46 protein-coding genes and 1 pseudogene (2 of these 47 cut by a window edge) are annotated in these 57,671 nt (G+C 72.4%); 25 read left to right on the top strand and 22 right to left on the bottom strand.

Annotated features, from left to right (window positions below; all coding sequences use genetic code 11):
- The 3 genes in view from AB0O28_RS11855 to AB0O28_RS11845 are tightly spaced (at most 21 nt apart) and all read left to right on the top strand, a layout consistent with a single transcriptional unit that may run on beyond the window.
- Positions 1-647: the 3' end of a ferredoxin reductase family protein gene (locus AB0O28_RS11855; protein ID WP_363639050.1), read on the top strand. Its footprint begins 727 nt before the window's first position; the window shows 647 of its 1,374 coding nt (coding positions 728-1,374); its start codon lies beyond the left edge, outside the window; it ends in the stop codon at positions 645-647.
- A gap of 21 nt (positions 648-668) precedes the next feature.
- Positions 669-1,241 carry an FMN-binding protein gene (locus AB0O28_RS11850; RefSeq protein WP_363639048.1) on the top strand — a complete coding sequence of 191 codons (573 nt, stop codon included), beginning with the start codon at positions 669-671 and terminating at the stop codon, positions 1,239-1,241.
- Positions 1,238-2,008 carry an FAD:protein FMN transferase gene (locus AB0O28_RS11845; RefSeq protein WP_363639046.1) on the top strand — a complete coding sequence of 257 codons (771 nt, stop codon included), beginning with the start codon at positions 1,238-1,240 and terminating at the stop codon, positions 2,006-2,008. Before AB0O28_RS11850 ends, AB0O28_RS11845 begins: the two co-directional genes overlap by 4 nt.
- A gap of 77 nt (positions 2,009-2,085) precedes the next feature.
- On the opposite strand, the gene AB0O28_RS11840 is transcribed toward AB0O28_RS11845, so the two are convergent.
- Positions 2,086-2,460: a hypothetical protein gene (locus AB0O28_RS11840; RefSeq protein ID WP_363639044.1), complete on the bottom strand. Its 375-nt coding sequence runs from the start codon at positions 2,458-2,460 to the stop codon at positions 2,086-2,088.
- Positions 2,461-2,770: 310 nt separating this feature from the next.
- The gene (locus tag AB0O28_RS11835; protein ID WP_363639042.1) at positions 2,771-3,922 is read right to left on the bottom strand and encodes an FAD-dependent monooxygenase; all 1,152 of its coding nucleotides are present in this window, start codon (positions 3,920-3,922) and stop codon (positions 2,771-2,773) included.
- Between the two features lie 87 nt (positions 3,923-4,009).
- Here AB0O28_RS11835 and AB0O28_RS11830 point away from each other — a divergent pair, with 87 nt between their 5' ends.
- From AB0O28_RS11830 to AB0O28_RS11810, 5 genes are all read left to right on the top strand, one after another.
- Positions 4,010-4,660, top strand: coding sequence for a TetR/AcrR family transcriptional regulator (locus AB0O28_RS11830; protein ID WP_363639040.1), 651 nt, complete (start codon positions 4,010-4,012; stop codon positions 4,658-4,660).
- 68 nt (positions 4,661-4,728) lie between these two features.
- Positions 4,729-5,169, top strand: a complete 441-nt coding sequence (locus AB0O28_RS11825) for a MarR family transcriptional regulator (protein ID WP_363639038.1) — start codon at positions 4,729-4,731, stop codon at positions 5,167-5,169.
- Entirely contained in the window at positions 5,166-5,579 is a 414-nt protein-coding gene (locus AB0O28_RS11820) for a VOC family protein (protein ID WP_363639036.1), read from the top strand. The genes AB0O28_RS11825 and AB0O28_RS11820 overlap by 4 nt, the downstream gene beginning before the upstream one ends.
- 416 nt (positions 5,580-5,995) lie before the next feature.
- Positions 5,996-9,139, top strand: coding sequence for a DEAD/DEAH box helicase (locus AB0O28_RS11815; protein WP_363639034.1), 3,144 nt, complete (start codon positions 5,996-5,998; stop codon positions 9,137-9,139).
- Positions 9,140-10,045 carry an SWIM zinc finger family protein gene (locus tag AB0O28_RS11810; protein WP_363639032.1) on the top strand — a complete coding sequence of 302 codons (906 nt, stop codon included), beginning with the start codon at positions 9,140-9,142 and terminating at the stop codon, positions 10,043-10,045.
- Between the two features lie 39 nt (positions 10,046-10,084).
- Here the strand turns inward: AB0O28_RS11810 and AB0O28_RS11805 are convergent, their stop codons facing one another.
- Positions 10,085-11,014 carry a diacylglycerol kinase family protein gene (locus AB0O28_RS11805; protein WP_363639030.1) on the bottom strand — a complete coding sequence of 310 codons (930 nt, stop codon included), beginning with the start codon at positions 11,012-11,014 and terminating at the stop codon, positions 10,085-10,087.
- Between the two features lie 197 nt (positions 11,015-11,211).
- Entirely contained in the window at positions 11,212-13,968 is a 2,757-nt protein-coding gene (locus tag AB0O28_RS11800; RefSeq protein ID WP_363639028.1) for an immune inhibitor A domain-containing protein, read from the bottom strand.
- A gap of 197 nt (positions 13,969-14,165) precedes the next feature.
- Between AB0O28_RS11800 and AB0O28_RS11795 the strand changes: the two genes are divergently transcribed.
- From AB0O28_RS11795 to AB0O28_RS11760, 8 genes are all read left to right on the top strand, one after another.
- Positions 14,166-15,518 (top strand): FAD-linked oxidase C-terminal domain-containing protein, encoded by a 1,353-nt coding sequence (locus tag AB0O28_RS11795; protein ID WP_363639026.1) that lies wholly within the window; start codon positions 14,166-14,168, stop codon positions 15,516-15,518.
- Between the two features lie 51 nt (positions 15,519-15,569).
- Complete coding sequence (locus AB0O28_RS11790) at positions 15,570-17,426, top strand: protein kinase (protein WP_363639024.1); 1,857 nt, start codon at positions 15,570-15,572, stop codon at positions 17,424-17,426.
- A 237-nt stretch (positions 17,427-17,663) separates the two neighbouring features.
- Complete coding sequence (locus tag AB0O28_RS11785; RefSeq protein WP_363639022.1) at positions 17,664-19,262, top strand: carboxyl transferase domain-containing protein; 1,599 nt, start codon at positions 17,664-17,666, stop codon at positions 19,260-19,262.
- A 52-nt stretch (positions 19,263-19,314) separates the two neighbouring features.
- The gene (locus AB0O28_RS11780; RefSeq protein WP_363639020.1) at positions 19,315-21,450 is read left to right on the top strand and encodes a biotin carboxylase N-terminal domain-containing protein; all 2,136 of its coding nucleotides are present in this window, start codon (positions 19,315-19,317) and stop codon (positions 21,448-21,450) included.
- Positions 21,447-22,370, top strand: coding sequence for an enoyl-CoA hydratase-related protein (locus tag AB0O28_RS11775; RefSeq protein ID WP_363639018.1), 924 nt, complete (start codon positions 21,447-21,449; stop codon positions 22,368-22,370). The genes AB0O28_RS11780 and AB0O28_RS11775 overlap by 4 nt, the downstream gene beginning before the upstream one ends.
- Complete coding sequence (locus AB0O28_RS11770; protein WP_363639016.1) at positions 22,367-24,115, top strand: acyclic terpene utilization AtuA family protein; 1,749 nt, start codon at positions 22,367-22,369, stop codon at positions 24,113-24,115. Before AB0O28_RS11775 ends, AB0O28_RS11770 begins: the two co-directional genes overlap by 4 nt.
- Before the next feature lie 41 nt (positions 24,116-24,156).
- A complete protein-coding gene (locus AB0O28_RS11765; RefSeq protein WP_363639014.1) occupies positions 24,157-24,372 on the top strand; it encodes a hypothetical protein in 216 nt (71 codons plus the stop codon).
- A 67-nt stretch (positions 24,373-24,439) separates the two neighbouring features.
- Entirely contained in the window at positions 24,440-25,288 is an 849-nt protein-coding gene (locus AB0O28_RS11760; RefSeq protein ID WP_363639012.1) for a helix-turn-helix transcriptional regulator, read from the top strand.
- Positions 25,289-25,325: 37 nt separating this feature from the next.
- Here AB0O28_RS11760 and AB0O28_RS11755 read toward each other — a convergent pair whose 3' ends face one another.
- From AB0O28_RS11755 to AB0O28_RS11730, 6 genes are all read right to left on the bottom strand, one after another.
- The gene (locus AB0O28_RS11755) at positions 25,326-28,067 is read right to left on the bottom strand and encodes a CHAT domain-containing protein (RefSeq protein ID WP_363639010.1); all 2,742 of its coding nucleotides are present in this window, start codon (positions 28,065-28,067) and stop codon (positions 25,326-25,328) included.
- A 19-nt stretch (positions 28,068-28,086) separates the two neighbouring features.
- Positions 28,087-29,445 (bottom strand): hypothetical protein, encoded by a 1,359-nt coding sequence (locus AB0O28_RS11750; protein WP_363639008.1) that lies wholly within the window; start codon positions 29,443-29,445, stop codon positions 28,087-28,089.
- Between the two features lie 395 nt (positions 29,446-29,840).
- A complete protein-coding gene (locus AB0O28_RS11745; RefSeq protein WP_363639006.1) occupies positions 29,841-30,257 on the bottom strand; it encodes a ferritin-like domain-containing protein in 417 nt (138 codons plus the stop codon).
- Between the two features lie 67 nt (positions 30,258-30,324).
- Entirely contained in the window at positions 30,325-32,466 is a 2,142-nt protein-coding gene (locus AB0O28_RS11740; protein WP_363639004.1) for a glycosyltransferase family 39 protein, read from the bottom strand.
- Positions 32,463-33,635, bottom strand: coding sequence for a bifunctional glycosyltransferase family 2/GtrA family protein (locus AB0O28_RS11735; RefSeq protein ID WP_363639002.1), 1,173 nt, complete (start codon positions 33,633-33,635; stop codon positions 32,463-32,465). The genes AB0O28_RS11740 and AB0O28_RS11735 overlap by 4 nt, the downstream gene beginning before the upstream one ends.
- An 81-nt stretch (positions 33,636-33,716) precedes the next feature.
- Entirely contained in the window at positions 33,717-34,601 is an 885-nt protein-coding gene (locus AB0O28_RS11730; protein WP_363639000.1) for a glycosyltransferase, read from the bottom strand.
- 266 nt (positions 34,602-34,867) lie between these two features.
- Between AB0O28_RS11730 and AB0O28_RS11725 the strand changes: the two genes are divergently transcribed.
- Positions 34,868-35,383: a sigma factor gene (locus tag AB0O28_RS11725; RefSeq protein ID WP_363638998.1), complete on the top strand. Its 516-nt coding sequence runs from the start codon at positions 34,868-34,870 to the stop codon at positions 35,381-35,383.
- Positions 35,286-36,068: pseudogene (locus tag AB0O28_RS11720) on the top strand (hypothetical protein); the annotation flags it as partial. The gene AB0O28_RS11725 and the pseudogene AB0O28_RS11720, both read left to right, overlap by 98 nt.
- Before the next feature lie 11 nt (positions 36,069-36,079).
- On the opposite strand, the gene AB0O28_RS11715 reads toward AB0O28_RS11720, so the two are convergent.
- The 3 genes from AB0O28_RS11715 to AB0O28_RS11705 are packed head-to-tail and all read right to left on the bottom strand — an operon-like array spanning position 36,080 to position 39,863.
- Positions 36,080-37,510: a HAMP domain-containing sensor histidine kinase gene (locus tag AB0O28_RS11715; RefSeq protein WP_363638996.1), complete on the bottom strand. Its 1,431-nt coding sequence runs from the start codon at positions 37,508-37,510 to the stop codon at positions 36,080-36,082.
- Positions 37,507-38,226 (bottom strand): response regulator transcription factor, encoded by a 720-nt coding sequence (locus AB0O28_RS11710; protein WP_363638994.1) that lies wholly within the window; start codon positions 38,224-38,226, stop codon positions 37,507-37,509. The genes AB0O28_RS11715 and AB0O28_RS11710 overlap by 4 nt, the downstream gene beginning before the upstream one ends.
- 20 nt (positions 38,227-38,246) lie before the next feature.
- A complete protein-coding gene (locus tag AB0O28_RS11705) occupies positions 38,247-39,863 on the bottom strand; it encodes an NAD(P)/FAD-dependent oxidoreductase (RefSeq protein WP_363638992.1) in 1,617 nt (538 codons plus the stop codon).
- A gap of 408 nt (positions 39,864-40,271) precedes the next feature.
- Here AB0O28_RS11705 and AB0O28_RS11700 point away from each other — a divergent pair, with 408 nt between their 5' ends.
- The 3 genes from AB0O28_RS11700 to AB0O28_RS11690 are packed head-to-tail and all read left to right on the top strand — an operon-like array spanning position 40,272 to position 44,276.
- Positions 40,272-41,174 (top strand): pseudouridine-5'-phosphate glycosidase, encoded by a 903-nt coding sequence (locus tag AB0O28_RS11700; protein WP_363638990.1) that lies wholly within the window; start codon positions 40,272-40,274, stop codon positions 41,172-41,174.
- Complete coding sequence (locus tag AB0O28_RS11695; protein ID WP_363638988.1) at positions 41,171-42,109, top strand: sugar kinase; 939 nt, start codon at positions 41,171-41,173, stop codon at positions 42,107-42,109. Before AB0O28_RS11700 ends, AB0O28_RS11695 begins: the two co-directional genes overlap by 4 nt.
- Before the next feature lie 37 nt (positions 42,110-42,146).
- Positions 42,147-44,276 (top strand): hypothetical protein, encoded by a 2,130-nt coding sequence (locus AB0O28_RS11690; protein WP_363638986.1) that lies wholly within the window; start codon positions 42,147-42,149, stop codon positions 44,274-44,276.
- 167 nt (positions 44,277-44,443) lie between these two features.
- Here the strand turns inward: AB0O28_RS11690 and AB0O28_RS11685 are convergent, their stop codons facing one another.
- Positions 44,444-44,887, bottom strand: coding sequence for a GNAT family N-acetyltransferase (locus AB0O28_RS11685; RefSeq protein WP_363638984.1), 444 nt, complete (start codon positions 44,885-44,887; stop codon positions 44,444-44,446).
- A gap of 10 nt (positions 44,888-44,897) precedes the next feature.
- On the bottom strand, positions 44,898-45,617 hold the full coding sequence (locus AB0O28_RS11680; protein ID WP_363639169.1) for a cation:dicarboxylase symporter family transporter: 720 nt from the start codon (positions 45,615-45,617) through the stop codon (positions 44,898-44,900).
- Positions 45,618-45,927: 310 nt separating this feature from the next.
- Between AB0O28_RS11680 and AB0O28_RS11675 the strand changes: the two genes are divergently transcribed.
- Positions 45,928-46,374 carry a hypothetical protein gene (locus AB0O28_RS11675; RefSeq protein ID WP_363638982.1) on the top strand — a complete coding sequence of 149 codons (447 nt, stop codon included), beginning with the start codon at positions 45,928-45,930 and terminating at the stop codon, positions 46,372-46,374.
- 188 nt (positions 46,375-46,562) lie between these two features.
- On the opposite strand, the gene AB0O28_RS11670 is transcribed toward AB0O28_RS11675, so the two are convergent.
- From AB0O28_RS11670 to AB0O28_RS11650, 5 genes are all read right to left on the bottom strand, one after another.
- On the bottom strand, positions 46,563-47,174 hold the full coding sequence (locus tag AB0O28_RS11670; RefSeq protein WP_363638980.1) for a histidine phosphatase family protein: 612 nt from the start codon (positions 47,172-47,174) through the stop codon (positions 46,563-46,565).
- An 81-nt stretch (positions 47,175-47,255) separates the two neighbouring features.
- Positions 47,256-48,404 (bottom strand): acyl-CoA dehydrogenase family protein, encoded by a 1,149-nt coding sequence (locus AB0O28_RS11665; RefSeq protein ID WP_363638978.1) that lies wholly within the window; start codon positions 48,402-48,404, stop codon positions 47,256-47,258.
- Entirely contained in the window at positions 48,405-49,298 is an 894-nt protein-coding gene (locus tag AB0O28_RS11660) for a hydroxymethylglutaryl-CoA lyase (protein WP_363638976.1), read from the bottom strand.
- The gene (locus tag AB0O28_RS11655; RefSeq protein ID WP_363638974.1) at positions 49,289-51,238 is read right to left on the bottom strand and encodes a biotin carboxylase N-terminal domain-containing protein; all 1,950 of its coding nucleotides are present in this window, start codon (positions 51,236-51,238) and stop codon (positions 49,289-49,291) included. The genes AB0O28_RS11660 and AB0O28_RS11655 overlap by 10 nt, the downstream gene beginning before the upstream one ends.
- A 13-nt stretch (positions 51,239-51,251) precedes the next feature.
- Complete coding sequence (locus AB0O28_RS11650; protein ID WP_363638972.1) at positions 51,252-52,826, bottom strand: carboxyl transferase domain-containing protein; 1,575 nt, start codon at positions 52,824-52,826, stop codon at positions 51,252-51,254.
- Positions 52,827-52,872: 46 nt separating this feature from the next.
- Here AB0O28_RS11650 and AB0O28_RS11645 point away from each other — a divergent pair, with 46 nt between their 5' ends.
- Both AB0O28_RS11645 and AB0O28_RS11640 read left to right on the top strand, forming a co-directional pair.
- On the top strand, positions 52,873-53,463 hold the full coding sequence (locus tag AB0O28_RS11645; RefSeq protein ID WP_363638970.1) for a TetR/AcrR family transcriptional regulator: 591 nt from the start codon (positions 52,873-52,875) through the stop codon (positions 53,461-53,463).
- Between the two features lie 18 nt (positions 53,464-53,481).
- Entirely contained in the window at positions 53,482-53,757 is a 276-nt protein-coding gene (locus AB0O28_RS11640) for a PIN domain-containing protein (RefSeq protein ID WP_363638968.1), read from the top strand.
- A gap of 43 nt (positions 53,758-53,800) precedes the next feature.
- Here AB0O28_RS11640 and AB0O28_RS11635 read toward each other — a convergent pair whose 3' ends face one another.
- On the bottom strand, positions 53,801-56,014 hold the full coding sequence (locus tag AB0O28_RS11635) for a thiamine pyrophosphate-dependent enzyme (protein WP_363638966.1): 2,214 nt from the start codon (positions 56,012-56,014) through the stop codon (positions 53,801-53,803).
- A 205-nt stretch (positions 56,015-56,219) separates the two neighbouring features.
- On the opposite strand from AB0O28_RS11635, the gene AB0O28_RS11630 reads away from it, so the two are divergent.
- Entirely contained in the window at positions 56,220-57,554 is a 1,335-nt protein-coding gene (locus tag AB0O28_RS11630) for a hypothetical protein (RefSeq protein ID WP_363638964.1), read from the top strand.
- A gap of 71 nt (positions 57,555-57,625) precedes the next feature.
- On the opposite strand, the gene AB0O28_RS11625 is transcribed toward AB0O28_RS11630, so the two are convergent.
- Positions 57,626-57,671 carry the 3' end of an aspartyl/asparaginyl beta-hydroxylase domain-containing protein gene (locus AB0O28_RS11625; RefSeq protein ID WP_363638962.1) on the bottom strand. Its footprint extends 656 nt past the window's final position, so 46 of the gene's 702 nt are visible here — the last part of the coding sequence; its start codon lies beyond the right edge, outside the window; it ends in the stop codon at positions 57,626-57,628.

Here is a 57,671-nt window from a genome sequence, read left to right as displayed (position 1 = left end):
CGGAGGGACCGGGGGTCGTCTCCGTGTATGTGAGCGGACGGCGCCTGGACCGGCTGCGGGCCGAGCCCGGCCAGTTCTTCCGCTGGCGGTTTCTGACCAGGGACCTGTGGTGGTCCCCCAACCCCTACTCGCTGTCCGCGCCGCCCGGCGCGGCCGAACTGCGGATCACGGTGAAGGATCTGGGCGACCAGAGCCGCTCGCTCGCCGGCCTGCGGCCCGGCACCCGGGTGCTCGCCGAGGGGCCGTACGGCGCGTTCACCGCGAGCGGGCGCCGGGCGCGCAAGGTGCTGCTCGTCGCGGGCGGCGTCGGCATCACCCCGCTGCGCGCGCTGTTCGAGTCGGTGCCGGCCGCCCCCGGCGACCTGACCCTCCTCTATCGCGTGCGCGACGAACGCGACCTGGTGTTCCGCGCCGAGCTCGAGGAGATCTCCACGGCACGCGGCGCGACCCTGCACTACTGCGTCGGCCCCCGGGCCGTGATCGGCGACCCGTTCACGCCCGCGACGCTCGCGGAGCTGGTGCCGGACCTGCCCGGTCACGAGGCGTACGTCTGCGGGCCGGCCGCGATGACGAGCGCCGTCACCGCCGCCCTGCGGGCCGCCGGGATGCCGGGACGCCGCATTCACCACGAGTCGTTCGAGTTCTGACCATTCCGGATTGGAAGTTCCATGCGCAGAGCCATATCGGCCGTGCTCGCGACCGCCGTCGGTCTCGTGCTGCTGCTGTCGTTCAAGCCCCATGAGATGACCGCGCCGGCCCAGCGCGCCGCCGCCGTCGCCCAGGGCGGCGCCGGGGGGCCGGACGGGAGCGGGGAGGGCCGCGGCGGCGGCTTCTTCGGCCGCGGACACGACCACGGCGGGTTCTCGGACGGGGACGAGGACGGTTTCGGCGAGGGCGTCCCGGGTTCCTCCGGCTCCGGGTCGGCGTGGACCGGGCCGGGCGCCACCGCGGGCGCCACCGACGGCGAGAAGACCGTCACCGGCGACTCCGCCAACACCCGATGGGGACCCGTCCAGGTGCAGATCGTGATCTCCGGCGGGCAGCTGGCCGGGGTCAAGGTGCCGGTGGCGCCCGCGAACAACCGCCGCGACATCGAGATCAACAACGAGGCGCTGCCGATCCTCAACGAGGAGGCGCTGTCGGCGCGGTCCGCCGAGATCGACACGGTCTCCGGCGCCACCTACACCAGCGACGGCTACATCCGCTCGCTGCAGAGCGCCATCGACAAGGCCGGGCTGTGACCCGCCACGTCGAGCACGTGATGGGCACCGTCTTCTCCTTCGACGTACGCCACTTCAACGGCCGCCACGACGACGAGGCCGGGCCGCGTGTCGCGGCGGCCCTGGCGGAGGCGGTGGCCTGGCTGCACCACGTCGACGAGGTCTTCTCGACCTACAAGCCGGACAGCCCGGTCAGCCGGCTGGGCCGGGGCGAGATCACTCTGGCCGGCTGCCCGCCGGAGGTGTCCGGCATCCTCCGCATGTGCGAATCGGTGAGCGACCTGTCCCGCGGTTACTTCACCGCGTACCCGGGCGGCCGCCTCGACCCTTCGGCCATCGTCAAGGGCTGGGCGGTCGAGCGCGCCTCCGCCGTCCTGCGTGCGGCGGGCCTGCCCGACCACTCCGTGAACGGCGGCGGAGACGTGCGGCTGTCCGGCGCGGCGGCCCCCGGGCGTTCCTGGCGGATCGGCGTCGCCCACCCGCTCCGCCCGGGGGACCTCGCCGCCGTGGTGTCGGGCGACGACCTCGCCGTGGCGACCTCGGGCACGGCCGAACGGGGGGCCCACGTCATCGACCCCCACACCGGCCGGCCCGCGACCGAGCTGGCCTCCGTCACGGTCGTCGGGCCCGACCTCGCCCTGGCGGACGCGTACGCCACCGCCGCCCTCGCCATGGGCGGAGCGGCCAGAGACTGGGTGGAGGAACTGGACGGCTACGAGGCCTTCGCCGTCACCGCCGCCGGCGCCACCTGGCGGACATCCGGCTTCCACGCCGGGGCCGCAACCTGAGCTCGCAGGCCCGTCGCCGCACGCCCGTCGACGGCGAGGCCGGTGCCGCAGGCCGACGAGCGATCGCGATCACTTAATCAGCAGGCGGCGACTAAAGTACCGGCGTTCTGCACGCGGTCCGCTTTGATGTGGATGGCCTGACTGGCAGCCACCTTGGGGGCCTCCACAGGCTGTGCCGCTGCCGTCGGGGCTACATTGAGCTGCGCCGCCTGGACCTCCGCGCTGATCTCAATGCCGTGATCGATCGCCAGTGCCGCGGTGAAGGTGCGCGAGCTCAGGATGTGGTTGAAGAGCCTCTGCAGATCCTCGCCCTTGGACTTCCGGATCGCCTTGCGCTCGGCGCGGTCTATCTTCGCGTACGCCCAGATGTTCGCGTCCTTGGCGTGGCCTTCCAGGCACTCGAAGATGAAGTAGCTGCCACGCTGATGAAGGATCCCTGCGACGTTTGCCACCTGCGGTTTTACCGGTTCATCCTTAAATGACCGACCTTTGACCGGTCGGTCTTTATTGCCATACTAAGTGAGGATCTCATCGTCTCCGATCCTCTCCCCACGGTCTGAACAGTCGCATGAGGAGAGATGTTAAAGCCCAGGCCGGAGCACCTGCAATCAGGACAACACTTTCTGCGATTAAGTGCAGGTCACGGCCATCCAAAATGGTGGATAATTGCCGAGTTTGAACGATCGGTCGCATATCTCCTTATGCAAGAAGCTGCTCCTTCCTGCATTCATGCCGTATAAGCATGGACCCACAGACGGCGTGTCATCGGGTGAGGGCGTGCTTGAGGCGTGTGGCGGCGGCCATGGCCGGCCACAGGCGGGTGGCCAGGTTCCGGGCGAGGATGCCGCCCCGCGTCGCGGGGACGAGCAGCGCCGACGCCTGCGCGACGTTCCGCTGCTTGGGGTCCACCAGGCGCCGGTGCGCGGCCTCGTACCGGCGGAAGGCCGCACCGGGGTCGCCGGGGTGGACGGCCAGCGCCTCGGCGAGGGTGAACGCCCCCGCCATGGCCAGGGTGGACCCGTCCCCGAACAGCGACACGCAGGACGCGGCGTCGCCGAGTAGCGCGACGCGGCCCTTCCACCAGCGGGGCAGGCGCACCTGGCTGACGGAGTCGAAGTAGAGGTCGCCGGCGGCGCGCACCCGTTCGAGCAGTTCCGGCGCCCGCCAGGACACGTCCGCGAAGGCGTCGGTCAGCATCCGCTTGTGCTGCTCGGTGTCGCGGTGGTCGAAGCCGGGCTCCTCCGGGCTCCGATAGAGGAAGAACGCGCCCGGGGACGTGGGATGGACGGCGACCGCCCTGCCGGGTGCGTTGTGCATGAGGACGTCCCGGCCGCCCTCCGTCGCGCCGCCGCCGAGTGGCGTCGTCGCGACGTAGAGGCCCATGTGGCGCACGAGCCCGCTCTGCGGTGTCCCTGTCTCCCGGCCGAACGTCAGGCGCCGCGTCACCGAGTGCAGGCCGTCGGCTCCGATCACCAGGTCGAAACGGCGGGGTGCGGAGCGCTCGAAGGTGACGTCCACCCCGTGCCCGTCCTGACCGAGCGCCGTGATGGAGTCGTCGAAGAGGAACTCGGCGTGGTCGCGGCTCGCCTCGTAGAGGATCGACGCGAGGTCGCCGCGCGACACCTCGACCTCGTCCCTTTTCTGAAAGGCGCGCATGTCCATCCGGCCGACGCGCCGGCCCGCCTCATCGACGAAACTGACCCCGGTCGTGCCGGTGGCGGCCTGGCGTAACCGGGGCATGACACCCATGCGCTTGGCGACCGGGACGGCCGGCCCTCTGACGTCCACCGGGTTGCCGCTGGACCGCGGCTCTCCGCCGCGCTCCACGACCGTGACCCGGAACCCGTGCTTGGCCAGCCAGTAGGCCAACGTCGGTCCCGCGATCCCGGCCCCGGAGATCAGCACCGTGCTCATGACACACCCCTAACCGGAGGGTTTTCCTCCGCATGTAGACGGTATCCTAACCGGAGGAAAATCGTCCATATCCCGCTAGGTGGTGAGGTGCCAGTGGAGAAGGGGCTGCGCGCCGACGCGCGCCGCAACCGGGATCTGATCGTCGCCGCCGCCCAGGACCTGTTCCTGGAACAGGGCGTGGACGTGCCACTGGAGGAGGTCGCCCGCCGGGCCGGCGTGGGCGTCGGCACCCTCTACCGTCGCTTCCCGGACCGTGATGCACTGCTCCGCGCCGTCGGCGAGGAGAGCCTGCGCCGCCTGGACGACCTCGCGGAGGCCGCCTGGCGTGAGGAGCCCGACGCCTGGCACGCGCTGTGCCGCTTCCTGCGCGGTTCGGTCGAACTACGGCTGGGCGTGCTGCCCGCGAAGCTCGAACCCCACCTCCACCAGCGGATGCGCACCGGCGCCGACCTGCACGAAATCCGGCAGCGGGTGATCGCCGGGGTCCAGCGGATGACCGAGCAGGCACAGGCGGACGGCGCGCTGCGCGCCGACATCGGCCCCGGCGACATCGCCCTGCTGATGACCCTGCAGGTCTACACGCCGCCGAACCTGCCCGGCGAGGCGGCCATGGCCCGCGTGGTGGAGATCATGCTGAACGGCCTGCGCGCCGATGCGGAATCGCCCCTCCCTGGAACTCCGCTCGACGAGGACGACCTGCGCCACTACACCGCCGTACGGCTCCCGCCCGCCCAGTGACGCTCGGGCTGTGACGGGTCTCCGGTGGGGGATACCGCACTGATTATTATGTTGGGCATAATAAATGCGTGGCGAGTGAAGAGGCCGTCGCGGCGATCCGGTCCTGGACACGGCTCGACCAGGCGATCACCGCGTACAACCGGCAGGTGGAGGCGCGGTTCGGCGTGACCGGGGCGCAGCTGGCGATCCTCCGGCTGGTGGCCGAGTGGGGGCCGCGGGTGCGCCTGGCCGACCTGCGCGACCGGCTGATGATGCACCCCGCCACCATCGGCCAGCTCCTGGACCGCCTGGCCGCCCGGCGCCTGGTGGAGCTGACCCCCGATCCCGACGACCGGCGCCGCCGCATCGTGGGCCTGACGCCGGAGGGCCGCCGCGTCGCGGAGGAGGCGCCGCTGGTCGGTCCGGTGCGGCTGCGCCACGCTCCTGCAGACGCCGGACGGCTGCGCCGGTTGGCGGCCGCCCTCGACGACGCGGTCGTCCTGTTCGGATTGGAGGATTACGTCACATGACTCCGACTGAGAGCGGCATCACGGTGCTCGGCGTCGACAACATCCTGTTCACCGTCGGCGACCTGGACGAGGCCGTGGAGTTCTACGCCGCGCTCGGTCTTCCGCTCGCCTTCCGGATGGACGAGCCCGGCATCGCGCTGTTCCGGCTGGGCGGCGAGCCTGCGGGGCTGCTCGTACGCCGCGGTGAGATCTCCGCGGCGGCGGGTTCCGGCGAGGGGCGGCCGCGGCTGTGGCTGGAGGTGGCCGACGCCCGGGTCACCGCGCGGACCCTGCGGGAGACGGGTGTCGCCGCCCTCGCCGACCCTTTCCCGGTCGCGACCGGATGGACCGTCGAGGTCGTCGATCCCTGGGGCAACGTGGTCGGCTTCACGGACTACACCACCATGCCCGAGCGGGGCCGCGGCGCCTGACGCCGTCCCGCTCGTGCGCGGGAGCGGGAGCGGGCGAGCAACGTCGCGCGCTGTCGCGACCAGCCCGTTCCAGCGGTGCCGTCATGCCCGGCGATGTGGCGCGAACCGGCCGGTCGTAGTTCAGCGCCCGTCGCGGTGCGATCTACTGAGCAGTCGGTAACTCATGACGGATTCCGCTTGGCGAAGGCGCGTTGCTCGGCCTTCCACTGCTCGGTCGGCCTGCTGTCAACCTGCTGATCACCAGTGCGGACAGGCTGGAGCTCGACACCGCTCCCGGCAGCGCCGGCAACTCGCGGTCGGTATGGATCACACCCGGGACTGCCGCTGCCGCGGCGAGCCTGGGTCGACCGCTGACGACACGCGGCCTGCGGTGCCGGAACCGCTGCTAGCGTTCCGAGATAGCAGGAGGAGACGGAATGCTCGTGATACACGGAGGCTGGGACGCCGGCCGCCTCGTGCTCTGGGCGGAGGACGCGGCCGGCCCGGAGCCCGGTGTCTCCCGCGCCGAGGTGCGCCCCCACCCCTTCGCCGTCCCGGCGAGCACCCTGGCCGCGGAGCTGTCGCGCTGGGGGGACGCGACGACCGAGGCGGCGGGCAAGGCCGTGTCCGGCGAAGCCGTGCTGCTGCTGCCGAGTTCGGCGACGAGTCCCCTCCCTTCCCCGGAGACCGGCCTGCGGATCACCGCGCGCCGCCCGAGGATAAGTCCATGGCGGGTGCCCGCGCTGCTGGTCGAGCCGGGGCCCGCGCTGCGCCTGCTGACGGAGACGTTCGAGCCGCCACCCGTCGCCGGGCCGTCCCTGCGCTATCTCGCGGTCGTCGCCGCCCACGCCCGTGACCTGGTGCGGCGCGGCCGGGTGCTGCCCCAGCTCGTCGCCGAGGACGACGGCTACGCCGCGCGCTGGCGGCCGGTGGTGAGCGGCCCGCACGCCGACCGCTTCCGGGAGCTCGCCGCCGCGATGCCGCCTGTCTGCCGGGCCGTGGGCGAGGAACGCCCCTCGGCCCACGTGCTGATCGAGGCGCTTGCGGGCCTGGCCGACGCCGCCGTACGGCAGGCCCTGCCCGAGCGTCTGCTGGGCGGGCACCATCCCGGGCGGCGCGGTCCCCTGGCCGACCGCTGGACGGTGGCGCTCACCGGTGACACGGCGGCCCTTCCCGGAGTGCGCGAGCAGGAAGCGGAGACGCTGGCCCGGCCGCTGGAGGACTGGTTCAGGGCCGCCCACCAGCTCGACGGCCCGGTCAAGGTCTGCTTCCGTCTCGTCGAGCCCCTCCTGACCGAGGAGCACCCCGGGCAGGATGCGACCGCGGGCCAGGAGATGGCGGCCGAGCCCGCCGCGGCCCACGCCACCGCACCTCGCGGCCTGGCCGGAGCGGGCGCCGATCCCCCCGCGCAGGCAGAGACGACGGCCCCGCCGGACGCCGGAGGCTGGCGGGTGGAGTTCGCCCTCCAGTCGGCCGAGGATCCGAGCCTCTATCTGCCCGCTCCCCTGCTCTGGGCGGGCGAGACCATGCCCGGGCTGCCCGGCCGTCCCGACGAGGCCCTGCTGACCGGCCTCGGCCGGGCCGCCCGCCTCTACCCGAAGATCGACGACGCGCTCCGGCAGGCCCGGCCGGCGCACGTCGACCTCGACGTGCAGGGGGCCTTCCATTTCCTCCGCCATGCCGCGCCGCTCCTCCAGTCGGCCGGGTTCGGCGTGCAGCTGCCCGCGTGGGCGGGCCGCACCAGGCTCGGCCTGAAGCTCACCACGCGTTCCCGCTCCGGGCCGGGGGCCGCCGCCGCCCAGGGGTTCGGGCTGGCGCAGCTCGTCGACTTCCGGGCCGAGCTGGCCGTCGGCGACGAGACGATCGGCGAGGAGGAGCTGGCCGAGCTGGCCCGGCTCAAGGTGCCGCTGGTCCGGCTGCGCGGCCAGTGGGTCGAGCTGGACGCCCGGCAGCTCGGGGCAGCGCTGAAGGCGGTGGAGCGGCGCGGCTCGGGGCAGACGACGGTCGGCGAGATCATCCAGGAGGTGGTCCACGGCGGGGATGACGACCTTCCACTGGTCGCGGTGGACGCCGACGGCCTGCTCGGCGACCTGCTGTCCGGCGAGGCCGATCGCCGTCTCGAACCCGTCGCGACCCCGGCCGCCTTCCACGGCACGCTGCGGCCCTACCAGGAGCGCGGCCTGGCCTGGCTCACCTTCATGTCCCAAATCGGGCTTGGCGGCATCCTTGCGGACGACATGGGATTGGGCAAAACCGCCCAGACGCTGTCGCTTCTGACGAAAGAGCGTGAGTCGGGCGAGCCAGTAGAGGCGACGTTGCTGGTGTGCCCGATGTCGCTGCTCAGCAACTGGCAGAAGGAGGCCGCCCGTTTCGCGCCGTCGCTGGACGTCTATCTCCACCACGGCACGGCCCGTCTGCGCGGTGAGGAGCTGGCCGAGCGGGTCGCCGCCGCCGACCTCGTCCTCACGACGTACGGCACGGCGTTGCGCGACCGCGACGTCCTCGCCGGGTTCACCTGGGCCCGGGTCGTCTGCGACGAGGCCCAGGCCATCAAGAACGCCGCCGCCCGGCAGGCCCAGGCCGTGCGCTCGCTCCCGGCGCGGACGCGGCTGGCGCTGACCGGTACGCCGGTGGAGAACCACCTGGCGGAGCTGTGGTCGATCATGGAGTTCTGCAACCCCGGCCTGCTCGGATCCGCGAGGGTTTTCCGCGATCGCTATCAGGAGCCGATCGAACGGCGGGGCGACGAGGCGGCGACCGCCGCGCTCAGGCGGGTCACGGCCCCGTTCGTACTGCGGCGCCTCAAGACCGACAAGACGATCATCTCCGATCTGCCGGACAAGATGGAGATGAAGGTCTGGTGCACGCTCACCCCGGAGCAGGCGAGCCTCTACCAGGCGGTGGTCGAGGACATGATCGGCAGGATCGCCGGCAGCGAGGGCATCGAGCGGCGCGGGAACGTCCTGGCCGCGATGGCCAAGCTCAAGCAGGTCTGCAACCACCCGGCCCACCTGCTCAAGGACGGCTCCCGGCTGGCGGGCCGCTCGGGGAAGCTGGCCCGGCTGGAGGAGCTGGCCGAGGAGATCCTCAGCGAGGGCGACAAGGCGCTGGTCTTCACGCAGTACGCCGAGTTCGGCTCGATGCTGCAGCCCTACCTGGCGGCTCGTCTCGACCGTCCGGTGCTGTGGCTGCACGGAGGGCTGCCGAAGAAGACGCGCGACGCGCTGGTGGAGCGGTTCCAGACCGAGGACGAGCCGATGATCTTCCTCCTGTCGCTCAAGGCCGCCGGCACCGGGCTCAACCTCACCGCCGCCAACCACGTCGTGCACGTGGACCGGTGGTGGAACCCGGCCGTGGAGGACCAGGCCACCGACCGGGCGTTCCGCATCGGGCAGACCCGCGACGTGCAGGTCAGGAAGTTCATCTGCGCGGGGACTCTGGAGGAGCGGATCGACGAGATGATCGAGCGCAAGAAGGCCCTGGCCGGCAGCGTCGTCGGGACGGGCGAGGACTGGATCGCCGAGCTGTCCACGGCGGAGCTGCGCGAGCTGTTCCGCCTGTCCCCCGAGGCGGTGAGCTGAATGCCCGTCGGCCCGGACGGCTGGTTCGAGGCCGCGCGGCCCATCAGGGTCGAGGGCGGCATCAGGGCGCGCTCGAAGCGGGGGACGATCGGCGAGCAGTGGTGGTCGCGGCGGTTCGTCGACGTCCTGGAGCGCGTCTGCGACCCGGGCAGGCTGACCCGGGGCCGCGCCTACGCACGGCGCGGCCAGGTGCTCGATCTCGACCTCGGCCCCGGGCTGGCGAAGGCCCGGGTGCAGGGCTCCCGTCCGGAGCCGTACGACGTGCGCGTGCGGATCACGGCGTACGCCGCGGACGAGTGGGCGGGGCTGACCGCGGCGCTGGGCGCGCAGGCCCTGCACCGCGCGAAACTGCTCGCCGGAGAGATGCCGCCGGAGGTCGAGCAGGTCTTCGACGCGTGCGGGCTGCCGCTGTTCCCGGGCGAGCGCGGGCTGGACATGGACTGCTCCTGCCCCGACTGGGGATTCCCCTGCAAGCACCTGTCCGCGGTGCTCTACCTGCTGGCCGAGGCGTTCGACGAGGATCCGTTCCTGGTGCTGGCCTGGCGGGGCATGGCCAGGGACACCCTGCTCGACGCCCTCCGCCACATCGTCGGACAGGGTGGCGACCTCGGCCACGGTGGGCAGGTCGCCGGCGGGCCGGACCCAGGTGAGCCGGGGGACGGCGGCGCGACGCCGGAGCTTCTCGACGTGGCCGACGTCCCGTTCGCCGGGCGTCTCGGCGACTTCTACGAGCCGGGCGTCCCGGCGGCCCGTCTCGGCCCGCCGGCCGATCCCGGGTCGCCCCCCGACCTGCTGTTGCGCGCGCTGGACCCGCCGCCGGTCAAGGCCAGGCACATTCCGCTCCTCGACCTGCTGCGGCCCGCGTACCGGAGGTTCGCGGCCGAGGAAGACGAAGCGGCCGGATGAGGGCAAGCGGCCGGATGAGACGAGGCGGCCGAATGAGGATCAGGTGTCCTCGAAGCTCTGCGGGACCATGACCCGGACGCCGTTCGGGACGGTCCTGAGCACGAGCGGGGTGCACAGCCGCACCTCGCCGTCGATGTCGGCCGCCAGCGGCGGGTCGGTCTCCAGCAGCATCTCCTGGCCGGTCACGAACGGGCCGCCCGCGAGACTGGTCCACTTGCCGGTGGTCGCCCGTACGAGGGTCTCGCCGAGCAGCCGCAGCCGCTTGCCCGAGCCGAGCTGGTAGGCCACCAGCTTGCGGTTGTCGATGCTGACGTCCCTGGCGATCTGCCACCCACCGTGGAAGCGGCCGTTGGCGATGTTGAGCTGGTGGGTCAGCAGCTCGTGGCGTTTGCCGTCCACCGTGATGTAGGCGCGGAACGGCCGGTGCCGGGGCAGGATCGTGAGCGCGGTCAGCGGGTAGGCCGCACGGCCCAGCATCCGCTTGACCCACGGCTTCACGGTGCCCGCCACCTCGACCGAGACGCCGAAGCTCGCGAGGTTGGCGAAGGGCCGGTCGCCGCAGATCCCGAGGTCGATGTCGGCGACCTTGCCCTCGCCGAACACGCCGATCGCGCCCGCCAGGTCGAGCGGCAGCCCGAGGCTGCGGGCGAAGTTGTTGGTGGTGCCCAGCGGCAGCACGCCGAGTGCGACGTCGCGGCCGGCGACGTGCTTGATCGAGCTGCTCAGCGTGCCGTCGCCGCCGCCGACGACGAGCAGGTCGGGCCGCGGTTCGAGCGCCCGGGCGATGACGTCGCGCAGCCGGGCCGGGTCGGTCACCGGGTGGACGCCGGTGAGCCGGAAGTCCCGCTCCCGCAGCAGCCGCACCACCTCGGGGTAGCGGCGGCGGCCTCGCCGGGACTTGGTGTTGACGACGACGGCGGCCCTGCGCTCCCGATGGATGGCCGCGGTGTGATCCGCCTTGCTCCGCACGCTCACATGCTAGGGGCCGCAGGGCCCGGGCGCGCATGAGTGTGCCCGGCGGCCGTCCGGGCGGACGGCGGCCGGGCACGGGACCGCCGGGAGGCGAGGTCACCTCCCGGCGGTCACTGTCGGCGCGTCACTTCGCGCGGGCGCCTTCCCGCCGGCCGGTTCCGGCGGTCAGTTCTCTGCGGTTACTTCTCCGGTGGTCACTTCTTGGCCGGGGTGACCTGGACGATCGCGCCCAGGTTGGCCGGAAGCGGGCTGATCAGCTTGATCTGCACGCCGAGCTGCTTGCCCTCGTCGCCGGGGTTGCCGGTGCCGAGGATCGCGCCGCCGATGTCGGTGCCGTACAGCTCCTTCGCCGGGGTGCCGTCGGCGTTGACGACCCGGGTCGAGTACATCTGGTTGCCCTTGGACGGGACGACGGCCGAGGAGTCACGCTGGCGGTAGTAGAGGCTGCCGTCGCGGACCTCCAGGCCGGGGTACCAGCCCTTGGCGTCCGTGAACGTCGTGACCGCGGCCTGCTTGCCGAACGAGGTGCAGTACTCCGTGAACGGCTCGCCCTCGACGCACTCCTTGAACGGGTAGGTGCCGGCGAAGTTGAACGCCGCATTGGACGACTGCGGGCGGGACTGGAGGTTCTTCAGCGTGCTCGGGTCGTGCGCGGCCGCCGCACCCGTACGGCGCAGCGGGTCGAAGTGCGAGTCCACGATGAGCAGCTCGCCCTTCGGGCCCACCGACGGCAGGTCGAACGTGCGGCCCGAGACGTCGTTGTTGGCCACGGAGGTGTCGCGGTACCACACGAGCAGGCCGGGGGCGTTGTACTTGAGCTTCTCGACCTTCCAGGCGCCGTCGCGCAGCCAGGTCGAGTCGTAGGCGTACTCCAGGCCCTTGTCGAACCCGTCGAAGTTGCGCCACTCGGCCAGGTAGTACTGCGCCGCCTGCTCCTGGCCGGAGTGGATGACCCACCCGGCGCCGCTGCTGTCGGTGAAGGTGCCCTTGGTGGCCGTCCAGCCGTTGGCGCCGCCCTCGACGTCGTCGGTCCAGACCGCGGTGGCGCCGTTGTTCAGCGAGAAGTCGTCGTTGAACCAGCCGCGCTGCACGGACGCCGCGTCCGTGTTGTAGCGCAGGCGGATCTGGACGGACTTGCCCGCGAACGGCGCGAGGTCGACGTAGAGGTGGTGCCAGCCGCCGCTCTCACCGGTGAGGCCGTACTTCTTGTTGCCGTAGTCCTTCAGCCGGCCGTTGGGGTCGGTGTAGTCGTCGCCGGTGCTGGCGAGGCTGCCGTCCTCGTTGTAGATCTTCTGCTCGGTCCAGGTGGCGCCGCCGTCGGCGGAGACCTCGAAGAAGCCGAAGTCCCAGTCGGCCTCGATGCCCCAGTCGCTCCACCACCGGAACTTCACGTCCGTCCCGGCCGGGACGTCGACGGTCCTGCTCAGCTTGTTGTCGGCCCAGTCCTGGTCGCTGTTGGACCACCACAGGTTCGACCCGCTGTGCGGGGTGGACATGATGTTCAGCTTGTCCGGCAGGTTGATCCGGATGCCGTCCTCGGTGCCCTTCGGCGTGCGCGAGGTCTGGCCGACCGCGACGAGCTGCTTCTTGCCGCCCTGCTCGATGACCTTCGGGTTGGCCCAGCCGAGCACCCACTTGTCCCACAGGCCCATGTGGGTGGGCAGGGACTGGAAGATCGGCCCGGAGTGCGAGCCGCTCGACATCAGGTCCCAGAAGTCGACGTCGGAGTCACCCTCGCCGGTGGTGTCGTACAGGTCCGGCAGGCCGAGGTCGTGGCCGTACTCGTGGGCGAACACGCCCACGCCGGAGTCCTCGGGCTGGAGGATGTAGTTGGAGATCTTGGTGGTCGTGCCCGGGATGGTGTAGCCGCCGGCCACGTCGCTGGAGTGGGCCCACAGGGCGAACGTGCCCTCGTTGCCACCGCCGCCCGACTTGTCCTCACCGGCGTGGATCAGCACGAGGTGGTCGATGACGCCGTCGGGCTCGTCGAAGTTGCCGTCGCCGTCGGCGTCGGAGACGTCCTCCACGTCGTAGTCGGCCCACGGGAAGCTCGGGTTCGACTTGACCAGCGCGTCGACCGCGTCGACCGCGAGCTGGGCGGCGCCCCGCGGGTTGTCCGGGTGGCCGGTCATGTCCTGCGGGTAGGTGCCGCACTTGCCCGCGCCGTACCACGCCTCGGAATGCGGGACCTTGAGCCAGCCGACGGCCTCACCGGTGACGGTGTAGGCGCCCTTCGACATCTCCTCGTACATGTTCTTCATGGTCGAGCCGGAGATGTCGATGCCCTTCTTGCCGTCCCGGGGGTCCTTCAGGTCCGGACGGACCCGGGTCGTGATCCCCTTCGAGCTGTAGAGCATGTTGTTGTAGTGGGCGGTGTTGAAGTCGGCCACCCACATGGAGTTGTTGTCCTTGCCCCCGCCGGCGGCGGTCGCGGGGTTGGGGATCGTGTTGTGCAGCGGGCCGTTCAGCTTGGTGCCCGGAGGCTCGGTGACGCAGTCGTCGACGTCGTCGATCGTCTTCGGGTGCGACCAGCCGGAGAAGTCGTCGTTGGCCTGGTCGTTGAACTCGACCAGCAGCGTGAGGAGCTTGGCGGTCCGGGTCGTCTTCGCCTTCTTGTAGATGAAGTCGAAGGGGTTCTTGCCGGTCCTGATCGCCTGCTTCTCGTGCTTGGCCAGCACGCGCGCCGCGACGGGGTTGCCGCTGGCGAACTTGTGGTCGACGGCCCGCGCCAGGGCCGCGGTGCGCTGGGCGCCCTTGGCCGGGACCTTCTCCTCGGTCGTGGTGAAGTCGCCCTGCGCGCGCGGCGGCGCGTAGTTGATGTAGTGGTCCTTGGCGGAGGGCTGGTAGCCCGCCGTAGGAGCCGCAGCCGCCGCACCGGCCGCGGCCAGACCTCCTGCCGCCAGCCCGAGCGCGGGCACGATCGCGGCGAGACGCCGGATTCTTCTGGACAACGAGATCCCTTCCCGTCCGGGTTCCCCGGACACCCATGCACGGCGCGCCGGGATGAGCGCGCATGCGGGACCTTAAACGAGGGGGTAAAGGGCGGGTAAAGAGGCATCCGGCATGGTTGTCAAAATGTGATCTGTACCGAAAACCGTTAATAATTCCGGATGAGACCCGATACCGAACCGTGCCGTAAAGTCCTCACGTGAACGAGCTGACCTCCGCGCTCGCCGCGGCGCTGCCGGACGGGCGAGTCCTCACCGATCCCGACGTGGTCGACTCGTATGCCAGGGACCGCACGTTCGTGCGGCCCGGCCGGCCGCTCGGCGTGGTCCTCGCGCAGTCGCGCGACGACGTCGTGGCCACGATGCGCTGGGCGAGCGAGCACCGCGTGCCGGTGGTCCCGCGCGGCGCGGGCACCGGCCTCGCCGGCGGGGCGACGGCCGTGGACGGCTGCGTCGTCCTGTCCCTCGCACGGATGACCGCGATCCGTGAGCTGTCGCCGCAGGACGAGATCGCCGTCGTGGAGCCCGGCGTCATCACCGCCGACCTCGACCGGGCGGCCCGCGAGCACGGCCTGATGTACGCCCCCGACCCCTCGTCGTACGAGATCTCGACCATCGGCGGCAACCTGGCGACGAACGCGGGCGGCCTGCGGTGCGTGAAGTACGGCGTGACCCGCGACTCGGCGCTGGGCCTTGAGGTCGTGCTGGCGGACGGTCGGGTGCTGAACACCGGCCGCCGCACGATGAAGGGCGTGACCGGCTACGACCTGACCGGCCTGTTCGTCGGCTCGGAGGGCACGCTCGGTGTGATCACGGCCGCGACGCTGCGGCTGCGGCGGGCGCCGCGCGAGACGGCCACGGTCGCCGCCGAGTTCACCTCGCTGCGCGACGCCGCGGCGGCCGTGTCGGCGATCGTCGCCGCGGGCTGTCAGCCCTCGCTGCTCGAACTCATGGACCGCACGACGCTGCAGGCCATCGACGACTGGAAGAACATCGGGCTGGAGCCGTCCACCAGGGCGATGCTCATCGCCCAGGCGGAGGGCGCGGCGGACGAGATGGCCGCCCGGATGGCGGACCTGTGCGCGGCCGCCTCATTCGTCGCGGTCTCCTCCACCCCGGAGGAGGCGGCCGAGCTCATCGGCATCAGGCGCCTGGCCTACCAGGCCAAGGAACGGCTGGGCCAGTGCCTGGTCGAGGACGTGTGCGTGCCCCGGTCGGTGCTCCCCGAGATGATCACCAAGATCGAGGAGGTCGCGGTCCGGCACGGCGTCATGATCGCGACGGTCGCGCACGCGGGGGACGGCAACCTGCACCCGGTGTTCGTGTTCGACCGGGGCCTGGCCGAGCCACCGGAGGAGGTCTGGGCCGCGGCCGACGAGGTCTTCCGTGCCGCGCTCGGTCTCGGCGGCACGCTGACCGGCGAGCACGGCGTCGGCCTGCTGAAGAAGCGCTGGCTGAGCCTGGAGACCGGCCCGGTGGCGGCCGAACTGCACCAGGGCATCAAGCAGGTGTTCGACCCGCTCAACATCCTCAACCCCGGTAAGGCCATCTGACCACTGGTAGCGTTTGCCTCCATTGTCAAGATGTAGGGGTAATCGGGGGCAATGGTGGCATTAGAGGCTGGAGATCCGGACCGCCTGGGCCCGTTCACGCTCGTCGACCGGCTCGGGGAGGGTGGCCAGGGGGTCGTCTTCCTCGGGCGTGGCCCGGCGGGCGAGCAGGTCGCGGTCAAGTTGCTGCACACCCGGCTGACGGCCGATCCGGAGGCGCGGGAGCGGTTCCTGCGCGAGGTCGCGCTGGCGCAGCGGGTCGCGCCCTTCTGCACGGCCCCCGTCCTGTACGCCGATCTCGCGGGCAACCAGCCGTACATCGTCAGCGAGTTCGTGCCCGGGCCCTCGCTGCGGCAGCTCGTGGACCGGGAGGGGCCGCGCCGGGGCGCCGCGCTCGAACGGCTGGCCATCAGCACGGCAACGGCGCTGGCCGCCATCCACCGGGCGGGGATCACCCATCGCGACTTCAAGCCGGCCAACGTCCTGATGGGCCCCGAGGGTCCGGTCGTCATCGACTTCGGAGTGGCCAGGGCACCCGACTCGCCCCAGTCCACCGCGACGGGCGCGTCCATCGGCACCCCCGCCTACCTGGCCCCCGAAGTGCTCTCGGGCGGCACGGCGGGCGCCTCCGCCGACATGTTCGCCTGGGGCGTCACGATGGTGTTCGCCGCCACCGGCAGGCCCGCCTTCGGGGCGGACTCGATCCCCTCGGTGATCACGCGGATTCTGCAGGCGCCGCCCGACCTGGGCGATCTCGCGGCGCCCCTGCGGGACATCGTCGCCGCCTGCCTGTCGAAGGACCCCATGCCGCGTCCCTCGGCCGAGGACGTGGTCGCGCGGCTCACCGGGCAGCCCACCGTGCCCGTCCGGCCCGCCGCCGCACCGCAGCCGCAGGCGTCCGGGCCGGGGCCGCACGGGGCCGGCCCGCATGCCCCCATGCCGGGAGCACAGGGCGCCATGCCGGGAGCACAGGGCGCCGCACCGGTGTCCGGGCCGCATGCTCCGGGCCCGCACGCGCCCGCACCGGGGCCGCAGGGCGCCGGAGCACCTACGCCGCCCGCACAGCCCGTGCGGCGCGGGCCCGGCCCCGACGGGTCGCGGCCGCGGCGGCCGGTGCTGACGTGGACGGCGGCCGGGATCGGGGTGTCGGCCCTCGCGGCGGCGGCCTTCCTCGTGCCGACATGGGTGTCCGCCCAGCAGATCTCCGCGGAGGACACCCTCGGCCCCACCGCCTCGCCCAGGGTGACGGAGTCCCAGGACGCCGAGGTGCCCGTCCCGCAGCCGTCCGAGCCGATCATCCCCGAGCGGCACAAGGCCAGGAAACCATCGCCGAGCCCGGCTGCCCGGCTGCCCAGCCCGATCGCGAAACCGGCCGCCTCCCCCTCGCGCACCCGCCAGGCGCGGCCGTCGACCGGCAGGACGATCCCGGCCGAGGTCAAGCCCACAAGCGCGCACAGGGTCACGCCACCGGCGCAGTCCACACCGGCACCGGCCAAGACCACTCCGGCGCCGGTGAAGACCACCGCGGCGCCCAAGCCCAGCCCGACGGTCAAGCCGACCCCGGCGAAGACCACGGCGGCGCCCAAGCCCAACCCGTACACCGCCAAGGGCGTGTGCGGCGGCGGCTACGCCGTCGTCGACTCGCACTCCTACGGGCAGGCGACGACGTATCTGCTCTACAACGCGTCCAACGGCTACAACTGCGTGATCACGATGTCGAAGTACGTCGTGCCCGGGAAGATCAAGATGAGCGCCGTGCTCAAGGTCCAGAACGGCTCGTCGGGCAACGACTCCGGCTCCTACACGACCTACGCCGGGCCGCTCCGGCTGCCGGCCAAGGGCAAGTGCGTCATCTGGGGCGGCGGCTACGGCACCGCCGCCTGGACCAGCGGGTGGTCCCACTGCGGCTGACCACGTACGACCGCCCGTCCGGGAAGGTGTGGTAACGCGTACGAGAAGTGCGCCTCTTCCTTCGGCAGGCGGCGTCCCTGCCGATCTCCGTCACGCCCGTCATCCATCTGAGTGGGGACCTGAGTGGGACCCGGGGCGAGCGGACGGCCGGAGCGCCGGTGGCGGACTCGCCTCGTTGACGTGACGGCGGGCCAACCCTGAGGATCATCACGTGACAGAACTGGGTTCGGTGGTGCCATGACGGTGCTCGTGAGCCGGCTGGACACCTCCGGCGGCGACTACGGCGCCCGGCGCGAGGCCATGCTGGCGAAGCTCGCCGATCTCGAGGCCGAGCACGCGAAGGCCGTCGCCGGAGGCGGGCCGAAATACGTCGAACGGCACCGGGAGCGCGGCAAGCTGCTCCCCCGCGAGCGGATCGAGCTGCTCGTCGACCCCGACTCGCCGTTCCTGGAGCTGTCCCCGCTGGCGGCCTGGGGCACCGAGTATCCGGTCGGGGCGAGCGTCGTGACCGGCATCGGGGTGATCGAGGGCGTCGAGTGCGTCGTCACGGCCAGCGACCCGACCGTGCGCGGCGGCGCGTCCAACCCCTGGACGCTGCGCAAGACGCTGCGCGCCGCCGAGATCGCGCTGCGCAACCGCATGCCGTACGTGAACCTGGTGGAGTCGGGCGGCGCGGACCTGCCGTCGCAGAAGGACATCTTCATCCCCGGCGGCCAGGTCTTCCGCGACCTGACCCGGCTGTCGGCCGAGGGCGTCCCGACGATCGCGCTGGTCTTCGGCAACGCCACCGCGGGCGGCGCGTACGTGCCGGGCCTGAGCGACCACGTCGTCATGGTGCGGGAGCGGGCCAAGGTGTTCCTCGGCGGCCCGCCCCTGGTGAAGATGGCGACCGGGGAGGAGTCCGACGACGAGTCGCTGGGCGGCGCGCAGATGCACGCGCGGGTCTCCGGGCTGGCCGACCACCTCGCCGCCGACGAGTACGACGCGCTGCGCATCGGCCGCCGCATCGTGCGGCGGCTCGACTGGCGCAAGGCCGGGAACGCGCCAGTGGAGGGCTACGCGGCCCCGCTGTACGACGAGGACGAGTTGCTGGGCGTTGTGCCCGATGACCTGAAGGTCCCGTTCGACCCTCGCGAGGTCCTGGCCCGGGTGGTGGACGGCAGCGACTTCGACGAGTTCAAGCCGCTCTACGGGCCGAGCCTGGTCACCGGGTGGGCGAGTGTCCACGGCCACCCGGTCGGGGTCCTCGCCAACGCCGGCGGCGTGCTGTTCGGCGCGGAGTCGCAGAAGGCCGCCCAGTTCATCCAGCTCGCGAACCAGTCGCGTACGCCGCTGATCTTCCTGCAGAACACCACGGGGTACATGGTCGGCAGGGAGTACGAGCAGAGCGGCATCATCAAGCACGGCGCGCTGATGATCAACGCGGTGGCCAACTCGACCGTGCCGCACATCACGATCGTGATGGGCGCCTCCTACGGCGCGGGCAACTACGGCATGTGCGGACGGGCCTACGACCCCCGCTTCCTGTTCAGCTGGCCGAGCGCGAAGTCGGCGGTCATGGGGCCTGCCCAGCTCGCGGGCGTCATGTCGATCGTGGGCCGGGCCGCCGCGCAGGCGCGGGGACAGGTCTACGACGAGGAGGCCGACGTGGCGATGCGCGCGGCGGTCGAGGCGCAGATCGAGTCGGAGTCGGCCGCGTTCTTCCTGTCCGGCCGGCTGTACGACGACGGGGTCATCGACCCCCGCGACACCCGTACGGTGCTCGGGCTGTGCCTGTCCGCGGTGGCGGGAGCGCCCGACGCCGGCAGGCCCGGCTACGGCGTCTTCCGGATGTGACCGGCATGCTCATCGGCACCACGCGTACGCGGATCGACGGGGGTGAGGGGTCATGATCGGGCGGCTGCTGGTCGCGAACCGCGGGGAGATCGCCCGCCGGGTCTTCCGGACCTGCCGCGAGCTGGGGATCGAGACCGTCGCCGTCTTCTCCGACGCCGACGCGTCCGCCCCGCACACCGCCGAGGCCGACCAGGCCGTACGGCTGGGCGCCCCCCTGGCGTACCTCGACCGGGAGCGGATCGTCGAGGCGGCCCGCAGGTCGGGAGCCGACGCGGTCCATCCCGGCTACGGCTTCCTGTCGGAGAACGCCGCCTTCGCCCGCGCCGTGCTGGACGCCGGGCTGACCTGGATCGGCCCCTCCCCCGAGGCCGTCGCCGCGATGGGCAAGAAGATCGAGGCGAAGGCGCTGATGGAGGAGGCCGGGGTGCCGGTGCTGCCGACCATCCCGCTGTCCCCGGACGCGCCTGTGGAGATCACCTCGCCCGTGCTGGTCAAGGCGTCGGCGGGCGGCGGCGGGCGCGGCATGCGGGTGGTGCGCGATCCCTCCGATCTGGCCGGCGCCGTCGAGTCGGCCCGGCGGGAGGCGCTGTCGGCCTTCGGCGACGGCACGCTGTTCGCCGAGCCGCTGCTGGAGGGCGCCCGCCACATCGAGGTGCAGATCCTCGCCGACGCCCACGGCACGGTCTGGGCGCTGGGCGAGCGCGAGTGCTCGATCCAGCGCCGCCACCAGAAGGTGATCGAGGAGGCCCCCTCCCCCGCGGTCACCCCCGAGCTGCGCCGCGACCTGAGCGAGGCGGCGATCCGGGCCGCCCGCGCGATCGGCTACCAGGGCGCCGGGACCGTCGAGTTCCTGCTGTCGGACGAGGGTTTCTTCTTCCTGGAGATGAACACCCGCCTCCAGGTGGAGCACCCGGTCACCGAGTGCGTCTACGGCGTCGACCTGGTCCGGCTGCAGATCGAGGTGGCCGAGGGCGCCCATCTCGCCGCGCTGCCGCCGAGCCCGGTCGGGCACGCGATCGAGGCCCGCCTCTACGCGGAGGACTCCGAGGGCCGCCCGCAGAGCGGTGTGCTGCATCGCTTCGAGATCCCCGGCGTGGACGGCGAGTTCGGACTCGGGGCACGGCTGCGGCTCGACTCCGGGGTGGTCTCCGGCAGCGAGGTGGGCGTTCACTACGACCCCATGCTCGCCAAGGTCGTCTCGTACGGCCGGGACCGGGCGGAGGCGGCCCGGCGGCTGGCGGACGCGCTCGCGCGGGCGCGGATCCACGGGCTGACGACCAACCGCGACCTGCTCGTGGGAGTGCTGCGGCACCCGGACTTCCTGTCCGGGGCGCTCGACACCGGCTTCCTCGACCGGCATGCCGCTCCGGCACCGCTCGCCGGGCCCGGGGCCGTACGGCTGTCCGCGCTCGCGGCGGCGCTCGCCGGGGCGGCGGCCAACCGCTCCGGCGCCCTGCGCGGAGGGGTGCTGGGCGGACTGCCGAGCGGCTGGCGCAACGTTCCCTCCCAGCCGCAGCGCACGGCGTTCCGCACGGAGGACGGCGGACACATGGAGATCGCTTACCGGCTGACCAGGGACGGTCTGCGGGCCGAGGGCTTCGAGGACGTCACGCTCGTAGCGGCGGAACCGGGCCGGGTGGTGCTGGAGACGGCGGGGCTGCGGCGGGCCTTCGAGGTGGCCGCGTACCCGGGCCCCGACGGCCGGCGGCTCGTGCATGTCGACTCTCCGCTCGGTCCGGTGCGGCTCATCCCGGTCGAGCGGCTGCCCGGACCGGCCGCGATCGCGACGCCCGGAGCACTGCCCGCCCCGATGCCGGGTACGGTCCTGCGTGTCGAGGTCAAGCCCGGCGACCTGGTCGAGGCCGGGCAGCCGGTGGTGGTCCTGGAGGCGATGAAGATGGAGCACACGCTCGTGTCCCCCGCCTCGGGCACGGTGGCCGCGCTGCACGTGACGCCGGGCGCGCAGGTCGAGGCGGGCGTGCCGCTCGCCGTGATCGAGCCGTCGCCGCCGCGGGGACCCGGCGGCGTCGCGCACCCGGATGGCCCCGAGCCCCGGGCGGGAGCCGATGCGGCGACCGATGCGGCGGCCGATGCGGCGGCCGGAACACGGGCCGAGACGGAGGCCGGTGCGGCGGGCACGGTGAGCGACACGGCGACCGGCGCGGATCCGGGCGAGGAGGCGGAGTGACCACGAGCACACCCCAGGAGATCCTGGTACGCCGGGAGCAGGCGGGCGGCGTGGCCACGATCACACTCGACTCGCCGCACAACCGCAACGCGTTGTCGTCCCGGCTGCTGGGGCAACTCGACGAGGCCCTGTCATGGGCGCTGGACGAGGACGCCGTCCGGGTGATCGTGCTGACCGGCACGGGACCGGTGTTCTGCGCGGGCGCCGACCTGAAGGAGCAGCGCGCCGGCGGGGCGCCGGTCACCGCGTCGTTCCCCGGCATCATGCTGCGGATCTGGGAGAGCCCGAAACCGGTCGTGTGCCGCCTGAACGGCACGGCCCGGGCGGGCGGCCTCGGCCTGGTGGCGGCCTGCGACTTCGCCGTCGCCCCGGTGACCGCGTCGTTCGCCTTCACCGAGGTGCGGCTCGGGGTGGTCCCCGCCATGATCGCGGTCACCTGTCTGCGCCGCCTGGAGCCGCGGGCGGCGGGTGAATACCTCCTCACCGGCGAGGTCTTCAGCGCCGGGCGCGCGGTCGAGATCGGCCTGCTGACCCGGGCCGTCCCGCAGGAGGACCTCGACGCGACCGTGGCGCACTACACCGGCATGCTGCTGCGCGGCGGCCCCGAGGCGCTGGCGATCACCAAGCGTCTCGTACGGGAGGTGCCGTTGCTGCCGGTCGAGGAGGGGTTGCGCGCCATGGCCGCCCTGTCGGCCGAACGCTTCACCTCCGAGGAGGGGCAGGAGGGCATCCGGGCGTTCGCGGAGAAACGGCCCGCCGCCTGGGTCCCGGCCGAGCCTCAGACGGACTCCGCGGACGTTGCTCCCCCACAGGCGGCGGGGGCCCGCGGGAGGGGCGAGAGCGCGTCCCGGACGAGCCCGGGGAACGCCGAGCCGCGGCGGCCCGGCGGCACGTCCGCGGCCGGAGACGCCGGGCGATGACGGCGCGGGCCGGGCGGCCGGGACCGGTGCGCGTCGCGAACTGCGGCGGCTTCTACGGCGACCGGCTGTCGGCCGCCCGGGAGATGGTCGAGGGTGGGCCGATCGACGTGCTGACCGGCGACTGGCTGGCCGAGCTCACCATGTCGATCCTCGCGGGCAACCGGCTCAGGGGCCGCCCCGGCTACGCCCGGACGTTTCTCACCCAGATGGAGCAGGTCCTCGGCACCTGCCTCGACCGGGGCATCAGAGTCGTCGCCAACGCGGGCGGCCTCGATCCCGCCGGTTGCGCGGAGGCCGTCGCGGCCCTGGCCGACCGGCTCGGGCTGCGCGCGGCCGTCGCCCACGTCACCGGCGACGACCTCATGCCGCTCGCCGCGCCGCCGGTCAACGCCGACACCGGCGAGACGCTCACGGCGACCCCGCTGACCGCCAACGCCTACCTCGGCGGCCGGCCCATCGCCGTGGCCCTGGAGCACGGCGCGGACGTCGTGGTCACCGGACGGGTCACCGACGCGGCGCTGGTGACCGGGCCCGGCATGTGGTGGTTCGGCTGGGAACCCGCCGACCTCGATCCGCTGGCCGGATCCGTCGTGGCCGGGCACGTGATCGAGTGCGGCTGCCAGGCGACCGGCGGCAACTACGCCTTCTTCGAGGAGGTGCCGGATCTCGCCCACTGCGGCTTCCCCGTCGCCGAGCTGTACGCCGACGGATCGAGCGTGATCACCAAGCACCCCGGCACAGGTGGCCTGGTCTCGACCGAGACCGTGACCGCGCAGCTGCTGTACGAGATCGCCTCGCCGCGCTACCTCGGACCGGACGTGACCGCCCGGTTCGACACCATCCGGCTGGAGCAGGAGGGCCCCGACCGGGTGAGGATCACCGGCGTGCGCGGTGAACCCCCGCCGGACAGGCTGAAGGTCGCTGTCACCTACCTCGGCGGCCACCGCAACACGATGACGCTCGTGCTCACCGGCCTCGATCTCGCCGCCAAGGCCCGGATCGCGCAGGAGGCGATCTGGGCCCGCGTCCCGCGCGAGTCGTTCGAGCAGGTCCACGTGGAGCTGACCCCCCTCGGCGTGAGCGGCACGGACACGGGTGGGACCGCGCTGCTGCGGATCACGGTCATGGATCCCGATCCGCGCATGGCGGGGCGGGCGTTCTCCTCCGCGGTCGTGGAGACCGGCCTGGCGAGCTACCCCGGCTTCTACGGCCTGACGCCGCCCGGCGACGCCTCCCCGTACGGCGTCTACTGGCCCTCGTCGGCCGACACGGAGGCCGTGCTCCCGGTGGTGACCATGGGCGGGCTCCGCGTCGAGGTGCCGCACACCCCGCCCCGTCCGGTGCTGGGCGAGCAGGCGGGCGGGCCGCCGCCCGGCGACGCCGCCGGCGCCGCGATCCCGCCGTACACGGGGGATCTCGCGGCCGGGCCGGTCGCGCCGCTCGGCACGGTCGTCGGCGCCCGCTCGGGCGACAAGGGCGGCGACGCCAACCTCGGCGTCTGGGTGCGCGATCCCGCCCGGTATCCGTGGCTCGCGGCGTTCCTGACCGTCGACCGGCTGAAACGGCTGCTGCCGGAGGTCGCCCTCGTGCGGGTCGAGCGGTTCGCGCTGCCGAACCTGTACGCGCTGAATTTCGTCGTCCACGGGCTGCTGGGCCGGGGCGTTGCGGCCAGCCCGCTGCTCGACGCCCAGGCGAAGGCCCTTGGAGAGCGTCTTCGCGCCGTGTGCGTGCCCGTCCCCGCTTGACTAGGATTGCGCGCGATCGCCGCGAATCGGGGGAGAAGGACATGCGGTTGCGCTTTCTCGGCTCCACCTCCGAGGCGGGGGCCTGTCCCTCCCTCTACGAGACCGACCGCGGCACCATCGTCGTCCAGGGCCTGGAGGTCGTGGACCGGCAGGCACGTGGCGACCTGCGCCACGTACTCGACGGGGAGACCGCGGTCGAGGTGCCGAGGGAGCTCCTCGTCGAGATCGCCCGGCGGGTCCTGCCCGATCACGGTTGAGGGCCGCCGTATGGCATGATCCGGCGTGCCGGGTCTACCGTGGACCGCACCACAACCGGAGGTGTGAGTGAGCGGTTTCCATCAGGCCCGGATGGACCTGGGAGCCCAGCTACGCCGGTTGCGGGAGAACGCCCGCCTGTCCGGGAAGGACCTCGCCGAGCGGCTGCGCTGGCAGCCGTCGAAGGTCTCGCGCATCGAGAACGCCCGCCAGACCGTCACCGAGGACGACGTGGCCCTGTGGGGGAAGGCGGTGGAGGCCGACCCCGGCACGATCGACGGCCTGATGCGGCAGGCGGCCGGGCTGCTGGAACGGCACGACTCCTGGCGGCAGCGGCACAGGAACGGCCTCGCCGCGCTACAGGAGGACGTTCGCGACCTGGAGGCGCGCACCCGGCTGGTCCGGGCCTTCGAGCCGGGTGTGGTGATCGGCCTGCTGCAGACCACCGAGTACGCCAGGCACATCTTCGGCAAGGTCAGGCGGGTGCATGAGACCACCGACGACGTGGACGACGCGATCAGGGTCCGCATGCGGCGCCAGGAGATCCTGTACGACCCGGCGAGGCGGTTCCGGTTCGTCATGCCGGAGGCGGTGCTGCGTTACCGGCTCGCGCCCCCGGATGTGATGCGCGGCCAGCTCGACCGGCTGATCGCGGTGACCACGCTGCCGAACGTGGAGTTCGGGCTGCTGCCGTTCGAGGCGCAGTTGCCGTCCGCCTTGATGAACTCGTTCTGGATCTACGACGACTGCGTGGTCGGGGTGGCGACCAGGACCAGGGACCTGCTGCTGCGCGACGCCGAGGACGTCGCCTTCTACGCGCAGGCGTTCGAGGAGTTCTGCGAGGTGGCGGCCTTCCACGACGACGCGAGGGCGCTGATCGTGCGTGCCCTCGACGACTACGCCCGGCCGCCGCGCTGACGACGGGCGGAGGGGTCCCACCGCCCCTGTGTCCCGTTCACGTCACATCGGCGGCGGGTTCACCGCTCGCGGCATGGGGATCCACCGCCCGATCACCGGCGCCGTACAACACGAAGCCGGCCCAGCAGTACGGGTCCGGGTACCGATCACGGAGGTCACGCTGCGCGAGGCGCAGCGCGTTCAGGGGCGCGATTCCCTCGGCGAGACGGGCGTAGAAGGTCTCCATCAACCGGCGTCCGAGTGAGTCGTGCACCTTCCACAAGCTGAGCACGACCGCACGCGCCCCGGCGACCGTGAAGGCATGCGCGAGGTTGAGCACTCCCTCGCCGGGTTCGACTAGTCCCCGGCCGGTGTCACACGCCGACAGAACGACCAGTCGCGTGTCACGCAGGTCCAACCCCACGATGTCCTCACCGGTGACGATCCCGGGCGGCGCGTCCGCGATCGCCGTGTTGGCACCCGCCAGGGCGAGGCCGCAGCGGAGCAGTGGCCGGGGCACCGCGCGCCACGGGATCCGCGTTTCCGGGTCGAGCGTGGCCGCGAGGTCGAGCGCCCATTCGGGATCGGGGTCGGGAAGGAAGAAACCGTGCGTGGCCAGATGAACGACACGCGGTGCGCGCACCGCGGCCAGGGCGTCGCGATCGGCCGCGGCCCCCACACGCAACTCGCCGCCCAGCAGCCGGGCGACCGTCTCGCCCTCCTCCCTGGTCCCGGGCAGCGGTGGAAAGCCCTCGGGGAACGCCTGGCTCAACCCCCGCCACTCCGACAGGTCCTCCCCCTCGATGGGGCCGAAGTCCGGGTCGGCCATCACCAGCGCCCTGGAACCCTCACCCCGCTCCCTGTCGAACGTCAGCACGTCACGGCCCGTGCTCAGGTAGCTCAGCGACAGGTTCTCGGCGAGCGCCCGGCCGTCCTCCCCCGGTAGAAGCTCCCAGGGGATCAGCCCCAGATCGCCGTCCGGCGCGATGTGCAGGTGTCGCAGGGCCGGTCCCCCCGCCTCGTCGATCGCGGCCAGTAGCGGTTCGACGAGGACGGCACCCAGATCTGCCATGGGACGCGGGTCGAGCGGCAGCGGCGGTTCATGACGTCCCGCCACTGCCACGTTCTCCTGCCAGCGGCCTACCTCCGCGTCGATGTCCGCGGCGCGGCCCAGCCGCACGAGGCGGACGGCGTCGTTCGCGGCGAGGAAGCCGATGTACTCCGCCTCGCCCACATCCCGGCTCACCCCTCTCGTCAGGTCGAAGGGCACCCACTGGAAGACCTCCAGCAAGGCGGTTCCCGGTGCGAGCGCGGCGAGGATCCGCTCGGGAGTGGCCCGCAGGGCGTGCAGGTGCAGTGCCTGTTGCGGCACGGCGTCGGCGAGCGCGGACTCCAGTGCCTCCTGCCGGTCGAGCAACCGCGACAGCTGCGTCAGCTCGGCCCCGTCCGGATGGCTCGTCATCAGCTGGAGCAACTGGGCCGAGAGCTGGACGAACTCCGCGAGCGTGCCGCTGTCTCGGGCATTCCCCACAAGTGCGGTGAAACCTTCCCGTGAAGCCCCCTTCCTCCCCGAGACCGCCGCGAAGGCCGTCCGGATGGCCGACCCGGCCAGGTGATCGGGAGCGGACAGTGCCAGCGACACCTCGATCTGCAGGGTTTGCGCGAGGCGGTCGAGGATCGCCCTACGAACGCCCTGGCCGCCCGCGCCGAACGCGGTCCACTGGATGTGGTTTTCCGCCTCGATCGCGGTCGCCGCCAGTCCGAGGGCCTGCTCGTGATCACCCGCGTCGGCGAGCAGGCAGGCCCTCAGCACCTGTGTTGTGGCTGTGTGCAGATGGCTGGGACCGAAGACGGACACCATGGCGGGCAGCAACGCGTCTGCTCGCGACCGCGCGGCGGGCAGCTCACCCCCCTTGTATTCCAGCAGCGCCAGGTTGTACTCGGCCAGCACCCCCGCGGCAGTGGCGTTGCCGCCCTTGGGGAGTTCTCCGGCGAGCCGGCTGAGCAGGCGCCGGGCATCGGCGTGATGGCCCAGATCCGCGGCTATCGCGGCCCGGTTGAGCCTGACCGACACGCGTTCGATGTGGTCGGGGGGCACCTTGGTCGTCCAGAACTCCTCCACCTGCTCAAGGAGAGCCAGCGCCCCCTCGGTGTCGCCCACCCTGCGCTTGATGACCGCGGCGGCGACGTGCAGCCGGGCCAACGCGGGACCTCGGACAGCCGGCATGCGCGCGGCGGCCGCCAGGCCCTCCTGCGCCAGTTCGTGTGCGCGGTCCCAGTCGCCCATGTCGCGGTGCACCAAAGCGATGTCCACGGTGATCTGCGGAAGGATCACCTGGTCGCGCTCGCGCAGCAGTTCACCCAGCGCGTACGCCTCCTGGTAGCGCCGCAGGGCTTGTCGTGGCTGCCCTGTCTCCGCGTAAGCGGCGGCGAGAGCGCCCAGCAGCATGACGTGGATCATGCTCGGCGCCGCCGGATCCGCGTCCTTCGAGATTCGCTCCACCCCTGCGGTGAGCGTGGCCAGCGCCTGCGCCGGGTCGCCGCGCAGGTGCTCCAGATTGGCGCGCAGCATCGATATCGAGGCGTGAATCGCCGCGTCCGACTCGCCCGCCAACTCGAACGCCCGGTCGATCGCCCGCTGCGCGGCTTCGAGGTCCCCGGCGACGGTGTGGACCCCACTCAGGCCCGCCAGAGCCATCGCCTTGTCGGCGGTGCTCTCCGCCAGCGCGTAGGCCTTGCCCGCGGCCCGAGCGGCAGCGGGAAAGTTCCCGTCGAGAATGAACCCCTGCGTGCGTTTCATCGTGGAGAAATAGCGAAATCTACGGGTTGTCAGCCGCAAACGGCGGAACATCACTCACCTCCTCGTACGGCGGGAGCACCGTCACCAGGTCCGACACCGGAGACGTGGCCGGATCCGCCGAACGCGCAGTGACGCGGTAACAGCCCGCCCGCAGGCCGGGGATCACCCAGGAGTCACCCCCCTCCCTTCGGCAGACGGGCCCGTCACCTGCGAGCGGCTCCACCGACAGCCGCAGGTCCGCCGCGGGTCTGGCGGTCGCCCGGACCACCAGCGGCTCGTCCGCGACGATCACATCCGGGCAGTCGAGCGTCAGGGCCCCGGCGACGGAGGCAGCAGGGTCCCGGTAGCCCGCCAGCCCCCAATCCTCCGCGAGCGCCCGCAACGCGCCGACGACATGCTGGGCGGCCGGGTCGGCGCCGGCGAGGGAGGAGTGCTTACCAGCGACGAAAAGCGATGACAACGGACGATCCCATTCGATCGGATACGCACTGGGACGGGGTACGGTCCCGTCCCCGTGGACGGGTATCACCTGGGGCGTCAGGGTCCGACCGGGCGTGAGAGTGAAGGCGCCGATGGTCGGCTGGTGGCCTCCGACCACCGCGTTGAGGTACAGCTCGTACTTCTCCCGCTCGGCGTTGGCCCGGGCTGCGGCCTCGATCTCGTAGAGAAAAGCGGCGCCCTCCTTGACCTTTCCCCGCGGCAGGCCCTCGAGGCCGTCGAGCTCCGCGAGCCGCAGTTTCCTGTCGCCGTCGGCGACGCACGGATAGACAGGCAGCAGTTGGTACGCCGAAGGCATCGCTCGCACGGTTCGCGTCAGCCACTGCGCCCAGCCGAGATGAGCGATTCCCGAGCTCAGGACGTGTGCCGCTTTCGGAGCGCCCCGGTGCGGCGTACCGATCGTGATCACGGCTCTCGTCGAGGTCCACAGGCCGAGCTTCTCGACCGCGTATCTGGCGACGAGGCCGCCCATGGAATGGGCCACGAAAACGAGCCGCGCTTGCTCATTGCCCGAGTCAGCCCGCCACGTGTGCAGCCATCGCTGTGCCTTCTCCACTAATCCGGCGGCGCTGATGCGGTTGTCCCTGCGCCAGTCGTAGGGAAATTCGTGATAGTTCCGCCCGGGCAGCAGGCCCAGGCCACGGCGCAGCAGGCCGCCGAGTTTGCCATAGAAGTCGACGGACAAGAACCCGGGGAGAACGCCGATTCCCCTGATGACACGCGTGGCGACGACCCCGTCGCCGGCCTGCGGCGCCGCCAGGGCCGGCAGGCCGCGCAGCATTGTGAAGGGATTTCCGCTCCAGATCTCGCGGTGCCGATCGGCGAGAGCGCTTCCCGCGATGCCGGGCACGAAGACCACGACATCCGGATGGCCCGTCATCGTGCCCTCGACCGCAAGCACGCGTTCCGGGCGCGCCCGGCTTCGCATGCCCCAGCCGGAATGTCAGCGCTTCGTTCCCGGCCCGTACGGCGCCGCGGCGTACGGTGCCGCCGCCGCTTGACGCCCTTCCCGCTGTCGGCATCCACTGCTCTGCCCTCCTCTTCGGGAGTTCGGCAGAGCACTCCTGATCGTTTCAGCGGGAGACCGCGACTGTCATCGGCCGGATCTCGGGCCGCCTCGTCACCAGGCGGTCTCCGGGTATGGACGGCGGTCTCGCGGGTGCGGCGATCGTGGATCTTGGCATGCCTGAGTTCCGCCTGGCTGGAGACGAATCAGCACCCGCGAGCGGATCGAGCCGGACCGTCGTGCGGCTCGATCCGCCCGCGGCGGCTTTCTCACGCACCCAGGACGGTCTGCAGGTCCATGACGTGGTCCTGCGTCTGCTGGAGCAGTGGGCGCAGCGCCTCGGCCACGTCGCTCAGGCCGAGCTCCTGGGCCTGCTCCACACGCTCGCGGTAGCGGCGCAACTGCTCCTGCTCCAACTCCAGGTCGAGCCGGAGGGCGTCGGCGCTGTCCGTCGCCACCGGCACCTCGGGAACGCGGACGCTCGGGACACCGCCGAGGAAGTCGATCTGCTCGGCCAGTGTGCTCGCGTGGTTGAGTTCCTGGCCGAGGTGCTGCTTGAGCTCCTCGATGATCGACAGATACTGCGCGCCCTTGATCGTGGCCGCGTGCTGCACATATTGCACGATCGAGCGGTACTCGCTCTCCAGGTCCTCATTGAGCAGGGCGATGAAGCCCTCGGTGTCCATGGGAGTCCTTTCGTGGGTCGGCTCGGAAGGCCCATCACGTACCCGCTCAGGAGGCGGCCGAACGCCGTCAGCCGAGCTTGTAGAGCACCGAGCCGCCATCCGTGCCGCCGTACTCCGCGGCCTCGACCTGCGTGCCGTGCGCCTTCACCCATGCGGTGACGTCCGCGTTCGCGCCCCGGGAGGGCCCGAATCCGCCGTCGCCGATCAAGATGTACTTGAGCTTCCCCCCGGCCACGTGGCTCTGCAGCTTCTCGACCGTCATCGCCGGGTCGGAGCCGGTGAACCCGCCCATCGCGATGACCGGCTCGCCGGTGGACAGGATGAGCGACGACGCGCTCTGCGCGCTGTCCACGGCCACCAGCCAGGTGGCGCTCCCCTTGTTCCGCTTCAGGTATGCCGCCATCGCGGCGTCCACCCGTCCGCCGGGCCCGCGCATTCCGCCCGGTCCGCCGCGGCCGAACGGTCCTCCCACGCCCTGGGAGGGCCCCGCCGTGGGGTTGGTGCCGTTCACCGCCGCGCCCAGCGGCGTCACCGCGTACGCCGCCGGACCGGCCAGCCCGGCCGCGACCGCGGCGGCCAGCGCTACCGCCGTGATCCGCGCGGCCGCCCGGCCCCCGCGCCCGGCCGGGCCGATGCGTCCCGCGTCCCATGCCGTGGCGGCGCGTGTCGCGGAGACGAGCGCCGCGACCGCCAGGGCGAGCACCGCGACCGCCGTGCCGCCCGCGACGGCCCAGGCGAGCCACGGCACGAACTCCGGCGTACGGCGCAGCACGACGAACGACCAGGCCCCGGTCACGCCGATCGCGCCTGCCAGGATCAGCCGCCAGGTTGCCGAGGCACGCGCCGCCCGCCACATCAGCACGCCGCCGATGCCGGTCAGCGCGGCGATCGCGGGCGCCATCGCGGTCGTGTAGTACGGATGGAAGGTGCCGCTGGAGAAACTGAAGACGGCGTAGTGCACGACCAGCCAGCCGCCCCACAGCAGCAGCGAGGCACGCACCGTGCCTTTCGCGGTGTTCCCCGCCGTGTCCCTCGCCGCCTCCGTCACCGCGTCCCTCTCCGCGTCCCTCTCCGCGTCCGTCGCAGCACCCCTCGCCTGGCCGAAGGCCGGCCTGGCCACCAGGACGAGACCGCAGACGAGGGCGACGGCGGCGAACGGGAGCAGCCAGGAGATCTGCCCGGCCATGACGTCGTTGAACAGCCTGCCCGCGCCTGACGCGCCGCCGAAGCCCCCGCCACCACCGAAGCCGCCACCCGCGCCACCGCCGGGCGCGCCGCCCATGCCGCCGCCGAAGGCCGGCGTCATGCCTTCTCGAACGCCGGCGGGAAGCCGTCCCGGGCCGCCGCCGTTGCCCGCGCCGCCGAAGATCCGCCCCAGCCCGTTGTAACCGATCACAAGGTCCCAGACGGTGTTGTCCGTGCTGCCGCCGATGTACGGCCGCGAGGACGCGGGCCACCGGTCGACCACGACCATCCACCACGCGCTGGACACCACGAGGACCGCCCCGGCGGCCGCCAGGCGCCCGATCCGGCGTACGAACGACCCCGGCGCGGCCTGAAGATAGATGAGCGCGAACGCCGGCAGCACGAGGTACGCCTGAAGCATCTTGGTGTTGAAGGCGAGGCCCACCAGTGCGGCGGTGACCAGCAGCGTGCGCAGCCTCCCGGTGCGGATCGCCTCCAGGCAGCACCAAGCGGCGGCGACCAGCAGCGGCACCAGGACGGTGTCCGGGTTGTTGTCCCTGTTGATGGCCACGGTGATGGGGGTCAGCGTCATGACGAGCGCGGCCAGCAGGGCCGCCGCCCCGGCCACACGGGTGCCGAGCCCGCGCAGCGCCCGCCGTACGGCGGAGTGCACCAGGGCGACCGACGCGACCCCGGCCGCCGCCTGCGGCAGCAGCATGCTCCACGTGCCGAACCCGAAGATCCGGGCCGACAGGCCCATCACCCACAGCGCGAGGGGCGGCTTGTCGACCGTGATGTACGACCCGGCGTCCAGCGCGCCGAAGAAGAACGCCTTCCAGCTCTTCGTGCCGGAGTAGATCGCGGCGGCGTAGTAGTCGTTGGCGTACCCGTTGCGGCCGAGCGCCCAGGTGTAGAGCACGGCGGCGAGGGCGAGGACGGCCCACATCCCCCAGCGCGGGAGCGGGGCCACGCGATCCGCCGTGGCCCGATGGCCGGCCGGGGCCGCGGAGGCGAGGAGGGTCATCGGGAGTCCTTCCGGGGCGCGAAGACCCAGGAGCGCAGGAGCAGGAAACGCAGCAGGGTGGCCAGGCCGTTCGCGACGACGACGGCGGCGAGCTCGGCCGCGCGCGGTGCGCCGGCGGGGAGCACGGACAGGCCGGCCGTGGTCAGCGCGAGCCCGGCGACGAAGGCGGCGAGCCCGCCGAGGTGGTGTCGCAGGGCCCCCGCCCGGCCGCGTACGCCGAAGGTGAAGCGGCGGTTGGCCGCGGTGTTGGCGACGGCGGTGACGAACAACGCGACGGCGTTGGCCGCCACCGGCGGCAGCACCGAGCGCAGCATCCAGAACAGCGCCAGATGCGCCAGCGTGCTGATCGCGCCGACCACCGCGAAGACGGGGATCTGCGTGCGCACCGACGTCCGGGACGGCGGCGCGGCGGGGGCCGCGAGGCTCCCCCGGGCGACCCGCCACATGCCCTTCAGATCGTCGACCGCCGTCCGGACGATGTCCACCCGGCTGTCGGGGTCGTCCACCCAGTCGACCGGCACCTCGTGGATGCGCAGCCCGTGCTGCTCGGCCAGCAGCAGCAGCTCGGTGTCGAAGAACCACGCCTCGTCCTTGACGGCGGGCAGCAGGGCCTGCACGACCTCGGTGCGCGCCGCCTTGAACCCGCATTGCGCGTCGGAGAAGCGGGCCCCCATGAGCGAGCGCAGCAGCATGTTGTAGGACCTGGAGACGATCTCCCGCTTGGGGCCGCGCACCACGTTGGACCACGGGGACAGGCGGGTCCCGATCGCCAGGTCGCTGTGACCGGTCATCAGCGGCGCGATCAGCGGGAGGAACGCGTCCAGGTCGGTCGACAGGTCGACGTCCATGTAGCCGACCACGTCGGCGTCGCTGGCCTCCCACACCCGCCGCAGCGCCCGGCCCCGGCCCTTCTGGTCGAGGTGGACCGCCCGCACTCCCGGCAGCTCACGGGCCAGCCGCCGGGCGATCGTCCATGTGCCGTCCGTGCTGGCGTTGTCCGCGATCGTGACGCGGAAGCCGTACGGGAAGTCGCCGTTCAGGTAGGCGTGCAGCCGCCGCACGCTCGCGGCCAGAACGCGCTCCTCGTTGTACACGGGGACGACGACCTCGACCAGGCGTGTCCTGCGGGACGTCCCCACCGCCGACCCGGAAACCATCGTCATGCTCATGGGCCCACGCTCGCGGGCCGGAATGGGACGGCTCTGAGGCGTTCATTAACTCCGGATGAGAACGCCCCCGAGAGGCTCCGGTCAGACGATCGGGGGGCGGCCCGCGCGGGCGAGGCGCGCCACGGTGCTCCAGGACATGGGGCGTCGCTGCCCGTGCCCGCCCTTCAGGCCCTCCCGCAGGCCCCGGAACCAGACGGCGAGGTTCGCCCGGGAGCGGATCCTGGCGACGCTGATGACCGTCCAGACGGCCAGGTAGAGGGGGACGAGCGGGGCGGGCAGCCGGCGGTAGGCGAGCCACACCCTGTTGCGGGCGACGAGCCGGTAGAAGGGGGCGTGCCTCGCGGGGTCGGTCGCGGGGTGGTGGATGACGATGTCCGGCGCGTAGTAACCGATGCGTCCGAGGTCCCACAGCCGCCAGCTCAGGTCGATGCCCTCGTGGAAGAGGAAGAAGTGACCCGGCCATCCCCCGGCCTGCTCGTAGTCGGCACGGCGGATGAGGACGACGCCTTCGGCCATGACCGTCACGATGCCCGCCCGTGTGGCCGTGCCTGCGCGCAAACGCGGCACCCAGCGGCGCAGCGTCACACCGGTGCCGGGGTCGGCGATGCGCGGCTGTATGTACGCCGCCTCGGGGTGCCGGCGGGCTACGGCGATGAGCCGGGCGAGGGTGTCGGGGCCGGGCAGGACCGCGTCGTTGTCGAGGAAGAACACGAACTCTCCGGCGGCCGGCCCGGCGAGAGCGTCGGCGCCGGCGTTCCGCCCGGCGGGGATGCCCTCGTTGACGGGCAGGACCACCGTGCGGACCCCATCCGGCACGTGGTCGGGTTCCACGCCGTTGCCGACGATGACCACACGCAGGTCGACGTCCTGTTGCGCGAGGAGGGACTCCATCGCCCGCCGGAACGGCTCCAGCCGGTCGTTCATGGTGAGCACCACCACGTCGACGGTGGCCTTCGGGCTGGTCATCCTGGCACGTCTCCCGGACGGTCTCGGCACGCGTGTGAAGCGAGCGGGATCCCGTCATCCGTCGTTCCCGCCGCGTTAACCCGCCCACACTAGTGCAGCACTGCCGTTCGAAACTCCCACGGCACACCGCCGCGTGTGTCGGCGGGGGCCGTCCGCCCGGCCGCACCGGGACTCCTGGCGGGGCACCGCCGGAATTCAGGGGAAGGCGACGGCGGTCTCCGGACAACAACAGGTGACCGATGACCCGCCGACCACAAGGTCTTCGAATGAATGAGCCATACCTGGCCGCTTCCCCCGGCGTCGCACCACCGCCGCAGGACGACGCTGCCGTGATCGAGCGGTCCTGGGACGAGCCCGAGCGTTTCGGCGCCGTCTTCGACGCGCACTACGCGGAGATCCATCGGTACGCCTCCCGCCGGCTCGGCCGGCACGCCGCCGACGACGTCTCCGCGGAGACGTTCGCCCTCGCCTTCCGTCAGCGTCGCCGCTACGACCTGAGCCGCCGCAGCGCCCGCCCCTGGCTCTACGGGATCGCGACCAATCTCATCAGCCGGCACCGCCGGGACGAGGTGCGCCTCCTTCAGGCCGTGGGCCGGCTGCGGCCCGAGGCGGAGCCGGCCCTGGGCCACGCGGCAGGGCCGCTACTGGTACACCCACCAGCGCACCGCCTTCGCGGCGCTCGCGCTCGGCGGGACCGGCGGGTACGTAGTGGAGGAGCGCGACGAGACCTTCGCGTGGACGGGACGCGAACCCGGCGACGGCAAGTCCTTCTATGGTCGTGACTTCGCGGGCGGGCCCCAGACCGGCGCCGACGCCGACGCCTGGCGGGCGGCGGGTTCCCCTCGGAGCTGGACGGTTCGCAGCCGGACCGGGCGCTCGTCGGGGGTGAGCAGGACCGTCGGGACGACGCCGGGTCCCTGGCAGGCGGACGATCCGGGCATTCCGGGCGGCGGCACGTTCGACGTCGGCGGCGTCGGCCACCTCACCTACGAGGAGCTCCAGGAATGGCCCACCGATCCCGCGGATCTGCGCACGCTCCTGTGCGAGGGCCCGATCAAGCTCGCCGACGGGCGGTCCGGAGCGCCGAAGCACTGCGAGGACGCCAAACGCATGCTCGATCAGGTCTTCTCCGTGCTCGCCGGCACGCCCGTGCCGCCCAAGGTCCGGGCCGGCCTCATGCGCCTGATCACCGACTATCCCGGCGTGCAGCGGCTGGGCGCCGTCACGGATCCGCTCGGGCGCACCGCCGTCGCCCTCGCGGCCCCGTTCGAGAGCGCGGACGGCCGCGGCAGAATCCAGGAGCAGGTGCTCTTCGACCGGCGGACCGGCGAGCTCCTGGGGAGCCGTGACATCCAGCTCGAACCCGGCCCCGACAGCGAGAAGTGGCAGGTTCCCGGCAGGACGCTGGACTACTGGCTGGTCGTGGACTCGGGCTGGACCGACACCGAGCCCACCCTTCCCCGCTAGGGCCGGACGGGTCAGGCCGTGGGCGGGCCGCCGGGGAGTTCGACCGTGGCGAGCGTTCCTCCGCCGGGGGCGTTCTCGAGCGTGACCCGTCCCCCGGCGTCACGTACGGCCTGCGCCACGATCGCCAGGCCGAGGCCGGAGCCGGGCAGGCCGCGCGCCGACGGCGAGCGCCAGAACCGCTCGTAGACGTGCGGCAGTTCGTCGGCGGGGATGCCCGGGCCCTCGTCGCGCACGGTCAGCACACCGCCCCTGAGCCGCACCGTCACCAGGCCGCCGGGCGGGCTGAACTTCACGGCGTTGTCGAGCACGTTCACCGCGGCCCGCTGCAGGCCGCGGGCGTCGCCGTGGACCTGCCACGGCTCCAGGCCGACGTCGAAGCGCAGCCCCGGACCCCGCCGCCTGGCCCGCTCGACCGCCGACGCCACCACCTCGTGCAGGTCGATGCCGGACGACAGCTCGCCGCTTTCCGCCTTCCTCGACAGCTCCAGCAGGTCGCCGATGAGGCTCGACATCTCCTCGAACTGCTCCTTGACGCTGGTCAGCAGGCGCCGTTTGGCCGAGGGCTCGATGGCGCGGCCGGTGTTCTCGCTGCGCAGCAGCAGGTCGATGTTGGTGCGCAGGCTGGTCAGCGGGGTGCGCAGCTCGTGCCCGGCGTCGGCCACGAGCCGCCGCTGGCGCTCCCGCGAGCTCGACAGGGCGGCGGTCATGGTGTTGAACGACCGGCTGAGACGGGCGATCTCGTCCTCCCCCTCGACCGGGATCGTCACGCTCAGGTCCTCCGTCCTGGCGACATGCTCGACCGCGCCGGTCAGCCGCTGGACGGGGCGCAGGGCCGTACGGGCCAGCCAGAGGCCGGCCACGGCGGCGCCGAGCACGCCGAGCACGCAGACGGAGCCGAAGACCAGCGCGAGGATGCGGAGCGTCTGGTCCATCTCGGCGGTGGAGCGGAACACGCTGACCGTCACCGGTCCCTGCGGCAGGGGCGGCTCCTCGAACTGCCCGGCGTCCCTCGGCGGGCCGCCCAGTCGCGGCGTGTACCGGAAGGTGTAGACGAGCACGGAGGTGCCGTCGGTGGTCACCGCGTCGCGCAGCACCGGCGTGCCGCCGGAGGCGGCCATCGCCCGCTCCCCCGCGGTCGGCGTCACCAGGGCCAACCCGGACGCGACGCACACCGAGCCGTCCGCCAGGATGACCTGCCAGCTGCGTCCGGAGGGGTCCCAGTCGGGCCGCGGGCCCGCCTTGCGCCCCTGACCCGCGCAGTCCCGCAGCGCGAACCCGACCTGTTGCGCCGGCGGCTGAAGACGCGTGATCGAGTCGACGATCTGACCGCGCATCTCGGCGCGGACGAGCAGCCAGCAGACCGCCGCCGCCACCGCGACGGCCAGGGCGACCGCCGCCGCGATCAGCAGCGTGAGCCGCGACCGGAGCGAACGCCGTCTCACGGCGACGACCGCAGCACGTAGCCCACGCCGCGCACGGTGTGGATCAGGCGGGGTAGCCCGCCCGCCTCGGTCTTGCGCCGCAGGTACATCACATACACGTCGAGCGAGTTCGACGACGGCTCGAAGTCGAAGCCCCACACCTCCCGCAGGATCTGCTCGCGGGTGAGCACCTGCCGGGGGTGGGTGAGGAACAGTTCGAGCAGCAGGTGCTCGGTGCGGGTGAGGTCGAGCCTGCGGCCGGCCCGGGTGACCTCCCAGCTCACGGTGTCCATGCGCAGGTCGCCGAAGGCGAGGACGTCGCCGTCGCTCTCGTTCTGCGCGTACCGTCCGCCGCGCCGCAGCAGCGCCCGCACCCGGGCGAGCAGCTCGTCGAGCTCGAACGGCTTGACCAGGTAGTCGTCCGCTCCGGCGTCCAGGCCGGAGACGCGGTCGCCGACGGCGTCCCGCGCGGTCAGCATGAGCACCGGGACCCGGTTGCCGGACGCGCGCAATCTGCGGCAGGCCGTCAGCCCGTCGAGCCGGGGCATCATGACGTCGAGGAGCATCGCGTCGTAGGGCCCGCCGTTCTGCGCGGCCCGATCGAGGAGGTCGAGCGCGGTGAGCCCGTCGGCGGCGGTCTCCACCCCGTAACCCTCGAACTCCAGACTGCTGCGCAACGCCTCCCTGAGAGCCGGCTCGTCGTCCACTACCAGCAGTTTCGCCGATTCCTCACGCACCGGCACAAGCTACCCGAGGGTCATGAGAGCCGCCTTAACACCGCCATCGCGGCGTTGTGGCCGGGGATGCCGCTGACGCCGCCGCCGCGCTTCGCGCCCGCGCCGCACAGCAGCACCCGCGGGTGCGCCGTCTCGACGCCCCACTGCCCGTGGTCGCCCTCCTCGCCGTACGGCCAGGACAGGTCGTGGTGGAAGATGTGGCCGCCGGGCAGGCCGGCGTCCCGCTCCAGGTCGAGGGGGGTCTTGACCTCCAGGCAGGGCTCGCCGGAAGGCGCGCGCAGCAGGCAGCCCTCGATGGGCTCGGCGAGCACCGCGTCGATCGAGGCGAGCGTGCGGGCCAGCGCCTCCCGCTTGGCCGCCGGGTCGGCGAACAGGCGCGCGGGCATGTGCAGCCCGAACAACGTCATCGTGTGCGCCCCCGCCTCCCGCAACCGGGGGCCGAGGATCGAGGGGTCGGTGAGCGAGTGGCAGTAGACCTCGGCGGGCGGCAGGTCCGGCACCTGCCCCGCGGCCGCCTGCGCGTACGCCGTCGCCAGCTGGTCGCGGCTCTCGTTGATGTGGAAGGTGCCGCTGAACGCCTCGGCGGGGTCGACGGCGGGATCCCTCAGCCGGGGCAGCCGCGACAGCACCATGTTGATCTTGAGCTGGGCGCCCTCCGGCGCCTCGGGCGTCTCCCCGAGCAGCCGGGCGAGCACGGCGGGCGGCAGGTTGGCCAGCACCTTGCCAGCGGTCACCGCGTGCTGTTCGCCGTCGTCGAACGTGACCTCTCCCGTGTCCGGATCGATCGCCAGCACCTCGGCACCCGTGCGGATCTCGGCCCCGTTCCGCCGTGCGACCTCGGCGAGCTCGGCGGTCACCGCGCCCATGCCGCCGACCGGCACGTTCCAGTCGCCCGTGCCGTCGCCGATCACGTGATAGAGGAAGCACCGGTTGGCCAGCAGGTCGGTGGCCGGATCGGCGAAGGTGCCGATCAGGGCGTCGGTGAGGACGACCCCGCGCACCGTGTCGTCGGCGAACCGCTCGTCCACTACCGCGCCGATGGGCCGTTCGAACAGGTCGCGCCACGCCTCGTCGTCCCCCACGACCTCCCGCAGGGCCGTACGGCCGCGCAGCGGTTCGAGCAGCGTCGGCGCGACCCGCCGGGCCACGTGGGCCGTCATCCCGTAAAACCGCTCCCAGGCCGCCAGGTCGTGCCGTCCCCCGGTCACCGCCTCGAAGGATGCGGCCGTGCGCGCGGCGTCCTCGTTGTCCACGAGCAGGCCGGTGTCGCCGGCCGGGGTGTAGGAGGCGAAGCGGCGGCGGCGCAGGTCGAGGCGCATCCCGAGATCCTTCACGATCTTCGTGGGCAGCAGGCTGACCAGGTAGGAGTAGCGCGACAGCCGCGCGTCCACGCCGGGGAACGCGAGGGCCGACACCGCGAGGCCGCCCACGTGGCCGAGGCGTTCCAGGACCAGCACGCCGCGTCCGGCCCGGGCGAGGTACGCCGCGGCGACGAGGCCGTTGTGCCCGGCGCCGGCGATGACGACGTCGTAGTGCGAGCGTGGCATGAAGCGTTCTCCCGGGTCGTACGTGGCTCGGTGCCGCGCGGTGGCCGACCGGTCGAACGCGGGCCGGATGCGCATCGCGACGGCGGGCATGGGAGGGTCTCGGAGGAGGGAGCGGGAGGAGGCGACATCGGGCGAGCCTGAGCGGACGCCCGCAACTTATCGCAAAACCGTCCGCGATACCCGGGCAGAATATGCCGAAGCGGACAATCTTCCGCTGGAGTGAGAAGTAAACCGAGCGATCCGGAGGGGCGCGCCGCCGATCTGGACTGAGGAGCGCGCGGGAGCGAAGCGACCAAGCGCGACGAGGGAAGATGGCGGATGTGAGCGCCCCGATGGTGAGCGGGAAACACGAGCGATCCGGAGGGGGCACCGCCGGTCTGGGCTGGGGAGCGCATGGGAGCGAAGCGACCAGGCGCGACGAGGGAGGCGTTCATCGCGCGCCTCCGGCACGGACAGGCGGACGTGAGGCCCCGATGGTGAGCGTGAAACAGGAGAGACATGCGCGTTTCCGATGAGGTCGCCGAGGCGCTGGCCACCGGCCGTCCGGTCGTCGCCCTGGAGTCCACCATCATCTCTCACGGGCTTCCCCAGCCCCGCAACCTTCAGGTCGCCCTCGAACTGGAGGACATCGTCCGGCAGGCGGGGGCCGTGCCGGCGACGGTGGCGGTGCTGGACGGGATCCCCCGGGTGGGCCTGGACAAGGACGGGCTGGAGCGGATCGCGACCGAGCCGGGCCTGCGCAAGCTCGGCTTCCGCGACCTCGCCCCGGCCGCCGCGCTCGGGCTGAGCGGCGCCACGACCGTCTCCGGCACCTCGTTCCTGGCCGCTCGCGCGGGCGTGCGGGTGTTCGCCACCGGGGGTCTCGGCGGCGTCCACCGCGGCTGGACCTCGGTGCAGGACGAGTCGGCCGACATCGACACGCTCAGCCGCACCAGGATCACGGTCGTGTGCGCCGGGGTGAAGTCGATCCTCGACGTGCCCGCGACGCTCCAGCGGCTGGAGACCAAGCAGGTCACCGTGGTGGGCTACCGGACCGACGAGTTCCCCGGCTTCTACCTGCACAGCTCGGGCGAGCCGGTCGACTGGCGCATCGAGACGCCGCAGGAGGCCGCCGGCATCATGCGGGCCCAGGACGCGCTGGCGGGGCTGGAGACCGCGCTGATCGTGGCCAACCCGGTCCCCGCCGACCTCCAGCTCGATCCCGGCCTGCACGACCGGGTCCTCGCCGAGGGCCTGCGCACCGCCGAGGAGCGCGGGGTGACCGGGCAGGCCATCACCCCGTTCCTGCTGGAGTATCTCGTCGAGGGCACGGGCGGCGCGTCTTTGGAGGCCAACCTCGCGGCCGTACGCGGCAACACGCGCCTGGCCGGGGAGATAGCGGCCGCGTGGGCGGCCGGGTGAGCGCTCTGCTGGTGATCGGCGACGTGGTCACCGACGTCGTCGCTCTGCACGACGGCCCCACGGCCACCGGCACCGACACGCCCGCCGACATCGTGGTGCGGCCGGGCGGCTCGGGGGCGAACACCGCCTCCTGGGCCGCCCGGCTCGGCGCCGGCACCCGCCTGCTGGCGAGGGCCGGGTACGACACCGGCGAGTGGCACGCGGCCGAGCTGGCCAAGGCCGGGGTCGAGCCGCACCTGCGGATCGACCCGGACAGGCCCTCGGCCGTCGTCATCGCGATGGTCGACGCCACCGGGGAGCGGTCGATGCTCACCAACCGCGGGGCGAGCGGCCACATCGGGGTCGGCGACTGGGCGCCCGAGCTCCTCGACGGGGTCGGGCACCTGCACCTGTCGGCGTACACGATGTTCGCCGAGCCGGGCCTGGAGCTCGCGCGGCTGGCGATGCGGGAGGCCGCCAGCCGGGGGATTTCCGTCAGCGTCGACCCGGCCTCGTGCGGGCCTCTGCGCGCGTTCGGCCCCGAGCGGTTCCTTCGTGAGACAGCCCCGGCGCGCGTCGTGATTCCCAACCTGGAGGAGGCGCTGCTGCTCACCGGCGCCCCGGATGCCGAGGCGGCGGCCCGCACGCTCAGCGCCCACTACGGCACGGCGGTGGTCAAGCGGGGAGCCGGTGGTGCCGTGCTGGCCCGCGGGGGCCGTATAGTCGCCAGAGCGGCCGCGCGCCCGGCGGAGGTGGTCGACTCGACGGGCGCGGGAGACGCGTTCGCCGCAGGATTCCTGGTCGCGACGATGGCCGGGATCGCCCCCGAGGAAGCTCTGCGCAAGGGCTGTGAGGCGGGGGCGGCGGCGGTCGCCCAGGTCGGCGGCCGGCCGGATCCTGGGAACTTTACCCTATTGACACCAATTGCTGGTTTGCGGCGTAAGCTGCACCATTAGCAACATGCGTCACTCTCGGGAGGGTGCGGTCATACCGATGGACGCCGAGTCAACGATCTGCCTGAGCGACCTGGTCCCGGCCCTGCGCTGGAGCCGTCCTCAGCAGGTGGCCGAGATGCTGGCCGACCCGCGCCTGCCCGGCGGCTGGTGGGCATCCGTCGGGATCGGGCGCGCGATGCGGGCGACCGGTGTTGACTGGCTCTGCGAGCGGCTCGCCCGGCTGGCCGTCGGCCGCTGGGACCACCTGCCCCTCACCGACCTGCTTCCGGCGCTCCAGGTGCACACCGTGGATCCCGCCATGCCCGGCTGGCCCGACCCGGTCCGCAGCGTGGTCAACCACCTAGGCGGGTGGTACCGGCTGCGCCGCCTGACCCCGTGCGACCTCCAGGCCCCGGCCGCTCCCGCCTCGCCCGAGGTGCTTTTGACCACGGTGTTCAGGGAGGTGTTCGGACGCCTGCAGAGCGAGCTGGCGTCCGGGCAGCCCGCGCAGGCGCTCGCGAAGGGTCCGGCCACCGCCCAGGCACAGCCCCAGGCGCCCGTACAGCCACAGCCCCAGGCACAGCCGCAGGTGCCTGCCGGTCCCGCCTCCGGGCCGTTCCCGCAGACCGCCCCCGGGACCCCGGCACAGCCGGCCCCGCAGGCCGGGACCCCCTCCCAGCCCTTCCCCCAGATTCCCCCGGGACCGGTCTCCCAGCCGTTCCCGCAGACCGCCCCCGGGACCCCGGCACAGCCGGCCCCGCAGGCCGGGACCCCCTCCCAGCCCTTCCCCCAGGCCGCCCCCGGGACCCCGGCACAGCCGCTCACCCGGCCGGCCGCCCCCGTGCCCGCGCCGGGACAGGACGCCCAGACGCCGGCCCAGCAGGGCGCACCGGCGCCCGCCGCCCCGGCGCCTCTCGCGGAGCCGGTCAAGCCCGCCACCCAGCCCTTCGCCCGGCAGTCCGGGGCCCCGCTCCCGCAGCCCGCGGCCTCGCCCGCCCAGCCGGCGGCCGAGGCGGCGCAGGAGCGGCAGCCCGCCGACCTCAGCGCGCACCCGATGGTCGTGGTCATCGAAGGCCTGTTCCGCGACTGGGACCCGCTCGCCAGGGCCGTCGCGGCCGAGCGGCTGTTCGCCGCCGAACCGGTGAGCCTGCGCACGCTGGCCCACAACCTCAACGTGGACCGTGAACTCCTCTCCCAGGCCCAGCGCACGGCGGAGGAGCGAGTGCTGCTGTGGCTGCGCTCCCCCGACTCCGCGCCGCTCACCGGCCATCTGTTCGGGCTCACCGAGTGGCTGGGCGCCGCCGCCACCCAGGAGCAGCTCATCGCCGCCGACCCATCCCACCCCGTCGAGGTCCCGGCGCTCGGCACACCGCTGTGGCGCGTGCTGGTCACGCTGATGCCCGACCGCCGTCTTCAGGACGGCTGGCTCGTGGTGGGCGACCTGGCGGGGCTGCGAGACAAGACGCGGCAGCTGCTGGCGAACAAGCCCGCGGACGCCGACGTCGTGGAGCTCCTCGGCCAGCTCGGCATCCGCGCCCACTCCGCCAAGGCGTGGCTGGACTCGATGCCGAAGGCGAGCGCCCCGTCCGAGCCCGGCCCCCTGCCCACCCGCAACGGGCCCGAGCAGGCCGCCAAGCCCACACCGCTGCCCCGCCGTACGCCGGGTGCCAACGGGCACCATCACGGCCGCGGCGGGATCCCGGTCCCCGTGCAGGCCAACAACGGGCCCGACGCCGCCACCGCGCTCGCCGCGCTCAACGCGCTGACGAACGGCAACCTGGGCGGCAACCTGAACGGAAACGGGCATGGAAACGGGCACGGAAACGGAAACGGGAACCTGCCGGGCGGCGTGCCCCGGCCCCATCTGGTGCCCAACCCCCGCACAACGTCCAGCCCGGCCTCCGACCCGCGACGGTGGCAGCGGATCGACGTCACCAGCGGTCATCTGCGCGGCGAGCCGGTGGCGGTCCCCGAGGGGTACGCCGCACAGCTCGGCATGCGACCGGGGACGCTGCTGTCGGTCACCGGCCCCGGGGACAACGCGGTCGTCCTGGTGTGGCGTGACCGGCAGCCGGTGTTCGACTCGCTCCAGCCGGTCCTCATGCGGCTGAACGCGCGGCCCGGCGACTCGGTCTACGTGACCGTGGACGGATACCGCCTGGACGCCCAGCTCACCTCTGCCGTCTGACCGTCCGCGCGTGGCGTACGGCGACGCGCGGCATTCCCCGGCGGGGCCGGGTCACGCCCACTGCCCGGTCCACGCGATGACGAGCGTGATTCACGCGTGCGAGTCTCCGGAGGACCGGTGGGTGATCGACGTACGGCGGCCGGGCCTCGTGAGCGCGGCCACCGCGCTCACATCTTCGGTCTGAGCATCTTGCGGTAGTAGGTGGCCGACACCTCGTAGCCGAGGGCGCCGTAGAACTCGGCGGCCCGCCGGGTCGCCAGCGCGACGTAGCCGGCCTGCCGTGAGCGCGCCCACGTCTCGAACTCCTCGAGCAGCCTGCGCCCGATGCCGTGGCGGCGGTAGGCGCTTTCGATCATCGCCTCCTCCACCCACGCGACCCTGCCGTTGGCGAACAGCGTGAGGTGGGTGAAGCCCAGCAGGTAGCCGCGTACGGTCCCGTCGACGGTAGCGACGATGAGGAAGGCGTCCTCGTTCTCCAGCAGTTGCGGCAGCGCCGCGTCGAACGGCGCGCGCTCGGGCCGGAACGTCACCGCGAACTCGCGGGCGAGCGCGAAGATCTCGTCCGCGTCGGTCTTCTCGGCCCTGCGGAGCTGGAGATCACCAGACGTCATGAAAGGGACTCTAGGAGTACCTGGGCACATACGTCCAATCCGGGGGGCGCCCGGCGGTTCTCACGCTGAGGCGGCGAAGGCCAGCCGGGCGTGCCGCACGAGCTCGCGTACGGCGGGGCCCTGCCCGCCGCGCCACACCAGGGCGAGCAGGGCCGCCCCCGCCCGCAGCGCGATCACCGGCTGGACACCGCAAGGGCCAGGTCGAGGGCGCCTCGGGGGCCGGGGCGGCGCTCGCGTCGTCCACGAACGTCGCCTCGTCGAAGGGGGCCCGGCCGGCCAGCACCTCCTCCGCACGCGAGCGGTCGAAGTCTCCCACCCACGTGCCGATCAGGACGGTGGCGACCGCGTTCCCCGCGAAGTTGGTCAGCGCCCGGGCCTCCGACATGAACCGGTCGATCCCCACGATCAGGCCGACCCCGTCAACGAGGGCCGGCCGGTGCGCCTGCAGGCCCGCCGCAAGCGTGGCGAGGCCCGCGCCGGTGACGCCCGCCGCCCCCTCGGAGGCGATGACCATGAAGACCAGCAGGCCGATCTGCTCCCCCATGCCGCGCGGGAAACCGGTCGCCCGCGCCACGAACAGCGTCGCCATGGTCAGGTAGGTGGCGGTGCCGTCGAGGTTGAAGGAGTACCCGGTCGGGACCGTGATGCCGGCCACCGTGCGGCTCACCCCTAGGTGCTCCATCTTGGCCATCAGGCCCGGCAGGGCCGACTCCGACGAGGAGGTCGACAGGATGAGCAGGAACTCCCAGCCGAGGTAACGCAGCAGCGACAGCAGGTTGATCCGCGCGCCCAGCTACCTCTGGCCGCCTGATCCTCCGCGGCCTTGCGCAGCTCGTCGGTCAGCTGGAGCCCCTCGCCGGGATACAGCAGGTTGCCCACGAGCACTGTCACGTCCATTTCGATCACTGCCGTTGAGGGGAAAGCGGGACGGCGCCGGGCACGTTCAGGCCGCTGCCGCCAACCGGCGAGGCCAAACGGCTGTAAGCCGCACGCAAGGATCATGCAAGAAGATGTCAACCTATCGCCCTATCTTTCTGCTCATGAGAAAGATGACCCGAGCCTCCGGTCTGGTATTTGCCGCGGCGGCCGCAGCACTCCTCGCGTCAGCCACTCCGGCCAACGCAATCGTCGACGGGTACACGCAGCACAGGTCGGATCCGGCCGTATGCACCAGCGGCAAAATCGGATCGAACAGGTCTTATACGCACTGCACATATACGCATTACTTCACCGTGTTCCGGTCGGGAGCCACTCCCTACGAGGCCGCACAGCAAATCAATCCAGAGCTGTCCAACCTCATTGGAGCCTTGGACGACGTGGACGGCTGCGGCGCAGCACTACTGACCAGCAGCAGCAAATTCCTGCATTTCCCTACAAACGCGGCGGCATCCGACGAATACCGGTGGTTCGAGGGCGATCCGGAATACGGAGTCGAGACGACAGCCAAAATCTCGCAGACCTGCATGTGGATCACCGAAGGCGCCTGAACGGACTCCATCACGACGGGTGGCGGCGCGTTCACCCCGCCGGGCAACGGTCCGGATCGCGTCGGCGGAGGCCCGCAGAAGGCGGTGACTCTCAGGATGACTCCGCATCGCGGGCGGCGATCGCGGCGGCGGCCAGGGCCGCGACTCCCGCGCTCATGAGCACGAGCCTCCGTCTCATGATCGAGACCCTATGCCTCACACCGCCCCGGCGGCAGCCGAGGAGCCGCGTCGCCGGGAGCGGAATCGATGGGCCCGCGCCGGCCGGTGGGCAGCGTGTAGTGCCAGCCCGGCTGCCAGGCGAAAGGGGCGTCCACCAGGTCGTCCAGGCGCGCGCCGGTCAGCAGGCAGTCGAGCGCCCACCTGTTGGCCGAGTGGGCGATGACGAGCACGCGGGCGCCGTCCCAGCCGGCGGCCAAATCGCGCAGGAAGCTCTCCGTGGCCTCGACCACCTGACGGTAGCTCTGGCCGCCGGGAAAGGGCACGTCGATGTGCGCGGCCCGCCTGGCGGCGACCGACGAGACCGGGCCGCCGTTGAGCGGGCCGTAGTCGCATTCGCGCAGCCGTGGGTCCTGGTGAATGGGGATCGCCGTGCCCTCGAACGCGATCCGGGCCGTCTCCACCGCCCGCTGCAGGTCGGAGACGAACACGGCCGCGAGGCCCGTGTTCCTGCGCCGCCCGCCGAGCTCGGCCGCCAGTCGCCGCCCTGTTCCGGAGAGCCTGCCCGGCAGCCACCCGGTGGCGATGCCGTTCTCGTTGTCCTCCGTGATCGAATGCGTCTCGTACACGATCTCGACCGCCATGCGGGTCCTCCGTCCCCTGGAGGTTCCCACAGTGCTCGACGCCTCGATACGAGGTCCGGAACTTCGCCGTCCGCTGAACCCTCAGGCGGGCAGGCCGAGTTCGCGGGCGATGAGCATGCGCTGCACCTCGCTGGTGCCCTCGCCGATCTCCAGGATCTTCGCGTCCCGGTAGAAGCGGCCGACGGGGAACTCGTTCATGAAGCCGTAGCCGCCGAAGATCTGCGTGGCGTCGCGGGCGTTGTCCATCGCGGCGTCGGACGACACGAGCTTGGCGATCGCGGCCTCCTTCTTGAACGGCAGGCCGGCCAGCATACGCTCGGCGGCGTGATAGTAGGCCAGCCGGGCCGTGTGCACCCTGGTTTCCATGTCGGCGATCTTGAACTGGATGGCCTGGTAGTGGCCGATCTCCTGGCCGAAGGCCCGGCGCTCCCGCACGTACCGCAGCGACTCGTCCACGCAGCCCTGGGCGAGGCCCACCGACAGCGCGGCGATGGCGACCCGGCCCTCGTCGAGCGTCTGGAGGAACTGCGCGTAGCCCCGGCCGCGCTCGCCCAGCAGGTTCTCCTCCGGCACCCGGCAGTCGGCGAACGCCAGCTCCCGCGTGTCGGAGGCCGACCAGCCGACCTTGGAGTACTTCCGCGACGCCGTGAAGCCGGGCGTCCCCGACGGCACGAGGATCGTGGAGATCTCCGGCCTGCCGTCCTCACGGTGGCCGGTGATCGCCGCCACCGCGACGACGCCGGTGATGTCGGTGCCCGAGTTGGTGATGAACGCCTTCGAGCCGTTGATCACCCATTCGCCGCCGTCGAGGACGGCCGTGGTGCGCATGCCGCCCGGCACGTCGGACCCGCCGCCGGGCTCGGTCAGGCCGAACGCCCCGAGCGTCTCCCCCGCCGCCATCCTCGGCAGCCACCGCTGCTTCTGCACGTCCGTGCCGAACCGCAGGATGGGCATCTCGCCCAGTGAGACCGCCGCCTCCAGGGTGATCGCCACCGAGGAGTCGACCCTGGCCAGCTCCTCCAGCGCCAGGCACAGCGCGAAGTAGTCGCCGCCCATGCCGCCGTACTCCTCCGGGATCGGCAGCCCGAACAGCCCCATCGCGCCCATCTTGCGGACGATGTCGTACGGGAACTCGCACCGCTCGTAGTAGTCCCCGATGACGGGGGCCACCACCTCGCGGGCGAACTCCTCGACCGACTTGCGCAGTTCGACGTGCTCGTCGTTGAGCATCTAGATCTCCTTGGCGAGAGCCTGGACGACGCGGGACGGGCTCGGCCGGCCCAGGATGCCGGCGAGCCAGAGGCTGGTGGCGGCCAGCGACCTGACATCCACCCCGGTCTCGACGCCGAGACCGTCGAGCATCCAGACCAGGTCCTCGGTCGCGAGGTTGCCGGTGGCGCTCTTGGCGTACGGGCAGCCGCCGATGCCGCCGGCGGAGGAGTCCACGACCGTGATCCCCCGCTTGATCGCGGTGAGCGTGTTGGCGAGGGCCTGGCCGTAGGTGTCGTGGAAGTGGACGGCCAGCCGGTCGGGCCCGACGCCGGCCTCGGCGAAGGCGTCGAGCAGCGTCTCGACGTGCCGGGGCGTGCCGACGCCGATCGTGTCGCCGAGCGACAGCTCGTAGCACCCGAGGTCGAGCAGCCTGCGGCCGACGCGGGCGACCTGCTCGGGCGCGACCGGTCCCTCCCAGGGGTCGGCGAAGCACATCGACACGTACGCCCTGACCCGCATGCCGTGGGCCAGGGCCCGCTCGACGACCGGGGCGAACATCTCGAACTGCGACTCGACGGTGCGGTTCAGGTTGCGCCGCGCGAACGAGTCGGTGGCGCTGCCGAAGATCGCGATATCGGCCACCCCCTGCTCCAGCGCCCGGTCGAGGCCCCGTTCGTTGGGGACGAGCACCGGATAGCGGACCCCGGGCACCCGGGGCAGGCTCTCCAGCAGCTCGCTCGCGTCCGCGAGCTGGGGCACCCACTTGGGGTGGACGAAACTCGTCGCCTCGATGGTCGTCAGCCCTGCCTCGGCCAGCCGTCCGATGAACTCGCGCTTGACCTCGACGGGCACGACGGCCGACTCGTTCTGCAGGCCGTCGCGCGGGCCCACCTCGTAGATCGTCACTCGCACGGCGTCACCCGCGCCAGGACCGCGTCCAGCTCCACCGTCTGCCCCGGCCGGGCCCGCAGCTCGGCGAGCACGCCGTCGGCCGGCGCCGTCAGGGTGTGTTCCATCTTCATCGCCTCCACGACGACCAGCGGCTGCCCGGCGCTGACCCGGTCGCCCTCGGCCGCCTTCACCAGGAGCACCGTCCCCGGCATAGGGCTGCGGACGACGCCGTCGCCGGCGAGCGCCCCTCCCGGCCGATCCTCCGGATCTCCGGGCTCGTGCCGGGTGACGGGCCAGGCGCGGCCGCCCTCGGCGAGCCACACCGTGTCGCGGTTCCGGGCCACCGCGTACTTGCGGGTGACGCCGCCGAGGGTGACCGCCGCCTCATCGGCGCCGGTCCACCGCATCAGCGCCCGGCCGAGTGAACGATCGTTAACTTCGATTTCCGCGTCGCCGGCCGCGCCCCGCACGCGTACGGGCACGCCGAGCCGGTGCACGGTCCAGGCGGGCTCCCCGACGCGCCAGCCGTCCGCCACGTCCCACGGATCGCCCGTCGTACGCCCGGAGACGTGGAATCCGGCGTGGAAGACGAGCGCGGCGGCGGCCAGCACCTCGTCGGGCACCTCGCCGCTCACCAGGTCGCCGAGCCGCCGCTCGACCAGCCCGGTGTCGAGCCGGCCGGCCGCGACGTCCGAATCGGCCAGCAGCGCGCGCAGGAACCCGATGTTGGTCGTGACCCCGAGGATCACGGTCGAGGCCAGCGCCCGGTCGAGGGCCGCGAGCGCGCCCGCCCGGTCGGGGGCCCAGGCCACCGCCTTGGCCAGCATGGGGTCGTAGTCGCTGCCCACGACCGTCCCGCCGGTCAGCCCGGAATCGAACCGCACGCCCTCGCCCGCGGGCTCGCGCAGGGCCAGGATCCGGCCGCCGGTCGGCAGGAAGCCGCGGGCGGGGTCCTCGGCGTAGACGCGGGCCTCGGCGGCGTGGCCGCGAAGGCGCACCTCGTCCTGCCGGAACGGCAGCGGCTCACCCGCGGCGATCCGCAGCTGCAGCTCGACCAGATCGAGCCCGGTGACCATCTCGGTGACCGGATGCTCGACCTGGAGCCGGGTGTTCATCTCCATGAAGAAGAACTCGCCCGGCCGGTCGCCGGGGACGATGAACTCGACCGTGCCGGCGCCGACGTACCCGACCGACCGGGCGGCCTCCACCGCCGCCGCGCCCATGCGGGCCCGCGTCTCGCCGTCGAGCAGCGGCGAGGGCGCCTCCTCGACGATCTTCTGGTGGCGCCGCTGGAGGCTGCACTCGCGCTCAGCGAGGTGGACGACGTCGCCGTGGCCGTCGGCCATGACCTGGATCTCGATGTGCCGGGGCCGGTCGACGAACCGCTCGATCAGCAGGGTGCCGTCCCCGAAGGCCGCCGTCGCCGTACGGCGGGCCGACTCGACGGCCGCGGCCAGGCCGTCGGCGGACTCGACCCGCAGCATGCCCTTGCCGCCCCCGCCCGCGGACGGCTTGATCAACACGGGGTAGCCGATGCGCTCGGCGGCCTCGGCCAGGTCGTCGTGCGGCTCCGCGCCGCCGGGCACGACCGGCACGCCCGCGCGGGCGACCGTCTCCTTGGCCCGGATCTTGTCGCCCATGGCCTCGATGGCCGCGGCCGGCGGGCCGACGAACACCAGGCCCTCGGCCGCGCAGCGCCGGGCGAACGCGGCGTTCTCGGAGAGGAAACCGTACCCGGGGTGAACGGCCTCGGCGCCGCTCACCCGGGCGGCCTCGATGACACCGTCGAGGTCGAGGTAGCCGCGCGGAAGCCGTACGGCGAGGTCGGCCTCGCGCACGTGACGGGCGTCGCGGTCGGCGTCGCTGTGCACGGCGACCGCGCGGATCCCCATCGCGCGCAGCGTGCGGATGATCCGGACGGCGATCTCGCCCCGGTTGGCGATCAGGACGCTGGAGAACATCACAAGGCCGACCTCACATCCGGAAGACGCCGTAGCCGACGGGTTCGAGGGGGGCGTTGGCGGCGGCGCCGAGCGCCAGGCCGAGGACGGTCCTGGTGTCCACCGGGTCGATCACCCCGTCGTCCCACAGGCGTGCGGTCGAATAGTAGGGATTGCCCTGGTGCTCGTACTGGGCCCGGATCTCGTCGGCGTCGGCGTCGCCGACCATGGTGAGCACGGTGGCCGCCTGTTCGCCGCCCATCACGGAGATGCGGGCGTTCGGCCACATCCACAGGAAGCGGGGCGAGTAGGCGCGGCCGGCCATCGCGTAGTTGCCCGCGCCGAACGAGCCGCCGATGATCACCGTGAACTTCGGCACCCGGGCGCAGGCGACCGCCGTCACCATCTTCGCGCCGTGCTTGGCGATGCCCCCGGCCTCGTACGCCTTGCCGACCATGAAGCCGCTGATGTTCTGCAGGAACACCAGCGGGATCGACCGCCGGTCGCACAGTTCGACGAAGTGGGCGCCCTTGAGCGCCGACTCGCCGAACAGGATGCCGTTGTTGGCCACGATCCCCACGGGGTGCCCGTGGATCCGGGCGAACCCGGTGACCAGGGTCGGGCCGTATTCCGCCTTGAACTCGAGGAACCGGCTGCCGTCGACCACCCGGGCGATCACCTCGCGCACGTCGTACGGCCGGCGGGTGTCCTGGGGGACGATGCCGTACAGGTCACGCGGGTCCCACAGCGGCGGCTCTGCCGGCGCGACGTCCCAGGGGCGGGGGCTCCTCGGGGCGAGCGTCGACACGATGTCCCGCACGATCTTCAGGGCGTGCGCGTCGTCCTCGGCGAGGTGGTCGGTGACGCCGCTGACGCGGGCGTGGACGTCGCCGCCGCCCAGCTCCTCGGCGGTGACGCTCTCGCCGGTCGCCGCCTTCACCAGCGGCGGCCCGCCCAGGAAGATCGTGCCCTGGTTGCGCACGATCACCGCCTCGTCGCTCATCGCCGGGACGTACGCGCCGCCCGCGGTGCAGGAGCCGAGCACGGCCGCGATCTGCGGGATGCCCCGCGCCGACATCGTGGCCTGGTTGTAGAAGATGCGGCCGAAGTGCTCCCGATCGGGGAAGACCTCGTCCTGCTTCGGCAGGAAGGCGCCGCCCGAGTCGACCAGGTACACGCACGGCAGGGTGTTGTGGAGGGCGACCTCCTGGGCGCGCAGGTGCTTCTTGACCGTGATCGGGTAGTACGTGCCGCCCTTGACGGTGGCGTCGTTGGCCACGATCACGACCTCGCGCCCGGCGACCCGTCCCACACCGGTGATGATCCCGGCGGCGGGGGCCTGGTCGTCGTACATGCCGGTGGCCGCGAGCGGGGACAGCTCCAGGAAGCGCCCGCCGGGGTCGAGGAGCGTGTCGACACGGTCCCTCGGCAGCAGCTTGCCGCGCTGGACGTGCCTGGCCCGGGCACGCTCGGGGCCGCCGCGCGCCGCCACCGCGAGCCGTTCCCGCAGGTCAGCGGAGAGATGCTCGTTGGCTTCCGCGTTGCGCTTGTACGGCTCGCCGCCCGGGTCGCACCGGCTCTCCAGCACCGGCCAGTCACTCGTGCTCATGCTCGGATGTTAATCATCGCTAACAGACTCCGTCTACCATGGTGCCGTGAAGACCGAGAGGACCGCGAAGTCCCCTACCCGCAATCGGCGGGCCGAGATCCTCGACGCGGCCGCGGACCTCTTCGCGGCGCGCGGCTTCCACGGCGTGTCCATCGAGGACATCGGCGCGGCCGTGGGCGTCTCGGGGCCGGCGCTGTATCGGCACTTCAGCGGCAAGGAGGCCCTGCTCACCGAGATGCTGCTCGACATCAGTGAGCGGCTGCGCGAGCAGGGGGCGCGGCTGGCCACCACCTCCGACCCGGACACGGCGGAGGCCGCGCTCGATGCGCTGCTGTCCGGGCACATCGAGTTCGCGCTGAATCACCCCGCGCTCATCCGCGTGCACGAGCGCGAGCTGGACAACGTGCCGGACCAGGCCCGCCGGGCCATCAGGCGGCTGCAGCGGCTGTACGTCGAGGAGTGGGTGACCGTGCTGTCCGAGCTGCACCCCGCGTGCCCGCCCGCGCGGCTGCGCGCCGCCACCCACGCGGTCTTCGGCCTGCTCAACTCCACCCCGCGCAGCGCAGGCGAGCTCGCCCCCGAGGCCATGGCCGACCTGCTGCGCACCATGGCCCGCGCCGCGTTGGCGCGGCTCTGATTCCCCCCGCCGCCGGGCATGCTCGGCAGACAGGGCGGGCCGAAGGCCGAGGCGGCGTTCGTCCGGCTCCTCGAGTCCGGCTGGTTCCGCCTCGTCGATCTGACCGAGTCCGACCTCGCGAGAATCGCGGTCCTCGTCGAGCGATACCACGATCTTCCCCTGGGCGCCGCCGACGCCTCGGTGGTGGCCGTGGCGGAGCGGACGCGGATCGCGGAGCTGATGACCGTCGACGTACGGGACTTCCCGGTGGTCCGTCCCATCCACACTCCCGCATTCACCCTGCGTCCGGCGTAGGTCCGGGCCGTACGCCGCATCGCGGCTTCGACCGTCCGGCCGGTCAGGCGAGCAGTTCGCGGGCGGCGCGTTCGATGTCGGACTCCGACAGCAGGACGGTGTCGGCGGCCGGGCCGAGCGGCACGAAGCTGTCCTGCGAGGTCACCCGGGCGATCGGGCCGCGGAAGCCGTTGTCGACGAGCGCCGCGATCACACTCTCGGAGACGCCGCCGCTGCGGCGGGTCTCGTCGGCGATCAGCACCCGGCCGGTCAGTTCGGCCGCGCGCATGAGGTCGTCGACCGGCAGCGGCGAAAGCCACCGCAGGTCGAGCACCCGGCAGCCCATGTCGTCCGCCGTGAGCCGCACCGCCGCCCGCAGGCTCATGCGCAGGCCGTTGCCATAGGTGACGATGGTGAGGTCACGGCCGTCGCCGTAGGAGCGGGCGCGGCCGACCGGGACGTGCGTCTCGGCCCAGCGCGCCGGCGGCGCGTACGGCGCGAGCCAGCCGTCGTCGCCCTCCTCGAAGAGGTCGCGCGTGTGGTATAGCGCGATGGGTTCGAGGAACACGCAGACACTGCCGTCCGCGCGGGCGGCGGCCAGGCAGGTGCGCAGCATCGCCGCCGCGTCGTCGGGCCGCGCCGGAGAGGCGACGATCACGCCGGGAATATCGCGCAATGCGGCAATTGAGTTGTCATTATGGAAATGTCCCCCAAAGCCCTTTTGATAGGCATATGAGGCGACTCGTACGACCAGAGGATTGCGATACGCGCCCTGCGAGAAGAACTGCATGGTCGACGCCTCGCCGCGAATCTGGTCGAGGGCGTTGTGCAGGTAGGCGAGATACTGGATCTCCGGCACCGGCAGCAGCCCCGACACCCCGCTCCCGAGCGCCAGGCCGAGGATCGCCTGCTCGTCCAGCAGCATGTCGAAGACCCGCTCGGCCCCGAACCTGCGCAGCAGCCCGCGGGTCACGCCGTACACCCCGCCCTTGCGGGCCACGTCCTCGCCGAACACCAGGACCCCGGGGTCCAGCGCCATCGCGTCGGCCAGCGTGCGGTTGACCGCCTGGGCGACCGTCAGCCTGCCCTCCTGCTCCGGCAGCGTGGCGAACGCCCGCTCGCGCACCTCGGCGGGCGCGGACCGCACGGCCTCGGCGGCCACCGCCTCCGGACGGCGCGGCGCCAGCGGCGCCGTCACCTCCGCCGCCGTGACGAGCCGGGGCCGCCGCGCGCACTCCATCGCGAGCTTCAGCACGTGGTCCCGCTCGGCCTCGTAGCGCGCCAGCAGCTCGTCGGGCTCGGCCAGGCCCGCCTCCACGAGCAGCCTCGCCGTACGGACCAGGGGGTCGCGATCCAGGTCGGCGGCGATCTCCCGGCGGGTTCGGTAGCCGATCTCCACGTCGGAGCCGGCGTGCCCCAGCAGGCGCACGGTGCGCAGGTGCAGGAACGCCGGGGCGCGGTTGAGCCGCACGTGCTCCACGGCACGCAGCGTCGCGTCGTAGGTCTCGGCCAGGTCGCAGCCGTCGGCCTGGACGTACTCCAGCAGGGGGTGCCTGGCCCTCTCGATCCACTCCGGCGGCGTCTTCACGCTGATCCCGAGGCCGTTGTCCTCACACACGAAGAGCACCGGGATCTGCAGCCCGCGGAAGCGGCCGTACGCGGCGGTGTTCAGCCCGGTCAGCGCGGAGGCGTGGTTCGCCGACGCGTCCCCGAAGCTGCAGACGGCGATGGCGTCCGCCGGCCAGGGCGAGGGCAGGCCGAGCGTGCGCGCCCGCTCGATCGCGAAGCCGACGCCGACGGCGCGCGGCAGGTGGCTGGCGATCGTTGAGGTCTGCGGGATGACGGCGAGGCTCGGGTGGCCGAACACCTTGTGCCGGCCGCCCGCGATCGGTTCCTCGGCCGACGCCGCGATTCCCAGCAGGACGTCGCGCAGCCCCTCCTCGGCCAGCCGGCCGGCCTGGGCCGAGCGGGTCAGATAGAAGGCGCCGGAGCGGTAGTGCAGAAGCGCGGGGTCGTCCACACGGAGCGCGGCGGCGACGGCGGCGTTGCCCTCGTGCCCCGACGACCCGATCGTGTAGAAGCCCTCGTCGCGCTCACGCATGAGGCGGGCGGCGACGTCGAGGAGCCGGCTGCCGAGCTGCACGGCGAACAGTTCACGGCACCGCGTGCCCGTCAGGCCCGTGCCCGGCCGCACCGGCAGGTCCGGATCCCGGGAGGGTCCGGGGGTCAGGGCCCCGACGGCCTCGGCGAAATGCGTCTCCAAAGCGTCCCGCACCACACGGCCGATTATGTCGCACGATGCACGCTCCGTCCCGCACAGCGACAACTCCGTACGCCAGAGGAATATGGATCATGCGTTTTGACACGAATCGGTGACGATAAGTCATAGCGCTCAACCTTCGCCGGCATTCGCCCGTCTACTCGTAGTGAATGACGTGGCACCCTCAGGCCGCGTTCAACCACCGGGAAGGATGGTTCACCGGATGTTGAAACGCATTCAAGCCGCGATCGCGGCAGTGGCTCTGGGAGGGGCGGCCCTCGTCGCGCTCCCGGCCACCGCCGGCGCGGCGACGGCAGCAGGTCCCGGCGACCTGACCGTCTCCCCCAGCCCTGTGGTCGTCGGCACCGGCGCGGGCACGACGGCGACCTTCACCTACAAGGCGTCCGAGGAGGGCGCGGCGAGGCTGGTCGACCACGACGGCCGCACCGTGATGCTCGATCCCGGCCCCTCGGGCTCCGGCGCCTACACCGCCAAGTACGGCTTCACCTTCAGGGACGAGCCGGGCGCCTGGAAGCTGGAGGTGCGGGCCGGCGGCGGCACGGCGAGCAAGGAGTTCCAGGTCCACTGGACGACCGACCTCGACTTCGACGCGGCGCCGGACGTCGTCGACCGGGGCGACCACATCAGGCTGACCGGCGCGCTGACCTACCGGGACGGCGCCGGGCGGCAGGCGTACGACGGGCAACGGGTGTACCTCGCCTTCAAGCCGGTCGGCGGCTCCTACAGCCGGGTCGGCTCGGTGACGACCGACCGGAACGGCCGGTTCTCCGCCGACGAGAGGGCGGACAGGAGCGGCTGGTGGCGCGCCGAGTTCGAGGGCGCGACCGACGCCGAGCCCGCGACGAGCGACAGCGACCGGGTCGACGTCAGGGCTCAGGCCGGCCGCACCCGGATCACCGGATTCGACGCCTCCCCCGAGCCCGTCGACGCCGGTGACGCGCTGCGCCTGCGCGGCCGGCTGGAGATCTCCGGCTTCGCCGGCTGGAGCGGCTACGCGGGCCGGCAGGTGAAGATCTCGTTCAAGCCGGCCGGCGGTTACCGCTGGCAGTACGTCACCTCCGACTGGACCGACTCCTACGGCCGCTTCTCCGCGGACGTCACGGCCAGGACCTCCGGCTGGTGGCGGGCCGAGTTCGAGGGCGCCGGCGGGGCGGGCTACTCGGCGAGCGCGACCGACTACGTGACGGTCCGCGTGCCCCGGCCGACGCCTCCGCCCACGCCCAAGGCCGACACCCGGGTCGTCCGGTTCAACGCCGCGCCGGAGCCGGTCAGGTATCACCGGTACCTCACCTTCCGGGGCGCGCTCCAGGCCTGGGACGACGGCTGGGAGGGCTACGGCCACCAGAAGGTGAGCGTGTGGTTCAAGAAGGCCGGCGGCTCCTGGCACTACGTCAAGACGCTGCGGACGAACAGCACCGGCAAGTTCTGGGGCAAGACCAAGGCGTCGGCGTCCGGCTACTGGAGGGTCGTCTTCGCCGGGAACGGCGAGGCCGGTCGCTCCACCAGCCGGAGCGACTGGGTGCGCGTGAAGCGCTAGGCGATCGCTGAGCCGGCCCGGGGCGTGCCGCACGCCCCGGGCCGGTTCACGCCTCGCGGCGATCTTCCGGGCTAGGCGTCGTGCATGACGTCGTAGCGGGACGCCTCGACGAACTGC

Origin of the sequence: Microbispora sp. NPDC088329 (assembly GCF_040685655.1) — a bacterium.
In the GTDB taxonomy this organism is placed as follows: Bacteria; Actinomycetota; Actinomycetes; order Streptosporangiales; family Streptosporangiaceae; genus Microbispora.
This window is presented reverse-complemented; position numbering and strand designations above follow the sequence as displayed.

Bases quoted from the DNA above. Each gene is read 5' to 3' on its own strand.
- AB0O28_RS11765 (WP_363639014.1), top strand. From the start codon at position 24,157: ATGCGGTTGCGCTTTCTCGGCTCCACCTCCGAGGCGGGGGCCTGTCCC.
- AB0O28_RS11740 (WP_363639004.1), bottom strand. From the start codon at position 32,466: ATGACCCTCCTCGCCTCCGCGGCCCCGGCCGGCCATCGGGCCACGGCG.
- AB0O28_RS11790 (WP_363639024.1), top strand. From the start codon at position 15,570: ATGGTGGCATTAGAGGCTGGAGATCCGGACCGCCTGGGCCCGTTCACG.
- AB0O28_RS11835 (WP_363639042.1), bottom strand. From the start codon at position 3,922: ATGAGCACGGTGCTGATCTCCGGGGCCGGGATCGCGGGACCGACGTTG.
- AB0O28_RS11770 (WP_363639016.1), top strand. From the start codon at position 22,367: ATGACGGCGCGGGCCGGGCGGCCGGGACCGGTGCGCGTCGCGAACTGC.
- AB0O28_RS11690 (WP_363638986.1), top strand. From the start codon at position 42,147: ATGGACGCCGAGTCAACGATCTGCCTGAGCGACCTGGTCCCGGCCCTG.
- AB0O28_RS11655 (WP_363638974.1), bottom strand. From the start codon at position 51,238: ATGTTCTCCAGCGTCCTGATCGCCAACCGGGGCGAGATCGCCGTCCGG.
- AB0O28_RS11685 (WP_363638984.1), bottom strand. From the start codon at position 44,887: ATGACGTCTGGTGATCTCCAGCTCCGCAGGGCCGAGAAGACCGACGCG.
- AB0O28_RS11650 (WP_363638972.1), bottom strand. From the start codon at position 52,826: ATGAGCACGAGTGACTGGCCGGTGCTGGAGAGCCGGTGCGACCCGGGC.
- AB0O28_RS11750 (WP_363639008.1), bottom strand. From the start codon at position 29,445: ATGACGGGCCATCCGGATGTCGTGGTCTTCGTGCCCGGCATCGCGGGA.
- AB0O28_RS11735 (WP_363639002.1), bottom strand. From the start codon at position 33,635: ATGAGCATGACGATGGTTTCCGGGTCGGCGGTGGGGACGTCCCGCAGG.
- AB0O28_RS11700 (WP_363638990.1), top strand. From the start codon at position 40,272: ATGCGCGTTTCCGATGAGGTCGCCGAGGCGCTGGCCACCGGCCGTCCG.
- AB0O28_RS11665 (WP_363638978.1), bottom strand. From the start codon at position 48,404: ATGCTCAACGACGAGCACGTCGAACTGCGCAAGTCGGTCGAGGAGTTC.
- AB0O28_RS11705 (WP_363638992.1), bottom strand. From the start codon at position 39,863: ATGCCCGCCGTCGCGATGCGCATCCGGCCCGCGTTCGACCGGTCGGCC.
- AB0O28_RS11640 (WP_363638968.1), top strand. From the start codon at position 53,482: ATGCTCGGCAGACAGGGCGGGCCGAAGGCCGAGGCGGCGTTCGTCCGG.
- AB0O28_RS11780 (WP_363639020.1), top strand. From the start codon at position 19,315: ATGATCGGGCGGCTGCTGGTCGCGAACCGCGGGGAGATCGCCCGCCGG.
- AB0O28_RS11815 (WP_363639034.1), top strand. From the start codon at position 5,996: ATGCTCGTGATACACGGAGGCTGGGACGCCGGCCGCCTCGTGCTCTGG.
- AB0O28_RS11820 (WP_363639036.1), top strand. From the start codon at position 5,166: ATGACTCCGACTGAGAGCGGCATCACGGTGCTCGGCGTCGACAACATC.
- AB0O28_RS11725 (WP_363638998.1), top strand. From the start codon at position 34,868: ATGAATGAGCCATACCTGGCCGCTTCCCCCGGCGTCGCACCACCGCCG.
- AB0O28_RS11850 (WP_363639048.1), top strand. From the start codon at position 669: ATGCGCAGAGCCATATCGGCCGTGCTCGCGACCGCCGTCGGTCTCGTG.
- AB0O28_RS11745 (WP_363639006.1), bottom strand. From the start codon at position 30,257: ATGGACACCGAGGGCTTCATCGCCCTGCTCAATGAGGACCTGGAGAGC.
- AB0O28_RS11785 (WP_363639022.1), top strand. From the start codon at position 17,664: ATGACGGTGCTCGTGAGCCGGCTGGACACCTCCGGCGGCGACTACGGC.
- AB0O28_RS11630 (WP_363638964.1), top strand. From the start codon at position 56,220: ATGTTGAAACGCATTCAAGCCGCGATCGCGGCAGTGGCTCTGGGAGGG.
- AB0O28_RS11730 (WP_363639000.1), bottom strand. From the start codon at position 34,601: ATGACCAGCCCGAAGGCCACCGTCGACGTGGTGGTGCTCACCATGAAC.
- AB0O28_RS11755 (WP_363639010.1), bottom strand. From the start codon at position 28,067: ATGAAACGCACGCAGGGGTTCATTCTCGACGGGAACTTTCCCGCTGCC.
- AB0O28_RS11675 (WP_363638982.1), top strand. From the start codon at position 45,928: ATGAGAAAGATGACCCGAGCCTCCGGTCTGGTATTTGCCGCGGCGGCC.
- AB0O28_RS11810 (WP_363639032.1), top strand. From the start codon at position 9,140: ATGCCCGTCGGCCCGGACGGCTGGTTCGAGGCCGCGCGGCCCATCAGG.
- AB0O28_RS11670 (WP_363638980.1), bottom strand. From the start codon at position 47,174: ATGGCGGTCGAGATCGTGTACGAGACGCATTCGATCACGGAGGACAAC.